The sequence below is a fragment of the Nocardia sp. NPDC006630 genome, from assembly GCF_040611495.1.
Taxonomy (GTDB): domain Bacteria; phylum Actinomycetota; class Actinomycetes; order Mycobacteriales; family Mycobacteriaceae; genus Nocardia.
In genome coordinates, this window is sequence record NZ_JBEXOK010000004.1 from 514,727 (window position 1) to 571,106 (window position 56,380).

The 56,380-nt window shown below is 66.4% G+C and carries 54 protein-coding genes (1 of these 54 only partly in view); 35 read left to right on the forward strand and 19 right to left on the reverse strand.

The window, feature by feature from the left end; translation table 11 throughout:
* Positions 1-780 carry an aquaporin gene (locus tag ABZX86_RS14135; protein ID WP_355123456.1) on the forward strand — a complete coding sequence of 260 codons (780 nt, stop codon included), beginning with the start codon at positions 1-3 and terminating at the stop codon, positions 778-780.
* A gap of 72 nt (positions 781-852) precedes the next feature.
* Here the strand turns inward: ABZX86_RS14135 and ABZX86_RS14140 are convergent, their stop codons facing one another.
* The gene (locus tag ABZX86_RS14140) at positions 853-1,431 is read right to left on the reverse strand and encodes a type II toxin-antitoxin system PemK/MazF family toxin (RefSeq protein WP_355123458.1); all 579 of its coding nucleotides are present in this window, start codon (positions 1,429-1,431) and stop codon (positions 853-855) included.
* A gap of 156 nt (positions 1,432-1,587) precedes the next feature.
* Between ABZX86_RS14140 and lepA the strand changes: the two genes are divergently transcribed.
* The 3 genes from lepA (at position 1,588) to ABZX86_RS14155 (ending at position 7,835) form a co-directional block, all read left to right on the forward strand.
* A complete protein-coding gene (gene lepA, locus ABZX86_RS14145) occupies positions 1,588-3,441 on the forward strand; it encodes a translation elongation factor 4 (protein WP_355123460.1) in 1,854 nt (617 codons plus the stop codon).
* A 327-nt stretch (positions 3,442-3,768) separates the two neighbouring features.
* Positions 3,769-6,024, forward strand: a complete 2,256-nt coding sequence (locus tag ABZX86_RS14150) for a hypothetical protein (protein ID WP_355123462.1) — start codon at positions 3,769-3,771, stop codon at positions 6,022-6,024.
* Positions 6,021-7,835 carry a hypothetical protein gene (locus tag ABZX86_RS14155; protein WP_355123464.1) on the forward strand — a complete coding sequence of 605 codons (1,815 nt, stop codon included), beginning with the start codon at positions 6,021-6,023 and terminating at the stop codon, positions 7,833-7,835. Before ABZX86_RS14150 ends, ABZX86_RS14155 begins: the two co-directional genes overlap by 4 nt.
* Positions 7,836-8,096: 261 nt before the next feature.
* On the opposite strand, the gene ABZX86_RS14160 is transcribed toward ABZX86_RS14155, so the two are convergent.
* Positions 8,097-10,157 (reverse strand): glycoside hydrolase family 15 protein, encoded by a 2,061-nt coding sequence (locus ABZX86_RS14160; protein WP_355123466.1) that lies wholly within the window; start codon positions 10,155-10,157, stop codon positions 8,097-8,099.
* A 57-nt stretch (positions 10,158-10,214) separates the two neighbouring features.
* On the opposite strand from ABZX86_RS14160, the gene ABZX86_RS14165 reads away from it, so the two are divergent.
* Complete coding sequence (locus ABZX86_RS14165; RefSeq protein WP_327144565.1) at positions 10,215-10,451, forward strand: hypothetical protein; 237 nt, start codon at positions 10,215-10,217, stop codon at positions 10,449-10,451.
* A 168-nt stretch (positions 10,452-10,619) separates the two neighbouring features.
* A complete protein-coding gene (locus ABZX86_RS14170; protein ID WP_355123468.1) occupies positions 10,620-10,877 on the forward strand; it encodes a hypothetical protein in 258 nt (85 codons plus the stop codon).
* Positions 10,878-10,917: 40 nt separating this feature from the next.
* On the opposite strand, the gene ABZX86_RS14175 is transcribed toward ABZX86_RS14170, so the two are convergent.
* Positions 10,918-11,973 (reverse strand): M48 family metallopeptidase, encoded by a 1,056-nt coding sequence (locus ABZX86_RS14175; protein ID WP_355123470.1) that lies wholly within the window; start codon positions 11,971-11,973, stop codon positions 10,918-10,920.
* Between the two features lie 84 nt (positions 11,974-12,057).
* Here ABZX86_RS14175 and ABZX86_RS14180 point away from each other — a divergent pair, with 84 nt between their 5' ends.
* The 7 genes from ABZX86_RS14180 (at position 12,058) to ABZX86_RS14210 (ending at position 16,865) form a co-directional block, all read left to right on the forward strand.
* Positions 12,058-12,147, forward strand: a complete 90-nt coding sequence (locus ABZX86_RS14180) for an Ms4533A family Cys-rich leader peptide (protein ID WP_327144567.1) — start codon at positions 12,058-12,060, stop codon at positions 12,145-12,147.
* A 187-nt stretch (positions 12,148-12,334) separates the two neighbouring features.
* Positions 12,335-13,381, forward strand: a complete 1,047-nt coding sequence (locus tag ABZX86_RS14185) for a sulfate ABC transporter substrate-binding protein (RefSeq protein WP_355123472.1) — start codon at positions 12,335-12,337, stop codon at positions 13,379-13,381.
* 35 nt (positions 13,382-13,416) lie between these two features.
* Positions 13,417-14,301 carry a sulfate ABC transporter permease subunit CysT gene (gene cysT, locus ABZX86_RS14190; RefSeq protein WP_355123474.1) on the forward strand — a complete coding sequence of 295 codons (885 nt, stop codon included), beginning with the start codon at positions 13,417-13,419 and terminating at the stop codon, positions 14,299-14,301.
* Complete coding sequence (gene cysW / locus ABZX86_RS14195) at positions 14,298-15,107, forward strand: sulfate ABC transporter permease subunit CysW (protein WP_327144571.1); 810 nt, start codon at positions 14,298-14,300, stop codon at positions 15,105-15,107. The genes cysT and cysW overlap by 4 nt, the downstream gene beginning before the upstream one ends.
* The gene (locus ABZX86_RS14200) at positions 15,104-16,141 is read left to right on the forward strand and encodes a sulfate ABC transporter ATP-binding protein (protein ID WP_355123476.1); all 1,038 of its coding nucleotides are present in this window, start codon (positions 15,104-15,106) and stop codon (positions 16,139-16,141) included. The genes cysW and ABZX86_RS14200 overlap by 4 nt, the downstream gene beginning before the upstream one ends.
* Before the next feature lie 131 nt (positions 16,142-16,272).
* Positions 16,273-16,617 carry a hypothetical protein gene (locus ABZX86_RS14205; protein ID WP_355123478.1) on the forward strand — a complete coding sequence of 115 codons (345 nt, stop codon included), beginning with the start codon at positions 16,273-16,275 and terminating at the stop codon, positions 16,615-16,617.
* A complete protein-coding gene (locus ABZX86_RS14210) occupies positions 16,569-16,865 on the forward strand; it encodes an MTH1187 family thiamine-binding protein (protein WP_355123480.1) in 297 nt (98 codons plus the stop codon). Before ABZX86_RS14205 ends, ABZX86_RS14210 begins: the two co-directional genes overlap by 49 nt.
* Before the next feature lie 192 nt (positions 16,866-17,057).
* Here the strand turns inward: ABZX86_RS14210 and ABZX86_RS14215 are convergent, their stop codons facing one another.
* Positions 17,058-18,170 (reverse strand): CobW family GTP-binding protein, encoded by a 1,113-nt coding sequence (locus ABZX86_RS14215; protein WP_355123482.1) that lies wholly within the window; start codon positions 18,168-18,170, stop codon positions 17,058-17,060.
* Between the two features lie 110 nt (positions 18,171-18,280).
* Between ABZX86_RS14215 and ABZX86_RS14220 the strand changes: the two genes are divergently transcribed.
* A complete protein-coding gene (locus ABZX86_RS14220) occupies positions 18,281-19,762 on the forward strand; it encodes a helix-turn-helix domain-containing protein (RefSeq protein ID WP_355123483.1) in 1,482 nt (493 codons plus the stop codon).
* Between the two features lie 359 nt (positions 19,763-20,121).
* Here the strand turns inward: ABZX86_RS14220 and pucL are convergent, their stop codons facing one another.
* Positions 20,122-21,042, reverse strand: a complete 921-nt coding sequence (gene pucL, locus ABZX86_RS14225) for a factor-independent urate hydroxylase (RefSeq protein WP_355123485.1) — start codon at positions 21,040-21,042, stop codon at positions 20,122-20,124.
* 182 nt (positions 21,043-21,224) lie between these two features.
* On the opposite strand from pucL, the gene ABZX86_RS14230 reads away from it, so the two are divergent.
* A complete protein-coding gene (locus ABZX86_RS14230) occupies positions 21,225-22,589 on the forward strand; it encodes a nucleobase:cation symporter-2 family protein (RefSeq protein ID WP_355123487.1) in 1,365 nt (454 codons plus the stop codon).
* 171 nt (positions 22,590-22,760) lie between these two features.
* On the opposite strand, the gene ABZX86_RS14235 is transcribed toward ABZX86_RS14230, so the two are convergent.
* The 3 genes from ABZX86_RS14235 to glp form a co-directional block, all read right to left on the reverse strand.
* The gene (locus tag ABZX86_RS14235) at positions 22,761-23,189 is read right to left on the reverse strand and encodes a molybdenum cofactor biosynthesis protein MoaE (RefSeq protein WP_327144579.1); all 429 of its coding nucleotides are present in this window, start codon (positions 23,187-23,189) and stop codon (positions 22,761-22,763) included.
* On the reverse strand, positions 23,182-24,306 hold the full coding sequence (gene moaCB / locus ABZX86_RS14240; RefSeq protein ID WP_355123490.1) for a bifunctional molybdenum cofactor biosynthesis protein MoaC/MoaB: 1,125 nt from the start codon (positions 24,304-24,306) through the stop codon (positions 23,182-23,184). Before moaCB ends, ABZX86_RS14235 begins: the two co-directional genes overlap by 8 nt.
* A gap of 266 nt (positions 24,307-24,572) precedes the next feature.
* The gene (gene glp, locus ABZX86_RS14245; RefSeq protein ID WP_355123492.1) at positions 24,573-25,778 is read right to left on the reverse strand and encodes a gephyrin-like molybdotransferase Glp; all 1,206 of its coding nucleotides are present in this window, start codon (positions 25,776-25,778) and stop codon (positions 24,573-24,575) included.
* Positions 25,779-25,863: 85 nt separating this feature from the next.
* Between glp and moaA the strand changes: the two genes are divergently transcribed.
* Together moaA and ABZX86_RS14255 are read left to right on the forward strand one after the other, a co-directional pair.
* A complete protein-coding gene (moaA, locus tag ABZX86_RS14250; RefSeq protein ID WP_355123494.1) occupies positions 25,864-26,922 on the forward strand; it encodes a GTP 3',8-cyclase MoaA in 1,059 nt (352 codons plus the stop codon).
* Positions 26,915-27,157 (forward strand): MoaD/ThiS family protein, encoded by a 243-nt coding sequence (locus ABZX86_RS14255; RefSeq protein WP_355123496.1) that lies wholly within the window; start codon positions 26,915-26,917, stop codon positions 27,155-27,157. Before moaA ends, ABZX86_RS14255 begins: the two co-directional genes overlap by 8 nt.
* 308 nt (positions 27,158-27,465) lie before the next feature.
* On the opposite strand, the gene nadE is transcribed toward ABZX86_RS14255, so the two are convergent.
* Both nadE and ABZX86_RS14265 read right to left on the reverse strand, forming a co-directional pair.
* Positions 27,466-28,305, reverse strand: a complete 840-nt coding sequence (gene nadE / locus ABZX86_RS14260; RefSeq protein WP_327144584.1) for an ammonia-dependent NAD(+) synthetase — start codon at positions 28,303-28,305, stop codon at positions 27,466-27,468.
* Positions 28,306-28,316: 11 nt separating this feature from the next.
* Positions 28,317-28,907 carry a helix-turn-helix domain-containing protein gene (locus ABZX86_RS14265; RefSeq protein WP_355123838.1) on the reverse strand — a complete coding sequence of 197 codons (591 nt, stop codon included), beginning with the start codon at positions 28,905-28,907 and terminating at the stop codon, positions 28,317-28,319.
* A gap of 290 nt (positions 28,908-29,197) precedes the next feature.
* Between ABZX86_RS14265 and ABZX86_RS14270 the strand changes: the two genes are divergently transcribed.
* The 7 genes from ABZX86_RS14270 (at position 29,198) to ABZX86_RS14300 (ending at position 36,863) form a co-directional block, all read left to right on the forward strand.
* Positions 29,198-29,764, forward strand: a complete 567-nt coding sequence (locus tag ABZX86_RS14270; protein ID WP_355123498.1) for an NAD(P)H-dependent oxidoreductase — start codon at positions 29,198-29,200, stop codon at positions 29,762-29,764.
* Positions 29,765-29,916: 152 nt separating this feature from the next.
* Positions 29,917-30,765, forward strand: a complete 849-nt coding sequence (locus tag ABZX86_RS14275; RefSeq protein ID WP_355123500.1) for a G1 family glutamic endopeptidase — start codon at positions 29,917-29,919, stop codon at positions 30,763-30,765.
* A gap of 466 nt (positions 30,766-31,231) precedes the next feature.
* Positions 31,232-31,471 carry a redoxin NrdH gene (locus ABZX86_RS14280; protein WP_297627556.1) on the forward strand — a complete coding sequence of 80 codons (240 nt, stop codon included), beginning with the start codon at positions 31,232-31,234 and terminating at the stop codon, positions 31,469-31,471.
* Positions 31,472-31,537: 66 nt separating this feature from the next.
* On the forward strand, positions 31,538-32,008 hold the full coding sequence (gene nrdI, locus ABZX86_RS14285; RefSeq protein ID WP_327144586.1) for a class Ib ribonucleoside-diphosphate reductase assembly flavoprotein NrdI: 471 nt from the start codon (positions 31,538-31,540) through the stop codon (positions 32,006-32,008).
* A gap of 32 nt (positions 32,009-32,040) precedes the next feature.
* Positions 32,041-34,146, forward strand: a complete 2,106-nt coding sequence (nrdE, locus tag ABZX86_RS14290; RefSeq protein WP_355123840.1) for a class 1b ribonucleoside-diphosphate reductase subunit alpha — start codon at positions 32,041-32,043, stop codon at positions 34,144-34,146.
* A 161-nt stretch (positions 34,147-34,307) separates the two neighbouring features.
* Entirely contained in the window at positions 34,308-35,276 is a 969-nt protein-coding gene (locus ABZX86_RS14295; protein ID WP_355123503.1) for a DUF2332 domain-containing protein, read from the forward strand.
* A gap of 564 nt (positions 35,277-35,840) precedes the next feature.
* A complete protein-coding gene (locus ABZX86_RS14300; RefSeq protein ID WP_355123505.1) occupies positions 35,841-36,863 on the forward strand; it encodes an alpha/beta hydrolase family protein in 1,023 nt (340 codons plus the stop codon).
* Here ABZX86_RS14300 and ABZX86_RS14305 read toward each other — a convergent pair.
* The 3 genes from ABZX86_RS14305 to ABZX86_RS14315 all read right to left on the reverse strand — a co-directional run bounded on the left by ABZX86_RS14305 (position 36,837) and on the right by ABZX86_RS14315 (position 39,286).
* Positions 36,837-37,079, reverse strand: a complete 243-nt coding sequence (locus tag ABZX86_RS14305; protein ID WP_327144589.1) for a hypothetical protein — start codon at positions 37,077-37,079, stop codon at positions 36,837-36,839. The two genes, ABZX86_RS14300 and ABZX86_RS14305, sit on opposite strands and share 27 nt — an antisense overlap.
* Before the next feature lie 132 nt (positions 37,080-37,211).
* A complete protein-coding gene (locus ABZX86_RS14310; protein WP_355123507.1) occupies positions 37,212-38,486 on the reverse strand; it encodes a helix-turn-helix domain-containing protein in 1,275 nt (424 codons plus the stop codon).
* A gap of 149 nt (positions 38,487-38,635) precedes the next feature.
* Positions 38,636-39,286 (reverse strand): histidine phosphatase family protein, encoded by a 651-nt coding sequence (locus ABZX86_RS14315; RefSeq protein WP_355123509.1) that lies wholly within the window; start codon positions 39,284-39,286, stop codon positions 38,636-38,638.
* A gap of 217 nt (positions 39,287-39,503) precedes the next feature.
* Here ABZX86_RS14315 and ABZX86_RS14320 point away from each other — a divergent pair, with 217 nt between their 5' ends.
* Positions 39,504-40,466 (forward strand): zinc-binding alcohol dehydrogenase family protein, encoded by a 963-nt coding sequence (locus ABZX86_RS14320; protein ID WP_355123511.1) that lies wholly within the window; start codon positions 39,504-39,506, stop codon positions 40,464-40,466.
* Between the two features lie 133 nt (positions 40,467-40,599).
* Here ABZX86_RS14320 and ABZX86_RS14325 read toward each other — a convergent pair whose 3' ends face one another.
* Complete coding sequence (locus ABZX86_RS14325) at positions 40,600-41,904, reverse strand: HAMP domain-containing sensor histidine kinase (RefSeq protein ID WP_355123513.1); 1,305 nt, start codon at positions 41,902-41,904, stop codon at positions 40,600-40,602.
* On the reverse strand, positions 41,901-42,566 hold the full coding sequence (locus ABZX86_RS14330; protein ID WP_355123515.1) for a response regulator transcription factor: 666 nt from the start codon (positions 42,564-42,566) through the stop codon (positions 41,901-41,903). The genes ABZX86_RS14325 and ABZX86_RS14330 overlap by 4 nt, the downstream gene beginning before the upstream one ends.
* Positions 42,567-42,948: 382 nt before the next feature.
* Between ABZX86_RS14330 and nrdF the strand changes: the two genes are divergently transcribed.
* On the forward strand, positions 42,949-43,911 hold the full coding sequence (gene nrdF / locus ABZX86_RS14335) for a class 1b ribonucleoside-diphosphate reductase subunit beta (RefSeq protein WP_355123517.1): 963 nt from the start codon (positions 42,949-42,951) through the stop codon (positions 43,909-43,911).
* Positions 43,912-43,998: 87 nt separating this feature from the next.
* On the opposite strand, the gene ABZX86_RS14340 is transcribed toward nrdF, so the two are convergent.
* The 3 genes from ABZX86_RS14340 to ABZX86_RS14350 all read right to left on the reverse strand — a co-directional run bounded on the left by ABZX86_RS14340 (position 43,999) and on the right by ABZX86_RS14350 (position 46,680).
* Complete coding sequence (locus ABZX86_RS14340) at positions 43,999-45,087, reverse strand: LysM domain-containing protein (protein WP_355123519.1); 1,089 nt, start codon at positions 45,085-45,087, stop codon at positions 43,999-44,001.
* Complete coding sequence (locus ABZX86_RS14345; protein ID WP_355123842.1) at positions 45,084-45,404, reverse strand: hypothetical protein; 321 nt, start codon at positions 45,402-45,404, stop codon at positions 45,084-45,086. The genes ABZX86_RS14340 and ABZX86_RS14345 overlap by 4 nt, the downstream gene beginning before the upstream one ends.
* Positions 45,405-45,573: 169 nt before the next feature.
* Positions 45,574-46,680, reverse strand: a complete 1,107-nt coding sequence (locus tag ABZX86_RS14350) for an ABC transporter substrate-binding protein (protein WP_355123521.1) — start codon at positions 46,678-46,680, stop codon at positions 45,574-45,576.
* A 188-nt stretch (positions 46,681-46,868) separates the two neighbouring features.
* On the opposite strand from ABZX86_RS14350, the gene ctaD reads away from it, so the two are divergent.
* From ctaD to ABZX86_RS14390, 8 genes are all read left to right on the forward strand, one after another.
* Entirely contained in the window at positions 46,869-48,605 is a 1,737-nt protein-coding gene (ctaD, locus tag ABZX86_RS14355; protein ID WP_327144596.1) for a cytochrome c oxidase subunit I, read from the forward strand.
* Between the two features lie 232 nt (positions 48,606-48,837).
* The gene (gene serB, locus ABZX86_RS14360; protein WP_355123523.1) at positions 48,838-50,085 is read left to right on the forward strand and encodes a phosphoserine phosphatase SerB; all 1,248 of its coding nucleotides are present in this window, start codon (positions 48,838-48,840) and stop codon (positions 50,083-50,085) included.
* 220 nt (positions 50,086-50,305) lie between these two features.
* Complete coding sequence (locus ABZX86_RS14365) at positions 50,306-50,755, forward strand: protease inhibitor I42 family protein (protein WP_355123525.1); 450 nt, start codon at positions 50,306-50,308, stop codon at positions 50,753-50,755.
* A gap of 279 nt (positions 50,756-51,034) precedes the next feature.
* The gene (locus ABZX86_RS14370; protein WP_355123527.1) at positions 51,035-51,802 is read left to right on the forward strand and encodes a peptidyl-tRNA hydrolase; all 768 of its coding nucleotides are present in this window, start codon (positions 51,035-51,037) and stop codon (positions 51,800-51,802) included.
* A 137-nt stretch (positions 51,803-51,939) separates the two neighbouring features.
* Positions 51,940-52,161, forward strand: a complete 222-nt coding sequence (locus ABZX86_RS14375; RefSeq protein WP_355123528.1) for a hypothetical protein — start codon at positions 51,940-51,942, stop codon at positions 52,159-52,161.
* Between the two features lie 25 nt (positions 52,162-52,186).
* Entirely contained in the window at positions 52,187-53,020 is an 834-nt protein-coding gene (locus ABZX86_RS14380; RefSeq protein ID WP_327144601.1) for an ABC transporter ATP-binding protein, read from the forward strand.
* A 215-nt stretch (positions 53,021-53,235) separates the two neighbouring features.
* The gene (locus ABZX86_RS14385; RefSeq protein WP_355123530.1) at positions 53,236-53,688 is read left to right on the forward strand and encodes a MoaF N-terminal domain-containing protein; all 453 of its coding nucleotides are present in this window, start codon (positions 53,236-53,238) and stop codon (positions 53,686-53,688) included.
* A gap of 138 nt (positions 53,689-53,826) precedes the next feature.
* On the forward strand, positions 53,827-54,597 hold the full coding sequence (locus tag ABZX86_RS14390) for an NUDIX hydrolase (RefSeq protein WP_355123844.1): 771 nt from the start codon (positions 53,827-53,829) through the stop codon (positions 54,595-54,597).
* Positions 54,598-54,742: 145 nt separating this feature from the next.
* Here ABZX86_RS14390 and ABZX86_RS14395 read toward each other — a convergent pair whose 3' ends face one another.
* Complete coding sequence (locus tag ABZX86_RS14395; protein ID WP_355123846.1) at positions 54,743-56,245, reverse strand: amidase; 1,503 nt, start codon at positions 56,243-56,245, stop codon at positions 54,743-54,745.
* A 98-nt stretch (positions 56,246-56,343) separates the two neighbouring features.
* Here ABZX86_RS14395 and ABZX86_RS14400 point away from each other — a divergent pair, with 98 nt between their 5' ends.
* A protein-coding gene (locus ABZX86_RS14400) for a TetR/AcrR family transcriptional regulator (RefSeq protein WP_355123532.1) crosses the window boundary here: on the forward strand, positions 56,344-56,380 show its 5' portion. Its footprint extends 572 nt past the window's final position; 37 of the gene's 609 nt are visible here — the first part of the coding sequence; the start codon lies at positions 56,344-56,346; its stop codon lies off the right edge, out of view.

Here is a 56,380-nt window from a genome sequence, read left to right on the forward strand (position 1 = left end):
ATGTCTCCCACAGCTCAGGAAGTCGTCGAGGATCTAACCGAGTTACACGAGGTATCGCTGGCGCGCAAGCTGCTCGCCGAAACGTTCGGCACCTTCGTGCTGGTACTCGGTGGTGTCGGCACCGCGGTCATCGCGGGTGACCGGGTGGGTGCGCTCGGAGTCGCGCTGGCCTTCGGTTTGACCCTGCTGTTCCTGGTGTACGCCATCGGCCCGATCTCCGGCTGCCATGTGAATCCGGCGGTCACCGTCGGCCAGCTGCTGCTGGGCCGGGTCACGGCGGGCGTCGCCGCGGCCTACTGGGTGGCGCAGGTGATCGGCGGTCTGATCGGCGGTGCGGTGATCTACGCGATCGCCAAGAATCTGCCGTCCTACGACCGCGCCACCAATGGCCTCGGCGCCAACGGCTGGGGCGCGCACAGTCCCTCGAAGGTGGAGCTCGGCGGCATCGTCACCAATGGCTACGGCCTGGCCGCGACCATCACCGTGGAGATCATCCTCACCGGCCTGCTGGTGTTCGTGGTGCTGGCCTCCACCGATCAGCTCTCGGATGTGCCGCTGGCGGGTCTGTCGATCGGCTTCACGCTGGCCGTCATCCACCTGATCTCGATCCCGATCGACAACACCTCCGTGAACCCGGCGCGCAGCCTCGGTGTCGCCTTCTATCAGGACGGTGCGCTCGCGCAGGTGTGGGTCTTCCTGGTCTTCCCGCTGGTCGGCGGTGTACTCGGCGCCCTCGTCTACAGCGGCATCTTCGGTCGCTCTCGCAACCTGGTGAGCTGACGGCTCTTTCGTGATTCGAGTGCCCCGTTCCCATGGAGCGGGGCACTCGCTCTGTTCGGCGCCGGTGGTATTTCAGTGCCAGTGGTATTCGGCGCACAGCCGGTGCGCGACCCGGTCGAAGATCTTGCGGGGAACGATGGCGCCCTCGCGGCGGATGCCGTCCTCGGGGACATCGAGCACCCGATCCAGGCGCACCCAGCTCGGCCGGCCCTCGTGATCCCAGGCGCCGGGGCCGATGCCGACCCAATTGTGGTGGTGCTCATGGTCTTCGTTGGAGGAGAGCATCAGCCCCAGCAGCGTCCCGCGCTCGCGGCCGACGACCAGCACCGGCCGGTCCTTGCCATTGCTGGGGTCCTCCTCGTACGGCACCCAGGTCCAGACGATTTCGCCCGGATCGGCACGACCGTCCAATTGCGGGCTGTAGACGATCATGCGGGCGCGTTCCCCCGACGGCACCCCGGCCGAGGAGGTCGGCCGGACCGAGACCGGTGGTGCGGGCCGCGCGGCCACCGCGCGCAGGGCCCGGCCCCACATCGAGGAGTTCTGCATCCGCCCGAACAATTTGGGCGCCTGCTGCTTGACGATATGCGTGCCCTGCTCTTTTGCCACGATCCCCAACTGCTTCCCCAGAGCGTTCCACCTGCCGGCCATCTCGGCAGCCTAGTGGCGGATGTCCGGTTTCTCATCCGGGCCGGATTCGCCTGTGCTGAGCGGCGGTTCGCCGTCCGGGTGCTCCACTGGCGAGAGCGGTCCGGCGCGCACCGTAGACTTCGGGGTTGACATGCCGCTGTTTCGCCATGCCGAGGAGTGACTCCGATTAGCAGTTTCGCCGATACGACGTTCACCGATCCGTCCCGGATCAGGAACTTCTGCATCATCGCGCACATCGACCACGGGAAATCGACCCTGGCCGATCGCATGCTGCAGCTCACCGGGGTGGTCGACCCGCGGCAGATGCGCGCCCAGTATCTGGACCGCATGGATATCGAGCGTGAACGCGGTATCACCATCAAGGCCCAGAACGTGCGCCTGCCGTGGGTGGTCGATGGTGAGGAATTCGTCCTGCACCTCATCGACACGCCCGGTCACGTGGACTTCACCTACGAGGTGTCGCGTGCGCTCGAGGCCTGTGAGGGCGCGATTCTGCTGGTCGATGCCGCACAGGGGATCGAGGCGCAGACGCTCGCCAACCTGTATCTGGCCATGGACAAGGACCTCACGGTCATCCCGGTGCTGAACAAGATCGACCTGCCCGCCGCGGATCCGGACCGCTATGCCGCCGAGATCGCGCACATCGTCGGCTGTGAGCCCGACGACGTGCTGCGCGTCTCCGGCAAGACCGGCGTCGGCGTTGCCGAGCTGCTGAACAAGGTCATCGCCGAGATTCCGGCGCCGGTCGGCAAGGACGACGCACCCGCTCGCGCACTGATTTTCGACTCGGTCTACGACACCTACCGCGGCGTCATCACGTATGTGCGTGTGGTCGACGGCAGGCTGACCCCGCGTCAGAAGATCAAGATGATGTCCACCGGCGCCACCCACGAGCTGCTGGAGATCGGCATCGTCTCGCCCGAGCCCAAGCCCACCGTGGGCCTGGGCGTCGGCGAGGTCGGCTACCTGATCACCGGTGTGAAGGATGTGCGGCAGTCGAAGGTCGGCGACACCGTCACGACCATGCGCGACGGCGCGACCGAGCCGCTGACCGGTTACCGCGAACCGCGGCCGATGGTCTACTCCGGTCTGTACCCGGTCGACGGCTCCGATTACCCGGATCTGCGCGATGCCCTGGACAAATTGCAGCTCAACGATGCCGCGCTCACCTATGAGCCGGAAACGTCTGTGGCCCTTGGCTTCGGCTTCCGCTGCGGCTTCCTCGGACTGTTGCATATGGAGATCACCCGCGAGCGGCTCGAGCGCGAGTTCAATCTGGATCTGATCTCCACCGCGCCCAATGTGATCTACCGCGTGGTGCTGGAGGACGGTTCCGAACAGGTCGTCACCAACCCCTCGTACTGGCCCGAGGGCAAGGTCCGCGAGATCTACGAGCCCATCACCAAGTGCACGGTGATCGCGCCCAGCGAATTCATCGGCACCATCATGGAGCTGTGCCAGAACCGTCGCGGCGAGCTGCTCGGTATGGACTACCTGTCCGAGACCCGTGTCGAGATGCGGTACACGCTGCCGATGGCGGAGATCATCTTCGACTTCTTCGATTCGCTGAAGTCGCGCACCCGCGGTTACGCCTCGCTCGATTACGAGGAGGTCGGCGAGCAGGCGGCCGCTCTGGTCAAGGTCGACATCCTGCTGCAGGGTGAGGCGGTGGACGCATTCTCGGCCATCATGCACAAGGATTCGGCCCAGGCGTACGGCCACAAGATGACCAGCAAGCTGCGCGAGCTCATTCCGCGTCAGCAGTTCGAGGTGCCGATCCAGGCGGCCATCGGCTCGAAGGTCATCTCCCGCGAGAACATTCGCGCCATCCGCAAGGACGTGCTCGCCAAGTGCTACGGCGGTGACATCAGCCGTAAGCGCAAACTGCTGGAGAAGCAGAAGGAGGGCAAGAAGCGGATGAAGACCATCGGCCGCGTCGAGGTCCCGCAGGAAGCCTTCGTGGCGGCACTGTCCACCGATACGCCGTCGGACAGCAAGACCAAGAAGTAAAGCTCCCCCGCCTCCCCGAACCTTCAGCGCACAGCTGAGAGCCGTGGAATGGCGGTGCACGCGTGCCGGCGGTCGTGTGCCAACTCCATTTTGGACGTACCCGACGAGTTACCCGGCCCGCACGAAATCAGGAGTCCAGCTCGATTCACACAAAATCTGGGGCTTCCGTCCCGATATGTCGGATGACAAGCTATGTGTCGCACCACTGGCACACCAGCTTCTACCTGGTGGATGTGACAGACCGGGTATCCGGAAATAGGGTGTGAAACGAGTTGAGAACGGCGGTCCGCCACTGGCGGACCGCCGATCCTTGAGAGTGGAGCTTGTATGACGCGTGACCTGCCCTTCCACGACGCACCGGGTGTCGGCGGCGATGATGCGGGTGACGCCGCGTATCGGATTGCCGACGGGGTCGCGCGCGTGGCGAGGGCGGGCGCGTATGTCACCGGCGGAGCTCTGATCGCCTCGGCCGGCACCCGCGGGGGCGCCACCCCGGCGATCGATCACGACAGCCGCAATGTGGGCTGGTCGCAGGTCGATGATCCGCAGCCGGACGTGCCCAGCCCGACCCTCACCTTCCCGGATCTGACCATCGATCGCATGCCGCCCGCACACGGCGGTTACGGCGGCATCGCGCCGGTCGCGGCTCCGGACGATCACTTCGGCACCGATGCCGGGCTGCTGCCGTCGCATTTCGATGCCAGCTCCATGCCGGATCCGAGCATGGCGGGCTTCCACGGCGTGGGTCTGCCCGATACGGATCTGCCCGCCACCTTCACCTTGCCGTCCACCCACGACTACCAGCCGCAGTCCGGATTCGAGCTACCCGGCGACGGACAGTCCGCGGGCCTGCCTTTCGGGGCGCAGCCCGGTCTGCCTGCCGAGGATCAGCAGTTCCAGATTCCGGGCGGCTTCCATCTGCCGGACTTCGATGGACTGCACCTACCCGGGCTGAGTGACGACGGCTTCGCCACACACGGTTTCGACGGCCTGCACCTACCCGGGCTGCCCGGTGGCGGTTTCGGCCAACCGGGTGGTGGGTTCGGCCAGCCCGGCGGTGGTTTCGGGCCGCACGGCAGCGGCGCGGGCTTCGGTAGTGGCGAAGGTTTCGGAGAGGGTTCGCACCCGAGCATTTTCGACGGTATCGGCAATGGTCCCGTCGGGGTGTACGTGAGCACCGACTGGGCCGTCAATATGCACGTCGGACTCGACGGTGTGCAGTTCGAATCGGATTTGAAGGTCGATGTCGCGGTCGGCAATGTCGGCCACCAGCTCGATCAGTTCACTCAGGATATGGGACAGGGGATTTCGCATATCCCCGCCGGTCTGCCGGGCACGCCCGTCGACCCGAACAATCCGTTCGCCTCCGCCGCGGGACTGACCGGCGGTCCCGGCTCGGCCGCGAATCCCGCAGGCCAGCAGGCTAATTCGCAGGCAATCGGCGCAGCCGGTCCGGCGAATGGTTTGCCCGGTTCTCCGGTCGCTGGTGCTCCCGGCCTCGGCGCCGCCGGTACTCCCGGAGCCGCCGCCGGTGCCCCCGGGCTCGCTGCTCCCGCCGGTGCTCCCGTGTACAGCGCCCCGAGCGCCCCCGCCTTCGCTCCGGCCCCGGCTGCACCGATGCCCGCCGCTGCCGCCCCGATCGCCATCGCCCCGATCGCGCCCGTCGCGGCCGCGCCGGTCTTCCTGCCCCCCGTGGCTGTCGTGCAGCCGGTGGTCACCACGCCGCTGCAGACCACGATTCAGCCGGACGCCGCGACGCATCCGATCGCGAATCTCCTGACCACGCCCGGCCAGTCGCCGTTGACCGCCTCGGCGGCGAATGCCCCGGCCCTGTTCAACCACGCCGGTCCGGTGCTGCTCGCCTCGGGCGCGCACGGTGATTCCGAGCATCCGGTGAGCGCGATCGCCAAGCCGCTGCCGCTGACCACCGCGCCCGGTGGGTCGGTGCCGCAGATCAGTGTGCCCGCGAAGCCCGACCCGGTGCTCACCACGGCGCCCTCGGTCCCGCCGGTCACCAAGCTGCCCGGTATCGATCCGGTGACCAAGGTGCCGGTGCTGACCACGGCTCCCTCCGTGCCGACGACGCATGCGCCCGTCACGGTTGCCCCGGTCACGCCGGATCCGGACTCCGATACCACCACGCGCCCGCACTATCCGTCCGATGACAGCGACACCCACGGCACCGTCCCGCCGGTCACCGTGCCGAGCGATACCGATGCGGCGCCGACGCACCAGCCGCCGGTGACCAATCCGTCGCAGCCGACCGTGCCGACGACGCAACCGGATCTGCCGACACACGGTGGGCAGCCCAGCATTTCGCTGGATCCGGTGCCGGTCATGCCGAGCGTGGTGCAGCCGCCGACCACACAGCAGCATGTGCCGGATGTACCCAAACCGGTGAAACCCGCTGGGGACCCGATAGATTCGAGTCTGCACGTGATGCCGATCGCCGATGATTCCACGCTGCACTCGGTTTTCCTGATGCATGACGGCGGGCTCACGAGCGGGCTCATGCCGGCCGACACCTCCTTCGCCGATTCCCACTATCAGGTACACGGCCCGTTCGACCACACGCTGCTGTGAGCGGTGTCGAACGCCTTGTCGCAGTGAAGAATCCGGATGCGATGGCGCCGCTGCTCGGGCTGCTCGACGAGCTGCTGGAGCCCATCCATGCCGCGGGTCGCGCGGATCTGGCCGGTCGCCTCGGCATCGCGCGCGCCCGGCTCGCCGATCCTCGGGTGCGCCTGGTTGTGGTGGGCGAGTCCAAGAGCGGAATGAGCACGCTGGTCAACAGCCTGGTCGGGACGACGGTCAGCGCTACGGAGAATGCCGTCAGCGTGCCGGTGATCGCCGAGTACGGGCCGCAGTCCACGGCGACGCTGGTGCGGGTCGGTCCGGGCGGCACCACCGAACGACTGCCGATCGATCCGGGGAACGCGGTGTCCGCCATGGATGCCGAGGGTGTGATCCGGGCCGAATTCACCGAGCCGAGTCCACTGCTGGCGGAGGGTTTCGTGGTGCTGGACGCGCCCGGCTCGCCCGCCGACACCCCGGCCACCTGGTCGCTGCTGGCGGTCGCCGATGCGGTGCTCTATGTCGCGGACGCCGCCGCACCGTTCACCAGTGGGCAGATCGGGCAGCTGCAGCGCATTCAGCAGGTGTGCCCGACGGTGGTCTGCGTACTCAACAAGATCGATCAGTCGCCGCAGTGGCCGGAGGTGCAGCAGCACGATCGGCGGCTGCTGGATGCGGCCGGACTGGCCTTCGCCGTCGCGCCCGCTTCGGCGCGGCTGCACGAGCAGGCGATCGCCACCGGTGATCAGCAGGCGGATCTGGAATCCGGTGTGCCGCAACTGCTCGACCACCTGCGCAGCTATGTGCTCGGCAATGCCGACGCGGTGGCCGTCGATGCCGCGGTGCGCGATATCGGGCTGATCACCGACCATCTGGCGCTGGCCCTGCGGACCGAGGCCGAGACGCTGCGCGATCCGCGCCGCTACGGCGTGATCACCGAGCAGCTGCGGCGCACCCGCGAGGAGGCCGAGCAGCTGCGGCAGCGCAGCGCCAATTGGCAGGTCACCCTCGCCGACGGCGCGGGTGAGCTGATGGCCGATACCGAACACGATCTGCGGCACCGCCTACGCAGTCTGATCCGTGATGCCGAGGCCGACATCATGAAGCGTGATCCGGTGCGGCGCTGGCACGATTTCGGCGCCGATCTGGATGCCAAGATCTGTGAGGCGGTAGAGGAGAACTTCGTCATCGCGCACTACCGCTCGGTCGAGCTGGCCGAGCAGGTGGCCGCGAAGTTCCCCGACCGCGGTATTCCGACACCTGAACTGCGCCTGGACAATCCGGGTGAGGTGGGGGCGGTGCTGGAGCCGGTGACCTCGCTGGAAACGCTGGACAGCGCGAAAACGGCGGTGGCGCAGACGGCGCTGAACACGCTGCGCGGGTCCTACGGTGGCATCCTGATGGTCGGTCTGGCCACCAGCCTGCTGGGTATGTCCCTGGTCAACTGGTATTCGGCCGGTGCGGGTGTGCTGCTCGGCATCAATGCCCTGTGGGACGATCGCAAGAACCGCCGCCAGCGCCGCCAGTCCGAGGCCAAGGTCGCGGTGTCGCGCCTCATGGACGATGTGATCTTCCAGGTGAGCAAGGAATCGCGCTACCGCCTGCGGGCCGTGCAGCGCAATCTCCGCGACCATTTCACCGAAATCGCCAATGAGACACTGCGTTCGGTGGACGCCTCGCTGCGTGCCGCCGAGGAGGCCGCCGCCGTGCACTCCGGTCAGCGCCGCGAGCAGCGCCTCACCGAAATCGAAGCCGCCCTCGTCCGCCTGCACGACCTCCGCGAACGCGCCGACGCCCGCGGCGGAAACGCCGAGTACTAGTCGGGACCCGACCTCGTCATTCCCACGTAATCCGCTGGGCTGTAGTGGATCCCGGCCGAACAAGCACCGGAACGCCGAGCCACGAGGTCGGCCGAATCGCGAGGTCCTGCAGCCGGCGGGGTGGTGCGCGCTGGAGATCGGCAGGGGCGCGGCCTCGGCGGCGGGCGGGATGACGGCGAGCGGACTATCGGTTCGGGCGACGGTGTGGTCGCCCCCGCGGTTTCCGTGGGGGCGACCTGAAATCGTTTGCGAGCGAACGACTTACCGGCCGGGGTGGGCCGGGTGGAACTGGCCGGAGCTGTGTGACTCCTCGGCGCGGATCACGTGCATGACCGCATTGATCAGCGCCAGGTGGGTGAAGGCCTGCGGGAAGTTGCCGAGGTGCCGGCCGGTGCGGGTGTCGATTTCCTCGGCGTAGAGCTTGAGCGGGCTGGCGTAGCCGAGCAGGCGCTGGCAGAGCTGTTGTGCGCGTTGCAGTTCGCCGATTTCGACGAGCGCCGATACCAGCCAGAACGAGCAGATGGTGAAGGAGCCCTCCACGCCGATCAAGCCGTCGTCGGTGGTTTCGGTGCGGTACCGCAGCACGAGCCCGTTCTCGGTGAGCCGGTCGGCGATGGCCAGCACGGTGGCGCGCACGCGGTGATCGTCGGGCGGCAGGAAGCGCAGCAGCGGCACCAGCAGCAGCGAGGCGTCGAGGCTATCGCTGCCGTAGGTCTGGGTGAACACACCCTCGGCATTGACGCCGTTGTCGAGGATGTCCTGCCGGATCTCGTCGGCGATATCGTGCCACTTCTTGGCGTAGTCGAATTCGCTGTGCAGTTCGGCCAGTTTCGCGCCGCGATCGAGCGCGACCCAGCACATCACCTTGGACGAGGTGAAATGCTGCGGCTCGCCGCGCACCTCCCAGATGCCGCGATCGGGATTGCGCCAGTTCTCGATGGCGGCCTGCACCTGCCGTTCCAGCATGGGCCACAGCGTCTCCGGCACCTGCTGGCGCGACTTCACGTGCAGGTAGACCGAATCCAGAATCGTGCCCCAGATATCGTGCTGATCCTGGTTGTACGCGCCGTTGCCGATGCGCACCGGTTGGGCGCCGTCATAGCCGGACAGGTGCGGGAGTTCGGTCTCGGTGATCTCGCGTTCCCCGCCGATGCCGTAAAGCACCTGCAGCGGAAGGGCTCTGCCGTTTCCGTCGGTGGCGACATCGTGCAGGAAGGCGAAGAAGTCGTCGGCCTCCCGATCCAGGCCGAGGGTGTACAGACCCCACAGCGCGAAGCTGGAGTCCCGCACCCAGGTGTAGCGGTAGTCCCAATTGCGTTCCCCGCCAGGTGTTTCCGGGAGCGAGGTGGTGGCCGCCGCCAGTAGCGCACCGGTCGGCGCGTAGGTGAGCCCCTTCAGGGTGAGGGCACTGCGCTGCAGATATCCGCGCCACGGATGATCGGGGAAGCGCCCCAGGGTGATCCACTGCCGCCACGCCTCGGTGGTCTGCCACATCTTGTCCGCGGCGGCCTCGAAGGTCTTGGGCGGCGGCAGATCCGACCAGGACAGCGCCACGAAGATCTGATCGCCCTCCTTCATGCGGGTGCGGGCCCGAGCCTCCCGGCCCTCCAGGCCGAGACGCAGATCGGTGGTGATGGTCAGCGTCGGGCAGCTCTCGATATCGCAGGTGGCCGAGGCCTGTTCGTACACATCGCCGCTGTATTCCCAATTGGCCGCCTGCTGGTGGTAGTCGAAGGCCGGTTCGCAGCTCATCTCCAGTTCGACGACGCCGTTCACACACCGCACGGTGCGCAGCAGCATGTGCTCGGCATCCCAGTCCATCGGAGTGCGCCGATGACTGCGGCTGCGCGATCGATTGTTGTGCCAGGGACCCATGACCAGCGCATCGCGCACGATGATCCAGCCGGTCTCGGTCTGCCAGGTGGTCTCGACGATCAGCCCGCCGGGCAGATACCGGCGGGCGGCGGGCACATTGCGGCCGTAGGGGCCGAGCCGGAAGTGCCCGGCGCTGCGGTCCAGCGCGGCGCCGAAAATGCTGGGGGAGTCCGGCCGCGGGATGCACATCCACTCCACCGAGCCGTTGCGGGCGATGAGGCAGTTGGTCTCGCAGTCGGAGAGGAATGCGTAATCGTCGATCGGCGGGAAGTTCGAATAGTGCGCCTCACCGATGGCGGCCGGAACGTAGCCGTCCGAAAGCTGGGCGTCGGGCCGGTCGAGCGCATCCCGGGGCGGGCCGAGCGTCTCGGACTCGATATCGGCCGCACCGCTACTCAGCGGGCGGTCGTACGACTCCGGTTCGTCATAGGACTCCATAGTCACCATCTTCTGTCCTGTCGGCCCGAATCGTCCACCCGCAGGCTTTCGGCCTAGGCTGGTGTCGTGCATGCGATCGCAGGATGGTGGGACGGCGTCGAACTATGGGTGGCCGGCCTGCCCTTCGTCCCCCAATTCGCCGTGGTGCTGGCCGCCATGGTGCCGGTCTGTTTCGCCATTGCCTATGTGCTGGATCGAGTGCTGCGAGTTGCGCTGCGTGCGCTGGGCCGTGATCGAGTGGTCGCCCAGGAGGCCGCGGCGCCCGCCGCGCAGCCGCGTCGCATGCGTAAGGAAGCCGCCTGATGCCTCGTTCCCGTGTTCAGCTCGCTCTGTTCGCGCTGCTCGTTCTCGTCGTAATCGCTTGGCTCTGCACTCGCTGAAGAGTTCCATGCGTTGAGTTCGCCTGCTATTCATCGGGCGAATCGGACTTCAGACCCGCATTGTCGGATGCTGCGCGTACGCTGCTGCACCATGTCAACCGATGAAGGCTTGGAACTGGTGACGTTGCTGTCCGAAGAGGAGTTCGAAGAGGATGAGCCACGTCTGATCGCGACTCACTACACGGGCCCCGAAGAGGCGCTCGATATGGTGAAGGCGGCGCAGCTGCTGGGCCTGGGCGTCCGGCTCAGCAACCGCATCCGTCCCGACGAGGATGATGCCGAGAGTGCCACGGAGGAGTGGGTTCTCGACATTCTGGAGAACCCGCCCGTGGTCGAGGGCGACGAGTAACCGATCTGTACCGACGGCGAATAGCTACCCGGGCCGGTGGCTATTCGTCGTCCCGCTCCCGCCATTCGCTGAACCGTTTGCCGAGCTTCGAGACGGTCTCACCGACCTCCTGCCCGACGGTCCCCACCGCGGAGCCGACATCGCGGCCGAGATTGCGCACCGCGCGAATGAGCGGGTCTTCCGACTGATCGAAGTTCTGCCGGTAGGTGCGCGCCGCCTCCTTCACCTGATCGCTGATGCGGGCGTTCCTATCCTGCTCCCGCAGCGGGTAGCGGCCGTCCAGAATCCGGTCGTATTCACCGCTGGCGATCCAGCGCCGCAATTCGGCCGCCCGCAGCACCGAGAACGGGTGCGTCTGCAGTTCCAGATTCAGCAGTTTCAGCACCCCGTCGCGCAGATCCCCCGCGCGGTCGTAGGCATCGGCCTGCTCCAGGAAGGACGCATGGCTCATCTCGTCCACGCGGGAGCCGCCGGCGAGCTTCATATGCACTCGCACCGAGGCGTCCACATCCTGTCCGCACAGCAGTCCGGCCCGGTCGCCGGACAGTTCGGATTTGCGGCTCCATTCCATCAGCGCGGCGACGATGGCCCGTAATGCCCAGCCGCCTAACGGAATCCAGCCGACGCCGTCGGCCAGTCGCATGAGATGCATGAGCATGGTCCGGTACACCGCATGCCCGGACAGGGCGTGCCCGAGCTCGTGCCCGACCACGAAGCGCAGCTCCTCGGGATCGAGCAGATCCAGCAGTCCGGTGGTCAGGACGATGAAGGGCCGATCCATGCCGATGGTGAAGGCGTTCACCTCCGGGTCCTGCAGGACGAACATCTCGGGCGTGGTGCTCGCGTCCAGGATGCGTACGGCGTCCTCGCGCAGCTGGTGCACCTTCTTGAACTGCCGCTCGTCCACCCGCACCGCGGTCGCCAGATACATCAGCCGATACTGACGTTCGGCGAGCAGTCCGGAGAGAGCGCGCAGCAGCGTGTCGAAGCCCGACAGTGAGCGCAGGGTGACCAGTGCGGTGCGGTCGGCGGGATGTTCCCAGGTGCGGGTCGAAATGCCGGGAAAGGTCCGGCGGACCCGATCTGGAGCAGTCATGTATTTCCCCCGTGGGTATGTTCACAGTGATAGGCGGCCCGCTCCGTTTCCTGTGAGACGTTCCGCCCTGCTACAGTCTGCCCCGTGTCGTCGAGTGTTGTGCCCCAGGTCCGCCATGAATTGGCGTTGATCGCTGTGGGCTGCCTCGCGGTCGCGGACATCCTCTGTCGTTGATCGTCAACCGGGCACTACTGCACGTCTGAAGTAGACTGGCGCGCGTTCCTTTTCGCAGTCGTGTCCGATTCCCGACGGCCTTCGGGCTGTAGCGCCACCGTCGCACCCTCTTTGCGCGACGGGTCTACGGCAGTACCTTCCTTCACCTGCCCCCAGGTCCCCGGGGGTTTCTCGAAAGGTCCACCCGATGTCCAGCAGCTCCAGGCTCTCTCGCCGATCTCTCGTCGCAGTCGCATTGACCGCGGTCGCCGCCACGGTTCTCTCCGCGTGCGGCGGCGGCTCGAGCGACTCCACCGACAAGGGCGCGGTTGCCGACGGCAGTGGCGGCACCCTGAACCTCTACGCCTACTCGGTCCCGAAGCCCGGTTTCGACAATGAGATTCCGGCGTTCAACAAGACCGATGCCGGTAAGGGCGTGAAGTTCCAGCAGTCCTACGGCGCCTCGGGTGATCAGTCCCGCAAGGTCAAGGACGGCGCGGAGGCCGATATCGTCAACTTCTCCGTCGAGCCCGACATCACCCGCCTGGTGGATGCCGGCATCGTCGACGCGAGCTGGAATGCGGACGCCAACAAGGGAATTCCCTTCGGCTCGGTCGTCGTCATCGCGACCCGCAAGGGCAATCCCAAGGGCATCAAGGACTGGGACGACCTGCTGAAGCCGGGTGTCGAGGTTGTGACCCCCAACCCGTTCTCCTCGGGTTCGGCCAAGTGGAACCTGCTGGCCCCGTACGCCGCCAAGAGCGACGGCGGCAAGAACCCGCAGGCCGGTCTGGACTACCTGTCGCAGCTGATCACCAAGGATCATGTGAAGGTGCAGCCGAAGTCGGGCCGCGAAGCCACCGAGACCTTCCTGCAGGGCACCGGTGACGTGCTGCTGAGCTATGAGAGCGAAGCCCTCTTCTCCGAGCGCAACGGCGATCCGATCGAGCACTTCATCCCGCCGACCACGTTCAAGATCGAGAACCCGGTCGCGGTGACCAAGAACAGCAAGAACCAGGCCAAGGCCGTGGCGTTCCACGACTTCATGTTCACCCCGGACGGCCAGAAGGCGTTCGCCGCCGCCGGCCTGCGCCCGGTCGACCCGAAGGTGGCCGCCGACTTCGCCAAGGACTTCCCGGCCCCGCAGAAGTTGTGGACCATCGCGGACCTGGGCGGCTGGAAGGCTGTGGACAAGGATCTGTTCACTCCCAACACCGGCAGCGTCGCGGTTATCTACGACAAGGCCACCAAGTAGCCGGGTGACCTGGGACACAAGCGATACTCGATAGCGTGAGTGACAGCAGCACGAGCGCCGGGACCACCTCGGGTCCCGGCGTTTCGGTAGACAAGCAACCCAAGCCGGCCCGGTCCTGGCTTCGGGTGACCGGGTCCGTGGGCCCGTTCGGCATCGCCACCGCGGCGCTGTGGCTCAGCATTATCGTGCTGCTGCCGTTGGCGGCGCTGACCTACAACTCCTTCGGGAACGGCTGGTCCGGATTCTGGGACGCGGTGAGCGCGCCCGCGGCCATCGATTCGCTGAAGGTGACCATCTTCGTCTCGGTCATCGTGGCGCTCATCAATGTCTTCATGGGCACCCTCATCGCCTGGGTACTGGTGCGCGATGAGTTCCCCGGCAAATCGATCGTCAACGCGCTCATCGATCTGCCGTTCGCACTGCCCACCATCGTGGCCAGCATTGTGCTGCTGGCGCTGTACGGGCCGGAGAGCCCGATCGATATCCAGCTCAATGCCACGCAGCCGGGTCTGGTGGTGGCACTGGCCTTCGTGACGCTGCCGTTCGTGGTGCGTTCGGTGCAGCCGGTGCTCATGGAGGTGGACCGGGAGGTGGAGCAGGCGGCCGCGTCCCTGGGCGCGGACAACTGGACCACCTTCCGCAGCATTGTGCTGCCCACGCTGACCCCGGCCATCATCAGCGGCGGCGGCCTGGCCTTCGCCCGCGCCATCGGTGAGTACGGGTCCGTGGTGCTCATCGGCGGCAATATTCCGCGTGAAACGCAGATGACCTCGCAGTACATCCAGCAGCAGATCGAGGTGGATCGTCCGGTCAATGCGGCGGCGGTCTCCGTTGCGCTGCTGGTGATTTCGTTCGTGACCCTGCTGGTGCTGCGCTTCGCCGCCGACCGCACCGCCCGAAAGGAGCAGGAGGCCCGATGAAACTTGCTCCCTGGACCCGGATTTCGCTGCGCACGATCGTGCTGGTCTATCTGGCCGTACTGCTGATCCTGCCGCTGGGCATCATTCTCTGGCGCACCTTCGGGCACGGTGTCGGCGAATTCTTCACCTCCATCACCACGCCCGCCGCGGTATCGGCATTCAATCTCTCGATTCTCATCGTGGCGATCGTGGTGCCGCTGAACGTGGTGTTCGGGGTGCTGACCGCGCTCGCGCTGGTGCGCGGAAAGTTCCCCGGCCGCAACCTGATTCAGGGTCTGGTGGATCTGCCGTTCGCGGTGTCCCCGGTGGTGGTCGGCGTCTCGCTGATCATGCTGTGGGGTGTGAACGGCTGGTTCGGCGGGCTGGAACACCACGGTCTGAAGGTGATCTTCAATCTGCCGGGCATGGTGCTGGCCACCATCTTCGTGACGCTGCCCTTCGTGGTGCGCGAGGTGGAGCCGGTGCTGCACGAGATCGGCGACGACCAGGAGCAGGCCGCCGCGACCCTGGGCGCCTCGCGCTGGCAGACCTTCTGGCGGATCACGCTCCCGGCGATCCGCTGGGGTCTGACCTACGGCATCGTGCTGACCGTGGCGCGTGCGCTGGGCGAATTCGGCGCGGTCATCATGGTCTCCACCGCGCTGCCCGGTAAATCGCAGACGCTGACCCTGCTCGTCGAGGGCCGCTACACCAATGACCACAACACCTTCGGCGCGTACTGCGCGGCGACCCTGCTCATGGGTATCGCCCTGGTCGTCCTTCTGTTGATGACTCTCCTCGAACGGAAGCGGGGCACTGCCAAATGATCACCGTGACCAATGCCAACAAGCGCTACGGCACCTTCGCCGCGCTCGACGACGTCACCCTGGACATCCCGTCCGGCGAACTGACCGCGCTGCTCGGCCCATCCGGATCGGGTAAGTCGACGCTGCTGCGTTCGATCGCCGGTCTGGAATCGCTGGACGGCGGCATCGTCACCATCGCCGGAAAAGACGTGACCCGGGTGTCGCCGCAGAAGCGCGATATCGGATTCGTATTCCAGCATTACGCCGCGTTCAAGCACATGACCGTGCGGGACAATGTGGCCTTCGGCTTGAAGATTCGGAAGCGGCCGAAGCCGGAGATCAAGAAGAAGGTCGACGATCTGCTGGAGATCGTCGGGCTGGACGGCTTTCAGCATCGGTATCCGGCGCAGCTCTCGGGTGGTCAGCGGCAGCGTATGGCCCTGGCCCGCGCGCTCGCCGTGGACCCGCAGGTGCTGCTGCTGGACGAGCCTTTCGGCGCGCTCGATGCGAAAGTTCGTGCGGACCTGCGCACCTGGCTGCGCCGGCTGCACGAAGAAGTGCATGTCACCACCGTGCTGGTCACTCACGACCAGGAGGAAGCCCTGGATGTGGCCGACCGGATCGCGGTGATGAACAAGGGGCGGATCGAGCAGGTCGGGTCGCCGGAAGATGTATACGACCGTCCCGCAAACGATTTCGTCATGTCGTTCCTGGGTGCGGTGGCCAAGCTCAACGGGCATCTGGTGCGCCCGCACGATATTCGCGTGGGGCGCGATCCGAGCATGGCGCTGGCCGCGCACGAGGGTACGGCGTCCTCCGCCGGTGTCACCCGGGCCACGGTCGAGCGGATTGTCCACCTGGGCTTCGAGGTTCGGGTGGAACTGCGCAATGCGGCCACCGGTGATATTTTCACCGCCCAGGTGACCCGGGGTGACGCCGAGGCGCTGCATCTCGCCGAGGGTGAGACCGTCTACGCTCGCGCGACGCGAATTCCGGAGCTCCCGGTCTCCCGGATCGCGGAAGTCACGGACGTTCCGGAACTTCCGGTCGCATAGGCGCCGACACACCGCGTGCGGGGGTGCGAAGCTTTCGCATCGCTTTCCCTTTGCCCGCTGCTGGGCGAGGCTGGTAGGGCACCGGCTACCGAGCCGGTCGCGCACCGCCCGCCCAGCAGAAGGCGCACCGCATGGCCTTGACCGAACCCGAAGCGAAAGTGCTTGCCGCCCTTTCCCTCCCGGACCTGCCCGCCGCCCGAACCGTCCGGCAGCTATGTACCGCAACAGGTCTCACCACCGGGGCCGCCCGCCGCGCCCTGCACCACCTCTCCGGCGCGGGGCTGGCGCTCGCCACCCTGCACACCCCCGCCACCTGGCAGGCCACCCGTCGCGGCCGCCTCACCATCCACACCCCTGCCTACCGCGACTACCTGCCCCGTAATCTCACAGTGCCGGAACACCGTCCCCGCACCAGGAGGTCCCCGCCATGCTCGCAGCTTTCTCCATCACCCCGATCGGCGCAGGCGAAGACGTAGGCGAGCCGGTGGCCGCCGCCATCCGGGTAATCCGGGCCAGCGGCCTGCCCAACCGCACCTCGGCCAGTTTCACCGAGATCGAAGGCGACTGGGACGAAGTCTTCGCGGTCATCAAACAGGCCACCGACGCCGTCATGGCCATCTCCACCCGCTGCAGCGTCGTCATCAAGGCCGATATCCGCCCCAGCCACCCCGACATGCTCACCGCCAAGGTGGAAACCGTAGAGCGCTACCTAGCTCAGGACTAGCCGGATCGGTCTCCACTGCCTGAACGGAATGGTCTGTGAACTGTTCATACCCGGTGTTGGAGAGGGCGCCGAGAAACCACCGCCGCCCGTTCGCTGTGCAACCCGGCAGTCGGAGACGCCCCTATGCCACCGCGGATGTTTCGAGTGGGAGGTGGGGGTTCCTCGACCACAGTGCCCGGCTATTCGTCGGGGCTAAGGGATTGAGGCGGAGTCGGGGACGTAGCGCCAGATGGGGAGTAGCGCTTGGTCGTTCAGGGGGGTGGGGGAGGCGTGGACGGTGGATTCGAGGCGGGTGGTTACCGCGGCCGCGTCCAGGCCGGTGCCTATGAGGACCAGGTTGCTGGTGCGGGGTTCGCCGCGGGACCAGGTGGTGGGCTCGATGGTGATGTGACGGCCGACCATGTGGAGGAGGAACTTTCGGGAGTCTTCGGGGACGGCGAAGGCCAGGACGCCCTTGGCTCGGAAGAGACCGTTGGGTGGGTCTTCCAGGACTGCGATGAGTTCCCGGGGGTTGAGATCGGTGGGGCTGGTGAAGGAGACGCTTTGATACGCGTCGTGCAGATGATGATGGTGGCCGCGGTCGCACCGGTGGTCGCCGTCGTGCCCGTGACCGTCGGATGCGCCGCCGTAGCAGTCCGCGTCGGACTCGTGGTCGTCGAGGAGTAGTTCGTCGAAGCTGAGTTGCTGTCCGACTCGCAGTTTGCCGGGGTCTCGGGTGGGGAGGTCGAAGAGCAGGGCGGGGTCTATGTGGCCGTGGCTGGTGGCGTAGACCGGGACCTGGCCCACCAGGGCGCGGATTTCGGTGTGGAGTTTTTCGAGGGCGGCGGCTGGGACCCGATCGGCTTTATTGAGGACGACGAGGTCGGCCATGCGCAGGTGGGTGTCGAGTTCCGGGTGCTGGGCGCGACTTTCGAGGAAGTGCTCGGCGTCGACCAGTTCGATCAGGCCGCCGTAGCGGATGCGCGGGTTGTCGCTGCCGGTCACCATGCGGATCAGATTGCGGGGTTCGGCGAGGCCGCTGGCCTCCACCACAATGACGTCGATGCGCTGTTTGGGCTGGGCCAGGCGGTCGAAGAGCTCATCCATTTCGGTGACATCCACCGCACAGCAGACACAGCCGTTGCCGAGCGAGACCATCGCGTCGACCTGACCGGCCACCAGCATGGCGTCGATATTCACCGCGCCGAAGTCGTTGACTACCACGCCTATGCGCAGGTCACGACTGCGCAGTAGGCGATTGAGGAGGGTGGTTTTGCCGGAACCCAGGAAACCGGCCACGATCAGAACTGGTATGCGCCGACTCACCCGGCCCACCCTACCGAGGGGCTGTGCGGTGGACGCAGCATGGCGGAAACGGGCCGGAAATACCAGCGTCCTACCGTGGCGGACAATCGACCGATCCCGGAGGTGGCGCAGTGCTGGTGCGGGACATTCTCGACGCGCCGCAGTTGCGCATGCAGCTGCTGCACGGGGACGACGCCGAATTGGCGCGACCCGTGGCACGGGTGTGCGCGACCGATATGCCTGATCCGCGACCGTTCGTGACGCCGGGCGCGCTGGTCTGCACCGGCTTGATCTGGCGGCAGCAAGCGCAGGATTCGGATCGGTATGTGGGACTTCTCGCCGCGGCGGGAGTTGCGGGCATCGTCGCGGGTCAGGCATTGCACGGGCATGTTCCCGAAGATGTGGTGGCGGCATGTGAGCGCCACGGATTGCCACTGCTGTCCGCGCCGCAGAGCGTGCCGTTCAGCCGGATCATCGAATACTTGGCCGAGCAGGCCGCCGAATTGCGCTGGCGGCGTGTGCAATCCAGGGTCGATCGGCAGCGCCGACTGCTGGCGGCCGTCGCGGGCGGGAGCAGTGTCGGTGATCTGATCGCCGATATTGCCGTGGAGCAGGAGATTTCGGCGTGGCTGGTGACCGCGACCGGTCACGTCATCGCCGGAACCGCACCGCTCACCGAGGCCGACCGCGACCGGATCGTCGCGACCGCGCTCACCGCGCCCCGGCTGCCCGCCGTCACCGGGGGAGCCATGCGGGTACTGCAGGTCGGCGGCGGCGATCGAATCACCGCCTGGTACCTGGTGGTTCGACCGGCGGCCGCGGAACCGGAGACATTCGCCGCCGATCTGGCCGCCGTCATCGAGTTCTATCGGCAGCGCAGCACCGACCGCCTGCACCTGGATTGGGAACTCGTCGACCGGTTCCCGGCCCCGGTGCTGGAGCTGCCCGGCGGATCGGCCGTGGCGGTCGTCTGTGATATCCATCCGGCCGAGACCCCGTCATCGGTCGGACTCCCCGAAGTGCGTGTGGCACTGCATGATGTGCTGTCCGGCGTCACCACCTCGGTGGACCGGGAGGGCCGGCTCGTCGCCGTGCTGCCGGGCACCCAGGATGACATCGCCGGCAAGCTGCGTCACCGCATGGGACGACTCGCGCCCGCGCTCAACGGTATTCGCCTCTCCTTCGGTGTCAGCGCCCAGCAGCGCGACGAATCCCTCTCGGGAGCCATCGCGGCCGCCGGGGCAGCCGCCACCGCGGCCGGTGACGACGACACCGCCGTGGCCGTCCGCATTGCCGATATCGACACGGCCGTAGGACTTTTCACCGCAGTCCCCGGAGGCCTGCAGCGCCGCTTCGCCGAACGTGTGCTCGGCCCCGTCGTCGACTACGACCGCAAGACCGGTGCGGGACTACTGGAAACCCTGGAGGTATTTCTCGGATGCGAGGGCTCCTGGCGACAGGCCGCCGACCGAATGCACCTGCACCTCAATACAGTTCGCTACCGCATCGGCCGCGTGGAGGAACTCACCGGCCGCGACCTCGGCCGCATAGACGACCGCCTCGACCTCTACCTTGCCATGCGCACCCTCACCAGCCACCACACCGCAGCCTGACCGCCTACCCACTCCGCTGCAGCGCCTGCCCACTCCGCTGCAGTGCCTGCCTACCCCGCTGCAGTGCCTGCCTACCCCGCCGCAGCGCCTGCCTACCCCGCCATAGCGCCTGCCTACCCCGTCATTCCGGCGCGCTTTTGGCCGGAATCCACTGCGCTGAGAGAGATCCCGGCCAACAGCCCGCCGGGATGACGAGTGGTGTCGGTGCCAAGAAGACAGGTGGTGGGGCCAGTGCCGAATCGGCAGGTGCCGGGGTGACAGGTGGGGCCAGTGCCGAATCAGCAGGTGCCAAAGCCTGGATGGCGGGTGGTGTCGGTGCCGGGGGGCGAATTGGGTTTCGGTCGGCGGGCCCGGGTGGGTCAGACCGCGCCGGTGTAGGGGTCCCAGGCGGTTCCGGCGTCGGGGGCGTCTTCGCGCAGGACTGCGGCTTGGATCAGGCCGTAGGGCCGGTCGTCGGCGTAGAAGACTTCGCCGTTGTTCTCGACGCCGAAGCGCGAGAGGTCGAAGTACCAGTGGTGCTTATTGGGGGCCGACATGCGGATCTCGGCGAGGCAGGGGAAGGCCTCCAGTGCCGCCTGTCCCATCTCGAAGAGCGTCTGCTGCAACGCCTTCGAGTGCTGCGTGGCGAATTTGGCGACCATGACGGCGCGAATACCCGCATAGGTGGCGTCCCAGTCGTCCGGTGCGGTGGCGAAGCGCCAGCGGGCGGTGAGGCTGGTGGCGAGAATGCGGTCGTAGGCGGGCTCGAGCACGGTGAATTCGTCGGTGAGGAAGTCCGCGAACTCCGAACCGGTGGACTTCAGGATGACCAGATCCTTGACGCCGCCGATCACCCACTCCTGCTGGGCCGCACCGGTGCCGCTGACGGTGATGGCGGCAATGCGCACCTCCGGCCCCACCCGGGTCCAGGTGTGATCATGCCCGGTCCCGTCGACCGGAACCCGTTGCCACGCATACTCTTCGATCTCGATGCGCGCCGAATCCACCGTCTCGATGTCATCGACGAAATGCCGGGCCAGCGCCTGCCCGTAGGTTTCGATGCTCCCGTCGCCGTGCGATTTGGCGTACGTGAAGATGGTCTGCTTCTGCGAGTCCGTCGGCAGCACCCCGCCCTGATCGCCGACGGTATGCGCCTCGTCGAAAGCCCCACGCAGGCAGGACGATACGTTCAGATCGCGAATCTCGTGCCGCGCGGTGTCGCGGTAGATGCGCACCACCCGGTTCTCGGCCTTGCCGTACTGGTGCGGGCCGAGCACGATCTTGCCGGTCAATTCGGTCATGGTCGCCTCCCGTGGTCGATGAACACCTTGCCCCACTGTGGCCTACCCGAGCCGCCGCACACGCTGGTTCGGCGGACAAAACATCGCCCGCGACACGCCCCGTGGTTGGCGAATCAGACAAACCCTCGGGTGGCCGCGGCTGCCTAGCCTGACCATCAACCGATGCGCCGCAAGGAGCTGCCATGACAACGCCTCATTCCGTCGACACCCGACTGCCCTGGTCTCGGCTGTTGGCGTTCGGCATTCAGCATGTGCTGATCATGTACACGGGATGTGTGACCGTGCCGCTGGTCTTCGGTGCGGCAGCGGGTCTCGACAAGTCCACCGTCGGCCTGCTGATCAGCGCCGATCTGCTGGTGGCGGGCATTATCACGCTGGTGCAGAGTCTCGGGCTGGGCCGGTTCGCGGGTGCTCGGCTGCCGATCATCACCGGTGCGACCTTCGTGGCCATGAGTCCGATGATCTTGATCGCCAAGCAGTACGGACTGCCCGCCGTCTACGGCTCCATGCTCATCGGCGGTCTGGTCGGTATCGCCCTGGCCTGGCCGTTCGCCATGGTGGTGCGCTTCTTCCCGCCGCTGGTCACCGGTACCGTCCTCACCGTCGTCGGTATTTCGCTCATCGGTGTGGCGGGCGGGCTGATCGTGGGCAGCGATCCCAAGTCGCCGTCGTTCGGTGCGATCTCGAATATCGTGCTGGCCGCCGTGGTTCTGCTCATCGCGCTGGCGGGCACGGTGCTCGGGCGCGGGGTGTGGTCGCAGCTCGGCATTCTCATCGCGCTCGTCGCGGGTGTGCTGATCTCCATTCCGATGGGGCTGATCAAGCTCGACGGTGTGTCGAACGCGGCATGGCTCGGCGCGCCGCACGTATTCCACTTCGGCGCACCGCAGTTCCCCATCACCGCGGTGGTGGCCATGAGCATTGTGATGGTGGTGGTCTTCGCCGAGTCCACCGCCAGCATGCTGGCCATCGGTGAGATCACCGGAAAGCCTTTGGAGCGAGCCGATCTGGCGCGCGGCCTCATCGGTGACGGTCTGTCGGCCGTGCTGGCCGGCGTCTTCAGCTCGTTCGTCGACACCGTGTTCAACCAGAATGTCGGCGCGGTCGCCAGCACTCGGGTGCACAGCCGCTACGTGACGGCCGTCAGCGGTGCGCTGCTGGTGCTGCTCGGCCTGGTGCCGCGCTTCGGCGCGATCGTGGCCGCGGTGCCGCAGCCCGTGGTCGGCGGCGTCGGCCTGGTGCTGTTCGCCACCATCGCGGTGATCGGCGTGGATACCCTGCGCCGGGCCGATCTCACCGACAGGGTGAATCTGTCGATCGTCGCGGTCGCCATCGGCGTGGGCCTGGTACCGGTGCTCACCAAAGGCATGTTCGACAAGTTCCCCACCTCGGCGCAGATCCTGCTCAACAGCGGAATCGCACTGGCCGCCGCCACGGCATTCCTGCTCAATCTGCTCTTCAACCACACCAAGCTGGGCGAAATCGCCCGCGGCGCAATCGAACCCGTCCCGGCCGTCCCGGAACCGCAGGACCCGATCGCCGCCTGAAACCCCGCCTCCTCATCGGGGACCGAGGCCGCAGCCTCCGCCGACGCAACCAGCCGGGCGTCGAAGTAGTCTGCGGCCTCGGCTACATCTCCACCAGAACAGTTTCGCCGAGAGGGCTCTCACGGTGGCGACACGCCGACAACCGCCACCGTCAGAGCCCTCTCGATGGGGCTAGCCGCAGGCGTTGACCCATTCGGAGAGGCCGTCGGCGAATTGCTGGCGCTTCCAGATGGGGACCTCGTGTTTGATGCGATCCACCAGGGTCGCGCAGGTGGTGAAGGCTTCCGCGCGATGGGGGGCCGCGACGGCGACCGCGATGGCGAGATCGCCGATGGCGAGCGGGCCGATCCGGTGCACCGCGGCGACCGGGAGGCCGGAGGATTCGGCCACCTCGGCGCATACCCGCCGCAGGAACTTCTCGGCCTCCGGATGCGCCGAATACTCCAGCGTCGAAACCGCTTGGCCGCCATCATGATTGCGCACCATACCGGTGAAGACCACGACCGCGCCGTGCTCCGGCCCGAGTACCGCCTTCTCGACCTCGGCCGGGTCGAGCGGCTGATCGCTGATCCAGGCGCGCAGTTCGCCGCTGTCACTCATGGCTGCCTCCTCCGGCCACCTGGGCCAGCAGATGTTCGAGAAGTGGTTCCAGCACCGCGATTCCGTCCTTCACCCCACCCGGCGAGCCCGGCAGATTGACGATCACCGTGCGCCGGGACAGTCCGGCAACCCCCCGGCTCAGTGCTGCGAGCGGGAATTTCGCGGTGCCGCGCTGCCGGATCGCCTCGGCAATGCCGGGCAATTCCCGATCCAGCACCGCGAGAGTCGCTTCCGGCGTCGCATCGGTGGGCGAGGCCCCGGTGCCGCCGGTGCTGATCACCAGCGCGGGCTCGCCCGCCAGTGCTTCCGACAACCCGTCCGCGATATCGGCATCGGCGGAAATCAGCGGCCCCCGCACCGAGAACCCCTGTTCCTCGAGCCATTTCACGAGCACCGGCCCGGTGGTGTCCACCCGCGTACCCGCCGCCGCACCGCTCGACGCGACAACCACGGCCGCCGTCCGCCCCGCACCCGCAGCACCCGCCGAGACGACCGTCGAGTTGGCAGTCCCGCCCGCAGCCTCTGTCACCCCGGTCACCGTGTCCACCGGATCGGTCGCAGAGTTTGCGGTGGTGCTGGAACTCCCCGGTTGGGTGGTGTCGGCGTGTTGGTCGTGCCCGGCCTGATCGGCGGACTGTGAAACCTCGTCCGTTCGTACCCAATGTCCGTGCTTACCACCATCTTTGGTGAGCACCCGCACCCCGTGCAGGGAGGCGGACGGATCGACCGCCTTGATCATGTCGTGCAGCGTGAGCCCCGCGACCGCGACCGCGGTGAGCGCTTCCATCTCGACCCCGGTGGGCCCCTTGGTCTTAGCGACGGCCTCGATGGTGATCGTGGTATCGGTGAACCCGAAGCTCACATTCACCGAGGACAGCGCCAGCTGATGGCACAGCGGAATCAGCTCGGACGTCTTCTTCGCGCCATTGATGCCCGCCAGCCGGGCGGTGGTCAGCACATCGGCCTTGGGCATCCCGTCGGCGCGCACCAGCCGCACCACCTCCGCGGTGGTGTGCAGCTCACCGGCCGCAACCGCGACCCGTGCCGTGTCCGCCTTCGCACTCACATCGACCATGCGAGCGCGACCTTCCCGGTCGACGTGGGACAACTCACTCATAACTCCAGCCTGGCACAGCCGTCCCCGCGAGGTCGCGCGGGGGATCCCGGGGCAGGATCACTGAGTGCGCGGGCCGCCCGCACCTCCACCGGTCGTCATGGCGACGGCGGTCGTATGACCGGCGGCCGGATAGGCGCTACCACGCGCAGGGGGGATCGGTGCAGGTCTCATCCCCAGCTGCACAGGAATGACCGCTTCCGCGCGGGCCGAGGTGCGGTGTGGAGGACACCGACGTGATGTCGCCTCGGCCGGGTGCGTGGTTGGTGCTAGAGCGGCCAGGTGCGGACAAGGGTGCCGGGGGGCAGGTCGGTGGTGGCGGCCGGGATGTCGATCAGGACGTTGGCATGGGCCATGGCGGCAATGAGGTGCGAGCCTTGGCCGGAGGTGAGCTCTACGCCGTGGTCGGTGGTGCGGCCGCGCAGGAACTGGCGTTTGCCGGCGGGGGAGTGGACCGGATCACGCAGGGGCAGTGCGGAACTGGTGATTTCGGATAGGCCGGTCAGGGCGCGCAGGATCGGGCGGGCGAAGACCTCGAAGGACACCATGGTGCTCACCGGATTGCCGGGGAAGCTCAGCACCGGGATGCCGTCGATCACGCTCAGACCCTGCGGACCGCCGGGTTGCATGGCGACATGGCCGAACTCGCCGCCGAGTGGGGTGAGCACATCCTTGACGACCTCGAAGTCGCCCATGGACACACCGCCGGAGGTGAACACCACGTCAGCAGCGGTGACGGCCTCGTCGAGGCGGCGGCGGAACTCCTCCGGATCATCGGTGGAGTGCGTCAGCGATACGACCTCGGCGCCATTGTCTTCCAGCGCCGCCGCCAGCGCGATGCCATTGGAGTTGTAGATCTGGCCCGGCAACAGGCGCAGCCCGGCCTGCACCAGTTCGTCGCCGGTGGTGATCACGGCCGCCCGTACCTTCCGGCGCACCGGCAGTTCGGCCAGGCCGACCGCCGCCAATGCCGCGATATGCCGGGGCCGCAGGACGGTTCCGGCCGCGGCCAGCAGTTGCCCGGCCCGGACATCGGTCCCGGGTTCGCGCACGAAATCCCCTGTGGCGCGGCCTCGTTCGATGGTGACCGTTTCCCCGTGGGACCGCGTGTGCTCCACCGGCACCACACAATCCGCGCCCTGCGGAATCGGCGCTCCCGTCATCACTTTCATGGCCGCGCCCGCGGGAAGCACCGGCGCACCGGTGTTTCCGGCCGCCACCACACCCGCCAGCGGCAGCGTGGCAGGCACGATCGCCACCGAATCCGCCAGCACCGCATACCCGTCCATCGACGAATTGCGGAACATCGGCAGATCCAGGGGGGAGTACACATCCTGGGTCAGCCGCCGCCCGAGCGCATGCGCCATCGGAACCGGCTCCGTCTCGCGTCCGGCGAGCGGTCGCAGCAAATCCTCGATGCGTTGCCGGTGGTCTTCGACGGAGCGGGCCGGGGTCAGAGTGTGCCGGGAACTCATGCCGGTGAGCCTATACGCGCACGCCGAGAGCGGAACCTTGCCGCCGGACCGGGCAGGGGGTTGCGCGGGCGGACATAATGGTCCCATGACTGTGGTCGCTATGGGGATGCCCGCCGTACGCAGCGGGCGACCCTCGATGGACGGCCGCCCCGACACTCCATACCTGGTGGATCGTTTCGGCCGCACCGCACGCGACCTGCGAGTTTCCATTACCGAGAAGTGCTCGCTGCGGTGTACCTACTGCATGCCGGAAGAGGGTTTACCGCCCATTCCGGCCGATGAGCTGCTCACCACCGACGAGATCGTGCGCCTGGTCGTGCTCGCGGTGCGTGAGATGGGTGTTCACGAGGTCCGCTTCACCGGCGGGGAACCGCTCATGCGCCATGACCTGGAGAAGATCATCGCGGGCTGCCGGGCCGAACTGCCGGATACGCCCCTGGCCATGACCACCAATGGCATCGGCCTCGAGCATCGCGCCCGGAAACTCGTCGCGGCCGGGCTGAACCGCATCAATGTCTCCCTCGACACCGTCGATCGCGAGGGGTTCGCGCGCCTCACCCGGCGGGACCGGCTCGATTCGGTATTCGCCGGTATCCGCGCGGCCCGGGCGGCCGGTCTGACTCCGATCAAGGTCAATGCCGTGCTCATGCGGGAGAACCTTCCCGGTGCCGCCGACCTGCTGCAATGGTGTATCCAGGAGGGCTGCGAACTCCGCTTCATCGAGGAGATGCCGCTCGATGCCGATCACGAGTGGGCGCGCGCGAACATGATCACCGCGGCCGAACTGCTCGAGGTGCTCGGCACTCGCTTCACGCTGACCGAGGTCGGCCGTGAGGACCCCTCCGCGCCCGCCGAACGCTGGGAGGTCGACGGTGGTCCGGCAACCGTCGGCATCATCGCCTCGGTGACGCGCAGCTTCTGCGGCGACTGCGACCGCACCCGCCTCACCGCGGACGGCCGAATTCGCTCCTGCCTGTTCAGTGATCAGGAGTACGACGTCCGCGCGGCGCTGCGCTCCGAGGCGACCGACGGTGATATCGCTACGCTGTGGCGCGGTGCCATGTGGAACAAGTGGGCCGGCCACGGCATTGCCGAGGCCGGTTTCGTCCCGCCCGAGCGAACGATGGGAGCCATCGGTGGTTGAGGTCCGTTATTTCGCCGCCATTGCCGATGCGGTCGGCAAACCCGGCGAACTCCTGGATCTCCCCGCCGGATCCACCATCGCCGATCTGCGTGCCACCATCACCGCGACCTACGGTCCGAAACTCGAACCGATGCTCGCCGTCTGCGCCTACCTGATCGGCGACGAGCTCACCCGCGACACCACGACCCCCCTGACCCCGCGTGTCGACGTCCTACCGCCATTCGCGGGCGGCTGACCCCTCCAGGTCATCTGACCAGCAAATATGTAGGTAACGCCCCGTGTCCCACCCCGATATCCGGACTGTCCAGTCCGACGATTCGGGAGGTTTCGCTTTGGCGCGACTGTTGCCCGCTCTACTCCTCGGCATATTCATCATCGCCGCCGTCGCTCTAGCCAATGACGTTTCACTGACAACCCTCCACTGCGGAACGATCGCATTACCGCGTGGTCGCCTCGTGTACTGAATCTCCTTGCCGGACCTGGTTATACAAATGCGCCCGCTGCATGTAGAGGCAGCGGGCGCATTTTGCTCGGAGTGGGTGGTTATTTCCACCAGGTGTCGTGCGGGGTGACCGGGACCGCGCGCTTGTGGCGGGTGTTCTGGAAGATCGATTCGACGCGGTCGGCGACTTCCTGGTCGACGTCCTTGCCTTCGAGGTAGTCGTCGATCTGGGAGTACTTGAGGCCCAGGGCTTCCTCGTCCGGGAGGGCGGGGCGGTCGTCCTCGAGGTCGGCGGTGGGGACCTTCTGCCAGACGCTCGGCGGGGCGCCGAGTTCCTGGAGCAGGGCGGCGCCCTGGCGCTTGGTGAGTCCGGTGAGCGGGGTGATATCGACTGCGCCGTCACCGAATTTGGTGAAGAAGCCGGTGACGGCCTCGGCGGCGTGGTCGGTGCCGACAACGAGCAGGTTCAGCTGACCGGCGATCGCGTACTGCAGCACCATGCGCTCGCGGGCCTTGATATTGCCGCGCACGAAATCACGCAGTCGTGTTGCCCCGCCGAGCAATTCGTCGATGCCATAGGCGGATTCCTCGGCGGCGGCGTCGGCGCTCGGCTTGACGTTCACCGTGATGGACCGGTCGGGCTTGATGAAGCGCAGCGCGATCTGCGCATCCTTCTCATCGGCCTGCTTGCCGTAGGGCAGTCGCACGGCGACGAAGGTCGTCTCGCGGCCTTCCGCGCGCAGTTCCTCGGAGGCGATCTGGCACAGCCGCCCGGCCAGTGTGGAGTCCTGGCCGCCGCTGATGCCGAGCACAAAACCTGTCGCCGGTGTCGATCGTAGATAGTCCTTGAGGAAGTCGATGCGCCGCCGCACTTCGGTTTTCGGTTCGATGGCCGGCAGTACGCCTAATTCGGCGATGATCGCTTCGCGCAGGTTGCCCATGGGGGGACACTCTACTGCGCGGTCGCCGGGACGACGCGGCGGACGAGGGCCTCCCAATTGTCGCCGACCTGCTGCAGAGTGAAGCCCAGTACTCGAATCTGATGCAGCACCAGTGCGGCGTCGAGCGGAGCCAGCAGCGCGTCCGCGAGCAGCGAGATCTCACCGGGCGCCCCGGCCTGCTGCAACAGGATGGAGACGTGCGTTTTTGTCAGCTGATACGGCGCATTGCCGAAGCGTTCGGGCCGGTCGGTGGCTGCGCGCAGCACATCGCCCTCGATCTCGGTGAAGGACAGCCGCGCCCGTCCGTAGGCGAGCAGCCGGTCCAGCGGCGGCGCTCCGGGGCCCAGCGGCGGCGGCCCGAACATGTAGGCGCCCTGCAGGTTTCGATCCGATTCGTCGAGCAGCGCGTACATCAGCCCGGCTCGATTGCCGAAGCGCCGGAATACCGTGCCCTTGCCGACTCCGGCGTGTTTGGCGACCGCGTCCATGGTGACCGCATCCGCGCCGAACTCCCGGACGAGTTCGGCGGCCGCGTCCAGTAGTAGCTTTCGATTGCGTGCGGCATCGGCGCGCTCGGTGGGTCCGCCATCGGCGAGCGTCACCGGCGGTCCGACGCCCAGCCCCGGACCGCTGATACTGATGCCCGTCGTCCCGGGAGGGATGCCCGTTGTCACTGTGCCGACCCCTTTGTCGCGTGGGTGAATGGATATCGCGTGGGTAAATGGACCGTGGTCCGTTTAATGCTACCGCACCGCATTCTTTCGGCAGGGTATGACGCAGGTCACGTCGCGACGTCCGCACCCCCGGGAATGCAAACGGACCGCAGTCCGGTTATCCTGTGATGAATCAGCCGCCACCGGCAGCGCCAATCCAGTACGCAGGAGTGATCACCATGTCGCAGACTCGCCTTCTCGCCCTCGTCGGCAGCCTCCGCGCCGCCTCGATCAATCGCCGCCTCGCCGAGGCTGCCGCCCAGACCGCCCCCGAGGGTGTCGAGATCACCCTCTACGAGGGCCTCGGCGACATTCCTTTCTACAACGAGGATCTCGATGTAGAGGGTCGGGTCCCGGCCGCCGCGGCCGCGCTGCGCGCCGCCGTCGCAGCCGCCGACGGTCTGCTGCTGCTGACCCCCGAATACAACGGCACGCTGCCCGCCGTCCTCAAGAATGCCATCGACTGGGCCTCCCGTCCGTACGGCGCCGGCGCGCTGAAGGGTAAGCCGGCCGCCGTGGTCAGCGCGTCCATCAGTTCGAACGCCGCCAAGTGGTCGCACGGCGATGCGGTCAAGGCGCTGGGTGTCGCGGGCGCGACCGTGGTCGAGGAGGCTTCGCTGCACTTCGGCACCATCGGCCAGCGTTTCGTCGAGACGCATCCGTCCGACGACGCCGAGGCGCTGACTCAGCTGGCCGCCTCCGTGCGCCTGCTGGTGGAGTCGGTGAAGGCGAAGTCGAACGCCTGACGGTAAATATCCGGCAACCATGCCGATCACTCGCTGAATACAGCGCGATGCCACGGCTTTTCAGCCGTGGCATGCCGCTATTTCGGACACTTCTGAGCTAACTTCAGCTGATGAAGCTACCGAGTGGCAATACTGCCTGGAGTCGGTGTTGCTTGGCTGCCGCGCTCGCTGTCTCGGCCGTCACGGTGGCGGTCACCGCGGCCGATGCCGGTGCGCAATCGAATGTGCGCCTCTATCTGGGCAATTGGGCCGGATACGTGGTGAAGGGCGATTTCCGTGAGGTCAGCGCGACCTGGACGCAGCCGGAGATCGACTGTCGCAATCCGGGCACGCTGCAGCGTGTGGTGCCGTGGGTCGGCCTGAACGGTGCGACCGGACTCGACGGGCATGTGGCGCTGCCGCTCATGCAGACCGGCGTCGAATCGCTCTGTGCCAGTGACGCGGCCTTCTATGCGGCGCTGCCCGGTCTGCAATTGGAGGACGCGGCCGCGAGTCTGTCATACGCCGACCCGCACCTGTCGGGTCTGGTGATGCGGGCCGGCGATCAGGTGTCGAACGCGCTCAGCGGTGTGATGGACGGCGTCTGCGCCCTCCCGCTGCTCGGCGGATTGTGTACTCCCGAAAGGGATGTGGACGCCTGGTGGGAGGGATACCCCGCACCACCGGTCAGTTATGACGATGTCACGACACAACCCGGCGATGTCATGCACTCCACGGTCGGCTGGGACGGGCACAACTACACCATGACGCTGGAGAACCGCACCAAGAATTGGGTGCGCAGTACGGTGCAGCCCTCGGACACGCCCGCGCGCACGGCCGAGATCGTGGTGGAGGGTCACCTCGACGCGGCCCTGCCGGGTTTCGCGCCGATCACCTTCGCCGAAATCGAGATCGACGGCAAACCGCTGTCGGCCTACGACGCGCAGACCTACGGCATTGCCGCCACCAACCGGCTGCTCGCTCCCGGTCCGGTGAACGGCGCCGGCTTCACCATCGGCTGATGACCGGAACATGGCACCCGGGCCGCGACACGCCGGGGCGGACGCGATCTTCCGGATTTTTCGGGCGCGGGATCGGTCCTGTGGTCGCTCCCGGAGCCGCCGGCGCTCGAGTCGCGTGTGGCTCGCGTGAAGGCTGTTGATCAGGGTGAATGGTGTGTTTGCTGGGAATGTGCTGAAGGCTGAAAATGTGATCTGCGCCTCACTTGTGCCAGCTTGCGAATCGAGCGTCCTGGCACTTCGTTCATATGAATTTCACCTTTGTGAGTCGCAACATGTCGTGTCGGAAGATTCTGTCGGCCACTAGGTGTAGTGTCTTGGGAGCTGGAAGGGCATGCGGCGGGACCCTAGAGGGGAGCTGCACGACCTGGGATTTCGGTTCCGCTTCCAGGGGTTTGCGCACTTACAACATGGTTCTTGTTTCAGCCGTGCACAGCATCGGATCTAAGGCAAGGAGAAGGGGATACCAATGACCATCACCGTTTACACCAAGCCCGCTTGTGTCCAGTGCAACGCCACCTACCGCGCGCTCGACAAGGCCGGTGTCCCCTACGACATCATCGACATTTCCGAGAACCCCGAGGCGCGCGATTACGTGATGGCCCTGGGCTACCTGCAGGCCCCCGTCGTCGTCGCCGGTGACAATCACTGGTCGGGCTTCCGCCCGGATCGCATCAAGGCGCTCGCCGACGCTGTCGCCGTCGCCTAGCGGGTCCGGGACCGCCGATCAGGGTCGGCGGCCTCCGCGGGTTCCTTCGGACGAGAGGAGGGGGACATGGCCGAGTTGTCCACGCAGACAGCGAATCTGGTCTACTTCTCCAGCGCATCGGAGAACACGCACCGCTTCGTGGAACGGCTGGGAGTCCCCGCCGTCCGCATACCGCTACATACCGCCGACTCTCTGCGTGTCGACGAACCCTATGTGTTGATCGTTCCGACGTATGGCGGCGGTCGGCACGTACTGGGTGGTGCGCGATCCGATAAGGAATTCGTCCCCCGTCAGGTGGCCAAGTTTCTCAACGATCCGCACAACCGCGCGCTCCTGCGCGGCGTCATCGCAGCCGGCAATACGAACTTCGGCGATACGTACTGCTTTGCGGGCGAAGTGATTTCGCGTAAATGCGCAGTGGAGTACCTGTACCGCTTCGAACTCATGGGAACTGCTGAGGACGTCGAGCGCGTCCGAGAGGGATTGGGATTGTTTTGGCAACGACAACCGCACCGGTCGGAAAGACTGCCCGCGTAGAACGCACCGTGAGTGGCGAGCCCACCGCGGGCATGGACTACCACGCGCTCAACGCGATGCTGAACCTGTACGGCCCGAACGGCGAGATCCAGTTCGAGAAGGATCGCGAGGCCGCGAACCAGTACTTCCTGCAGCACGTCAATCAGAACACTGTCTTCTTCCACAACCTGGACGAGAAGCTCGACTACCTCGTCAAGGAGAACTATTACGAGACAGAGGTTTTGGACCAGTACAGCCGCGACTACATCAAGCGACTGTTCCAGCAGGCGTACGCCAAGAAGTTCCGCTTCCCGACCTTCCTGGGCGCGTTCAAGTACTACACCTCGTACACGCTGAAGACCTTCGACGGTAAGCGCTATCTGGAGCGTTTCGAAGATCGCGTGTGCATGGTGGCGCTGACGCTGGCCGCCGGTGACGAGGTGCTCGCCGCCGAATTGGTCGAGGAGATCATGTCCGGCCGTTTCCAGCCGGCCACCCCGACCTTCCTCAATTCGGGCAAGAAGCAGCGCGGTGAACCGGTGTCCTGCTTCCTGCTGCGCATCGAGGACAATATGGAGTCCATCGGGCGCTCCATCAACTCCGCGCTGCAGCTGTCCAAGCGCGGCGGCGGTGTTGCCTTGCTGCTGAGCAATATTCGGGAGACCGGCGCCCCGATCAAGAAGATCGAGAACCAGTCCTCGGGTGTCATTCCGATCATGAAACTGCTCGAGGATTCCTTCTCCTACGCCAACCAGCTCGGTGCGCGTCAGGGTGCGGGCGCGGTCTACCTGCAGGCCCACCACCCGGACATCTACCGCTTCCTGGACACCAAGCGCGAGAACGCGGACGAGAAGATCCGCATCAAGACGCTCTCGCTGGGTGTGGTCATTCCGGACATCACGTTCGAGCTGGCGAAGAAGAACGAGGACATGTACCTGTTCTCGCCGTACGACGTGGAGCGCATCTACGGCGTGCCGTTCGCCGATATCAATATCACCGAGAAGTACTACGAGATGGTCGACGACAAGCGGATTCGCAAGTCGAAGATCAAGGCGCGCGAGTTCTTCCAGACCATCGCGGAGCTGCAGTTCGAGTCGGGCTACCCGTACATCATGTACGAGGACACCGTGAACCGGGCGAACCCGATCAAGGGCAAGATCACCCACTCGAACCTGTGCTCGGAGATCCTGCAGGTCTCGACCCCGTCGCTGTACAACGACGACCTGACCTACTCCAAGGTGGGCAAGGACATTTCGTGCAATCTGGGTTCGCTGAACATCGCGAAGACCATGGATTCGCCGGACCTGGCCAAGTCGGTCGAGACCGCGATTCGCGCGCTGACCGCCGTCTCGGATCAGACGCACATCTTCTCGGTGCCCTCGATCGAGCAGGGCAACAACGAGTCGCATGCCATCGGCCTCGGGCAGATGAACCTGCACGGTTACCTGGCGCGTGAGCACGTGCACTACGGGTCCGAAGAGGGCGTCGACTTCACCAATATCTACTTCTATACCGTTGCCTACCATGCGGTCCGGGCCTCGAACCTGATCGCCAAGGAGCGCGGGCAGTACTTCGGCGGCTTCCCCGAGTCCAAGTACGCCAGCGGTGAGTACTTCGACAAGTACACCGAGAAGGCCTGGGAGCCCGCCACCGATCGGGTCCGCGAGATCTTCGCCGACGCCGGCGTGCACGTTCCCACCCAGGACGATTGGCGCGAGCTCAAGGCGTCGGTCATGGAGTACGGCATCTACAACCAGAACCTGCAGGCCGTCCCGCCGACCGGTTCCATCTCCTACATCAACCACTCGACCAGCTCGATCCACCCGGTCGCCTCGAAGATCGAGATCCGCAAGGAAGGCAAGATCGGCCGCGTCTACTACCCGGCCCCCTACCTGACCAACGAGAATCTCGAATACTTCCAGGACGCCTACGAAATCGGCTTCGAGAAGGTCATCGACACCTACGCCGCCGCCACCCAGCACGTGGACCAGGGCCTGTCGCTGACCCTGTTCTTCAAGGACAGCGCCACCACCCGCGACGTCAACCGCGCCCAGATCTACGCCTGGCGCAAGGGCATCAAAACCCTCTACTACATCCGCATCCGCCAAATGGCTTTGGAGGGAACCGAAGTCGAGGGCTGCGTGAGCTGCATGCTCTGAGTTCGTGACCACGAAGGGCGCCCCCGGTGAAAACCGGGGGCGCCCTTTCGTTTTCACTGTCGGTGCGGGACAGCCGCTGTCGGTGCGGGGCCGATGCCGGGAATCGGTAATCTCGCGGGCACGACTCGGATGGGGTCGGTGGGTTCGGCGCAGGGGGGCGAGTGGAGACATCGCAGCGGTATCGGCGGTTCGCGGAGCTGGAGGTGCGGGGGTTTTCGCCGTGTTATGAGGAGTGGAGTAGGGGAATCGCGGGCAGCGCACGGGTTCTCGGGTTGATCGACCAGTTGCCGGAGGCCAAGCGGCAGCCGAATCTGGTGTTCGGGGCGGCTCGCTACGCAGGGGCGGTGGAGTCGGGGTTCGCGGAGTTCGAGGACTTCCTGAACAGCCGCTGGGCCGAGATCTACGAGGTGGCGATGACGCATCGCACGCAGACCAATGAGGCCGGGCGGGCCGCGACGCTGTTGCCGGTGCTGAATCTGTATCCCGGGCAGCCGGTGGCGCTGATCGAGTTCGGCGCCTCCGCCGGGCTTTGCCTCTACCCGGATCGCTACAGCTATCGCTACGACGACCGGCCGATTCTCGATCCCGCGGAGGGGCGTTCGGAGGTGGTGCTCTCCTGCGCTACTTCCGGACATCCACCCATTCCGGACGCCCTGCCGCAGGTGGCGTACCGGGCCGGGGTGGATCTCAATCCGCTCGATCTCGCCGACGCCGAGAATCTGCGCTGGCTCGAATGCCTGATCTGGCCCGAACAGCGAGGTCGCTTGGCGCGCTTGCGGAGTGCCGCGGCGATAGTGCGCCGCGATCCGCCGGAGCTGGTGGCCGGTGATCTGGTGGACACGATTGCCGATCTGGTTCACGCTGTGCCGCAAGATATTCCGGTCATCGTCTTCGGTAGTGCGGTCCTGACGTATCTGCCGCCGGAACGCCGTGCTGCCTTCCTCGAGGTCATGCACACCCTGCCGTGCCGCTGGATCACCAATGAAGGCTCGGCGGTTCTCGACTTCGGTTCGGCCACACTGCCTCCGGCTCCCACCGGAATCCGGATGATCACCGCACTCGACGGCGATCCGGTGGCCTATGCCGCGCCGCACGGGCAGACCCTGGACTGGTTCGGCACAGTGGAGTAGTCCGATATCGGGGGGATGCGAGTCGCCGGTTCGCACGCTGCTGTGGCCTGTCCCGGCCCCTGTGAACCGCATTTGTGAAGTGTCCAAGAGGTGTCGCGCATGGTTTCGGAGGTGGCGTGCCGTCGCTACGCTCGACCTGGTCACGGCATCGAACATCAGGTGCTGCGCGGTCGATACCGTGGCTGGAAACCGAATCGGGACAAGAGCTTCGGAGGTGAGGCCGGGTCCTTCCCTGCCCCCGCAACGAAGGACTGCTGCGAATTCGACACCTCCGGTGCGGCACTGCCGCATTCCCAGCCGGAGGAGTGCCCGCCGAGTGGACGCCCTCGCATCTGCTCGGCGGGTTTCCGCACGTCGCAATGGGTTTCCGGGCTTTCCTGAAGTTTGTGACCGGCAACAGCGCGTGAGGTCGAAAACCGTGGGTACCCCAAGTCTTATCCGGAACCGAATGTGCAGCAGCGTGATCGGGCCTACATTCGGTCCCCTCACGCCGGGACCAGCATCAGGAGCCACCGTGCCGTACGAACCGATCGATATCAGCCACCGATCCGCCCGGGCGGCGGCGTGACGCGGCGGGCGGTGCTGGCCGGGACCGCGGTCGCGCTGGCCCTGGTGGCGGGCCTGCCGGGGGCCACGCTGGGCAGCGGTGTGGTGCCTCCGCGAATCGCCCTGCAGTCGGTGGCATTTCCCGTGGACGCGATCGGACCGCACTGGGAGCAGGTGGATGTCCCCTCCGCGGCCATGGGCCGCACCGTCACCGTGGATGTCCTGCGCGGCGCGGGCGCCGGACCCCGCCCGACCCTCTATCTCCTGGACGGCGTTGACGCCAGCAAGGTTTCGGACTGGCTGACCAAGGGCAGCGTGGCGGACTTCTTCGCCGACAAGCCCGTCGACGTGGTGCTGCCGACCGGCGGCACCGGCAGTATGTACAGCGATTGGGACAGCCCGGATCCCGCCCTGGGCTGGAACCGCTGGGAGACCTTCCTGACCGCGGAGCTGCCGGGCGTCATCGAGCCCTACCTGCACTCGAACGGTCAGCGCGCCGTCGCGGGCGTGTCGATGGGCGCGCAGGGCGCGATGATGCTCGCGCACCGGCATCCCGGCTTCTACCGGGCCGTAGCGGGTTTGAGCGGTTGCTACTCCACCATGGATGTCATCGGTGCGGCGGTCACCACCATCACCGTGGCCTCGCGCGGCGGCAATGTGACCAATATGTGGGGGCCGCCCGGTACGCCGGAATGGCGTGAGCACGACAGCACCGTGGGTGCGGAAGCCCTGCGCGGCACGGTGATCTACCTCTCGGCCGGATCCGGTATGCCCACTCCCAGTGATCTGTCCGATATTGCGGCCGCCCGGGACGTCATGGGGGCGCTGAAGGAGGCGGGCGGAGGTGTCGTCTTGGAGGCGGGGGCCCGGGCCTGTACCGAACAATTCGCACAGCACCTGAGCGACTTGGGAATTCCCGCCACCGTGCATTACGAGGATGCGGGAATTCACGATTGGGAGGACTTCGCGGCCCAAATCAGCCCGGCGTGGCAGACCCTGGAAACGGCGTTCGAGTCAGTGCCGCAGGCCGTTCCGAGGTAGCCGGCGCAGGCCCGGCCGAATGCGGCCGTCCACGGTGACGATCAGTCCCGCGCGGACGGCCGCGGCGGTGAAGTCGGAGGCCTCGGGCCAGGTGGCCGCGTACTCCATGGCGAGTTCGGCGCCGTCGTCCGGCCCGCCGAGATAGACGGTGACCCGGTGGGTGAGGGCTTCTCCGGAGCTGTCGAACACGGTTTTATTCGCAGCAGTGCTGGTCATAGCGGTGCTCCTCGTCAATGGTGCGGTGGAGATCCGCTGCCGGAGCGGCAGCTGAAGTCTCTGTAACCGACCGTAACTGGAACCTGTTGCTGCTGACCGCGATCCGAGTCCGGCTTGGAAACCTCACAACATTCAGCCCGCCTGATATGTGCGCGCGACCAGCGCGGATCGCAGATACCAGAGTCCGGCCGCCTGGGTCGGATCGAATCCGGTCAGCTGACCGATGCGCTTGAGCCGGTAGTCCACCGTATTGGTGTGCACGTGCAGAATTCGCGCGGTGCGCTGCCGGTTGAGGTTATTGCTGATGTGCGTCCGCAGCGTCTCCAGCAGTTCCGGATGCGCGTCGAGCGAATCGAGCAGTGAGCCGAGATGATCGCGGCCCGGCCCCGGACGGGTGAGCTGATACTCGAGCGCCAGTTCATCGAAACGGAACAGCCCGCGGGTCAGGCGCAGCCGGTGCACGATATCGAGCAGTTCGTGCGCCTGATCGGCGGCGTCCGGAATCTGTTGCGGCGTAGCCGGAACCATGGTCGCGGCAATCGGCACCCGCGCCGCCCGCGAGAGCCGCTCGATCAATTCGTCGAGTTGCTCATCGGGAAGTTCGTTGGCGGGCACCAGAATCGTGCCGCCGTCCACACTCAGCAGCGACAGCACCTTGCCGGCGTACTTGGTGGCGAGTTCGGCCTGCAGCCGGCGCAGCTTCCGCCGCGCCACCACCGCACCCTCCACGGTCGGCGAATGCTCCTCCGGATGCTCCGGAATCGATACGGCCAGTACGTGATACGAGTCGGCGATCTCGATACCGCATTCGCGGACCATGGTGGAGGTGCTGTGCCCGCCCAGCAGTGCCGAGGTGAGCGTGTGCACGGCGGTGTGGTGTTCGCTGACCACCGAGCGCAGTTCGCGCACATAGGCCCGGGAGACCGCGGAGGTCATCCGGTCCAGCAGTTCCATCACCATTTTCGCGCCGCCCATGATGTTGTCCACATCGGCGACGGCGATGACGAATTCGGCATCCCCGTCCGGCCCGCTGCGCTGCAGATGCCGCGGCATGGCGCCGGTGATCACCAGATCGGAGCCGATCTTGAAGCCCTCGTGGATGGCATGGTGAATGGTGTCGATGGGTATGCCCTCGCGCGCCCACTGGGCCGCGGCCTCCTCCAGCCGCTTGGTCTTCTCCGGCAGGTCCTGCCCATCGAGCATGCCCACCGCCAGTTCCAGGCACATGCGGGTGATGGTGGTGACATCACCGTGAATGGCATCGCCCGGCAGTGTCCCGCACGGTGCGACGGTTTCGACGAAGTGCCCGACCATATGCCGTGCCAGTCCGCGCACATCCTGCAGTGGCGACGACATCGGCGTACCCGAGATAATGAGCCCGGTGCGGGCCGGATTGTCGACGGACATCGGCGACTCCTCCAACCTCCGGAGGCAGGGCCTCCGGTCACGGAACGATAACGCATACCGGACGGCCCGTGGTGAGGTTGCTTTCGCATTGTGATCGACCGCAGCGGCAAGCCCCGACTTCCGTGACTTCTCACAACGGCCCCGGTCCGCTACTGGAGATGTCCGACGTCGTTGTATTTGAGCAGGCGTAATCCCGAATGGTCCCGCTCCCACCGGCTGATCGAGGCATTGGCGAGCTGATTGCTCTCGATCTTCAGAATGGTGGATTCGTCCAGGTCGTCCAGGATATAGCGGACCATCACGATCACCAGATCGTGCGCGAAAACCAGGACATGCCCCTCCAGTTCGGGCAGTAGCGTCCGCAGCCGCAGCGCCACATCGGTCCACGCCTCACCGCCCGGCGGCCGATAGTAGAAGCGGCCCATCAGTTCCCGCGCGGCCGCCTCCGCCGGATACCGGCGCTGCACGCCCAGTTCGGTCAGCCCGCCCAGCAGGCCCTGCTCTCGATCCCGCAACCGCTCATCGACCTGCACCGCGGGAGCCCGCCCCGCCCGCAAGGCGATCTCGGCGGTTTCGAGTGCCCGCACGTACGGCGAACACAGCACCGCATCCACCGAGTCCCACTGCCGCGCCAGCCACTTCCCGACCGCACCCGCCTGCGCCCGGCCCAAATCGGAGAGCGGAATGTCGGAATCTCGTAGTCCTAGACCGGATTCTTCGGCCCCTGCCGTTATCGCCCCCGCCAGCGCCGCATTCCCGGCACTCTCCCCGTGCCGAACCATCGTGAGCGACTCCAACATCAGTACTCTCTCCGTTCCGCCGATACCGCACTCCATGTTGCGCCGAATCACATCGAGCTGGGGCGATTCGACATGCACACATTGGGGCCTTACCCAGCTACGGCGTTTCAGCGTCCCGATCGCCGCGAAGTGATAGAGCTCGCATTCACTGATCCGGGGAAGTGATGGCAGATTCATTCCGACGGCTATCAGGCCATAGGGCAAGGGAAGGTATCGCATGCGAGCTCTGACGTTCGACCGGATCGGCACGCTGGACGCGCTGGCGCTGGGCACCGTGCCCGATCCGGAACCCGCGGTGGGGGAGGTGCTGGTGCGCATTGTCGCCGCCGGTGTGAATCCGAGCGATGTGAAGAATGTGCTGGGCCGCTTCCCGTATACGACGGTGCCGCGGGTGCCCGGCCGTGATTTCGCGGGCGTGGTCGTGGCGGGGCCGGACGAGCTGGTCGGCCGCGAAGTATGGGGCAGCGGAAAGGGATTGGGCTTCACCCGCGACGGCACGCACGCCGAAATGCTGGCCCTTCCGGCGGGCGGCGTCGCGCTCAAGCCGGAAACCCTGACCTTCGAACAGGCCGCGTCCGGCGGAACCCCGTACCTCACCGCGTTCGAAGCCATCGAGCGCGGTGGCGTCACCGCCGGCACCACACTGCTGCTCATCGGACTCGGCGCGGTCGGTAGCGCCGCGCTGGATATCGCACGAGGGCGCGGCGCGGATGTGATTGTCGGAGTGCGCCGTCCGGAACTCGCCGAGAAATTGCGCGGCGAAGGCATCGAGACGGTGCTGCTCGACGATCCGGGCCGACTCGCCGCCACCGTGCACGCGCACCGCCCGGAAGGCGCCGAGGTCGTCTTCGAGACCACCGGTCACTGGCTTCCCGCCGTGGTGCCGGTGCTCGCCGTCGGCGGCCGAGTCTGCATCATCGCCGCGCCCGCCGACGGCCATGTCCGCGTACCGGTCCTCGATCTGTACCGCCGCGGCGCGGTCATCATCGGCGTCAATTCACTCCTGCACGACGTCGTCGCGAGCGCGGCCTCACTCGAAAAGCTGCGCGCCACTTTCGACTCCGGCGAACTGTCCGCTCCGGACCCGGCGGTGCTGCGCCCGCTCGAAGACGCCATCACCGTCTACCACGACCTCAACTCTGGCTCATCCGCCAAATACGTACTGGTCAACCAGTACTGAGCACATCACAGAACCCGGTCATCCCGGCGCATTCTCGGCCGGATCCACAGTGGCTGTGCTCCGGCTGTATCGATGGATCCCGGCCAAAAGCATGCCGGGATGACGGGAAGCCGTTCGGGCGAAGGGTGTTGCGCTACATGCGCACTCCGGCCGGGACGCCGACGGTGATGTCGGCGGGTGGCAGCCAGAGTGTGGCGATTGTGCCGCCGCCCGCGGCGGGTTCGATGGAGGCATTGCCGCCGTGGGCCTGGGCCACCCAGGCGACGAGGGCGAGGCCGATGCCATTGCGGCCGGAGCGGCCGGCGGCCCCGCGGTCGAAGGGGCTGGCGGACATGACCGGATCGATGCCGGGGCCGTGGTCGCGGACGCTGACCCGGCCCTCGGCGATATGGACTTCCACGGGGGCGGAACGGTTTACGGCGCCGTGGGTCAGGCCGTTCTCCAGCATGTTCCGGATGGCGAGGCCGAGCAGCTGGGGGTCGCCCACCACGACGGAGGGGTGGGCGGTGACGGTGATGCGGTCGTCGGCGGCTTCCTCGGCGACCGCCTCGGCCAGCTGGTCCAGGCGCAGCAGGGTGCGCTCGGGTTCGGCTATGCCGGTTTGCATTCGGGCGCGGGCGAGCAGGCCGGTGACCAGGCGGGCCATGCGGTCGGCCAGTTTGCGGGCCTCGGCCAGAGTCTGTTGCACCTCTTCGGGTTTGGGGCGCGATTCGGTGAGCAGCTTCAAAGTGGTGAGGGGAGTGCGCAATTCGTGTGCGGCATCACCGAGGAACTGCTCGTGCTCGTCGAGCAGGCGCAGCGCCTGGCGGAGACTGCGCCCGGAGAGCAGATAGGCGGCCGCGGTGGACAGCAGTACCAGCAGGCCGCCGCCGATTGCCAAGGCCCACACCAGCATTCGATGCTGACCTGGGTTATCCATGGACTCGCTGCTGGCCAGGATGACCACGAAATTGTCCCAGTCCGTCCAGTACACCGGTGTTCCCGCCACCCGCACCTTCCGCCCGGTGATATCGGTCGAAGTATTGAGCATGGAGGCGTAGAGGTCGCCGTTGGAATGGTCTTCGGTTTGTGTGGCGAGAGTGGTGATCTCAGTATCGCTGGGCATGAGCGAGCGCAGATAGGTGTGCTCCTGCTTCCACGACTCACCCTGCTTGCGCACCAGCACGACCACCGCCGTCGGCCCCTTGGCCAGATCGTCGTCGATCACCGTGGACAGGTCCAGCACATTCTTGTCATCGTGCTGAATCGCGCGTGCCAGTCCGCCCGCCACCTTCTCCACCTGCCGGTCGGCTTCGATTGCGCGCGAATGCGAATCGATGGTCGACGCCACGAATCCGAGCGCCAGCACCGCCGTCGCGGTAATCGCGGTGACCAGTCCGGTCATCAGCCAGCGCGCCCGCCGCAGCCGGGCCACAGCGGGTAGTCGATGTGAACTCATACCGCTCCGCCGATGAGAAACCCGGTCCCGCGCACGGTTTCGATCACACAGGGCTCACCGAGCTTGCGCCGCAACTTGGCAACGACGGCATCCACCACATTCGATGTGGGCTCGGCCATTTCGTCCCAGCAGCATTCGATGAGATCGGTGCGGGTCACCACACTGCCGAGCCGGGTCGCCATGAGTTCGAGCACGGCGAATTCCTTGGGCGTCAGGGTCAGCATGATCCCGCCGCGCGTCACTCGCCGGCGCATGAGATCGATATCGATGTCCGCCACCGCGATTCGCGAGGCGGTGGGCTGCTCCCGCCGCCGGCACAGGGCGCGCACCCGCATCACCAGTTCGGGCAGTGCGAACGGTTTGGTCAGATAGTCGTCGGCGCCCTGCTCGAATCCGGCGAGCCGATCATCGAGTCCGTCGCGGCCGGTCAGCATGAGCGCGGGCATGGTGTGCCCCGCGGTCCGGGCCCCGGCGACCAGGTCCAGGCCGTCACCGTCGGGCAGGCCGCGATCGACGACCAGGCAGTCGTAGCGATTGATGGCGATCTTGAAATCGGCGTCGGCGATGTCGTACGCGAAGTCGACAGCGAACCCCGCCGATCGCAATCCGGCGGTTACCTCATGACTGAGTTGCTGATCGTCCTCCAACACCAAAACACGCACAGGGCCAGACAGTAAGGCATTCGGAACAGGCGCCCAACGCAGAGAACGCAGGTGGTCGCCGCGAAATGATCGGAAAATGATGGGTAAGGTCGTGAGGGTGAGCCGGACACCTGCTTACCGAGGCTGAAATCGGTGCCGGGCATCTGCTCGGCAAACCGATCCGGGGCAGGCCGGCACGACCACTGCGACCTGCTGTGACCGATTGCACGACTGCGGATTTGCGGTCAACGGAGTGCTCGGCCCCACCCTTTTCGGCATTCTCGCAGGACAGTAGGAAGACACAAGGTCTTGTGCTGGCGGATGATCTCCGCCACCAGTAGTAGTGTTCAGGTGAAGGACTTCTGGAACGGGCCGGTGTGCTGGGAAGGGTGAGTGAACAGGCGTGAAACTGATCGATCGGGTATCCGCGATCAACTGGAACCGCGTGCTTGATGAGAAGGATGCGGAGGTCTGGGATCGACTCACCGGCAACTTCTGGTTGCCGGAAAAGGTGCCGGTGTCCAACGACATTCCGTCGTGGGCGACGCTGACCCCCAGCGAGAAGCAGCTGACCATGCGGGTCTTCACCGGCCTCACCCTGCTGGACACCATCCAGGGCACCGTCGGCGCGGTCAGCCTCATCCCGGATGCGCTGACCCCGCACGAAGAAGCGGTCTACACCAATATCGCCTTCATGGAGTCGGTGCACGCCAAGAGCTACAGCCAGATCTTCTCGACGCTGTGCTCCTCCAAGGAGATCGACGAAGCCTTCCGCTGGTCCGAGGAGAATCGGAACCTGCAGCGCAAGGCCGAGATCGTGCTCGGTTACTACAACGGCGAGGATCCGCTCAAGCGCAAGGTGGCCTCCACCCTGCTGGAGAGCTTCCTGTTCTACTCCGGCTTCTACCTGCCGATGCACTGGTCCTCGCGGGCCAAGCTCACCAATACCGCCGATATGATCCGCCTGATCATTCGCGATGAGGCCGTGCACGGCTACTACATCGGCTACAAGTACCAGAAGGGCCTCGAGCTCCGGACCGAGGCCGAGCGCGACGAGCTCAAGTCCTACACCTTCGAGCTGCTGTTCGAGCTGTACGAGAACGAGGTCGAGTACACCCAGGATCTCTACGACGAGGTCGGCCTGACCGAGGACGTCAAGAAGTTCCTGCGCTACAACGCCAACAAGGCGCTGATGAACCTCGGCTACGAGGGCCTGTTCCCCAAGGACGAGTGCGACGTCAACCCGGCCATCCTCTCGGCCCTCTCGCCCAACGCCGACGAGAACCACGACTTCTTCTCCGGCTCGGGTTCCAGCTACGTCATCGGCAAGGCCGTCAACACCGAAGACGAAGACTGGGAATTCTAGGCGCGCAGCTGGTTTCGCTTCGCAAGTCATGAAAAACGAAGCCCGGCACTCCGATTCGCGGAGGCCGGGCTTTCGTATATCGGCTGCTCAGGGCGCCACATGCCCTCCGTTGCTCCGCACCGGGGGCGGAGCGGGTTTCGCCGGCGGCGCGGCCGGGGCCGGGGGCGGATTCAGGGCCAACTTCTGCCCCGGGTCGATTTCGTTCGGGTCGGCTCCGATGAGTTTGCGGTTGGCCGCGTACAGCTGCTCCCAGGTCTCACCGTGTGCGGCGCCGATGGCGGTGAGGTTGTCGCCGGGCTTGACGGTATAACTGTTCGCCAGGTCCGCCGCCGCTTTCGCGACTTCCTTGATGTACCCCTGATAGCTCTGATCCACGGTGCCCATCGCCGTGGTGACAGACGACAGAATTGTGTCCGTATTGGTGGCGTCGAATTTCCCGGAGTTCGGATCCGGCGGCATCAGGGGACGCAGGAGACTGTTCAGATCATTGATCGCGCCGATGATTTCGTTGTAGTACTTGTCGTTGGCCCCCGCCATTTTCGCGGAGGCGGCGATCGCATCCTTGTCGCTGGCGGGAAATGTTGCCTCCTGAGCGGTAATCAGGCCCAGTGTCGTGTTGTACGCGCTCGCGGCGTCACCCTTGTTGCTGTCCAGGCTGGCGTAGTTCGCCGCCGTCAGTGGGTAGGGGGTGACCACCGCCGGCTTCTTCGAGCCGAATTGTCCGAGCATATTCTGTGTCAGTTGCTGCGCATCGGTGATGGCGGCTTGTACCTGCGCAGGCGCCAGTGACGAATTGACGATGGTGCATTCGCCCGGCTGCGGTTTCGATGTCGTAGAGGCAATGGACTGAACGGGTTTGTCCGTGCCCGCAGTGGCGTAGAGGGTGAGTTTTCCATCGTTGCCGATATCGATGTGCCCGCCCGTGCCTGCCGGCGGAGTGAGCAGGCCGAGACCTGTCTGCTTGCCGTCCGGTCCGAGAATCTTATAGACATCGGGCACGCCGGGAGTTTCTGCCGAATCGGCTTCCACGGCATACAGACCGTTCGGCGACACCATGTAGTTGGAGTGTGTGGCACCGCCGATCAGCTTGGTGAAGCCTGCGGCGCTGTCGTCCGTGGCGAGTGAACTCCCGAGGTCGCCCGTCGTATCGTCGGGCGGCACCCGTGTCGGCGTCATCGGGTCACCGGCCGAGTAGTGCCCGCAGCGTCGATCCGGCCGCCGCCATCCACGTCCGTTTCATGGAAGTTCGGCATGACCTGGTGGCGCAGGGTGTCGCGAATCGCGCCATGGGTGGCCGCGATATCGTTCAACTGCTGCTGGCGATAGTTCACGTGATAGTCCACCAGGGCTTGCGCGCCGACCGCGCCGGCAACCCCCAATTCATCGCCCAGATTGTTCAAGTGATCGACCGGCGGTACCGCTGCCTGACCGACTTCGGCGGATCGCTGGTCGTGCAAGTTGCTGTGATGCCGCAGTTCATGCTGATCGACCACAAGCTTCTTGTTCTCGTTCGACAATTCAACTACCTGCCATCAGCCCTCGGTATCGTGGTCGCGATCAATTATCACCGGACCACGACGGCCGATATCGCCAGCGATGGGAACACCCGGGCGAGCCCGAATCAGCTCCTCGCGCTGCGTCTTTCGCCTTCAGAGGTGAGTGCTAGCCCGTCACATATCCGTTGAGGGACTTGCGCATATCGTCCAGCAGGGCGCGGGCGGCGGTGATGCCGGAGCCGTGCCAGATGGTGTCCTCGACGACGAAATCGCGGTTGTCGCCCACCACGCTCAGGGATTTCCAATTGTCGCCGTGCATTACCGATTCGCCGTATTTCTGGCCATCGGCGCCGTCGAACATGACGTAGATGATGTCGCCCTCGACCTTGTTGCGGTCCGCCTCGGCGCTCAGGTTCGGGACATCGTACGAATCACCGCGCTGCGACTGCGGGCGCTGCACACCGGCATCGCCGAGCACCTGCCCGGCGAAACTGTTACCGCCTTGCACCTGAATGGATTTCGCGTCGAAGCGCAGGATTGACGCCTGAGAAAGGTTGGCGGCCTGCGAGTTTCCGGCGTCGCGGGCCGCGGTGCGGTAGTCGTCGAGTGCCTTGGCGGCGGCGGTCTTGCGATCGAGCGCCTCGCCGATCGCACTGAACTGCGCCTGCCAGCCATTGTCGGCGCCGACCAGCACGGTGGGTGCGATGGCCTTCATGGCGTCGTACTCGGGGCCGTCCGAGGCCGCGCCGATAATCAGATCCGGCTTCAGCTCAGCGATTTTCGCGGTATCGGGGCTGCCGACCACGCCGACGCCGGGAATGGCGGTCACGCCCGTGCCCAGGTAGGCGGGCTGCGACGTCGGGCCGGAAATCGTTGCGGCGCCGACCACTCGCTCCCACAGGCCCAGCGCGCACACGCCGTCCAGCGCGGCGGTGGAGAGCACCACCACGCGTTTCGCATCGGCCGGAACATCGGAGGTGCCCGCCGCATGCGTGACCGTCCGGGTGCCGGAGGTCGCGTCGGGGGAGCTCGGCAGTGCGCACGCCGTCCGGGTATCGCGCTCCAGTCCCACCACGCCCGCGCCCGCGATGCTGGTGGTGGTCTTCACGATCGCGCTCTCGGCGTCGTCGGACCCCTTACTGCAGCCCGCGAGCAACCCCGCCGGTAGCACCGCCGCCGCGGCCAGAACCGCGCCCCAGGTGCGCAAACGCCGCGCGGGGGTAAGGGTGGAGGCGAACATGTTTCGGGTGGAAGCGGACTCGCGCACCGGCATGGCAGGCAGCGTACATCCGGCGACCGCGACACCCAATTACGACACAGAGTAGGAGCTGCCCGCGACCGGTGTGAGAGCACGGTTTACGATCCTTGGAGCGCTACGCCCCCCCGTCGTTCGTCATGCGTCGAACCGGACGCCGGAGCACCGCGTACGAACGACCAGAAGGCACCTGTTCAGGAGGAAGAGTGACTGCCGTAGAGCCACAGCCAGTCCGTGAAGTGGAAGCGGCTCGGCCATACCCGCAACGTGTGGGTCCGAAGGGTTCGTTTATCTACAAGATGGTCACCACGACGGACCCGAAGGTTCTCGGCGTCATGTACCTCGTGACCGCCATGTCCTTCTTCCTCATCGGTGGCCTCATGGCCCTGCTGATGCGCGCCGAGCTCGCCCGACCGGGCATGCAGTTCCTGTCGCCGGAACAGTTCAACCAGCTGTTCACCATGCACGGCACGATCATGCTGCTCTTCTACGCCACCGCGATCGTGTTCGGCTTCGCCAACATCGTGCTGCCGCTGCAGATCGGCGCACCGGACGTGGCATTCCCGCGACTGAACGCATTCAGCTACTGGCTGTACCTGTTCGGCGGCACCATGGCCACCGCGGGCTTCGTGACCCCCGGCGGCGCGGCCGACTTCGGCTGGACCGCGTACACCCCGCTGTCGGACATCGTCCACAGCCCGGGCGTCGGCGCCGACCTGTGGATCCTGGGCCTGGCCGTTTCCGGTCTGGGCACCATCCTCGGTGGCGTCAATATGCTCACCACCGTGGTCTGCCTGCGCTGCCCCGGTATGACCATGTTCCGCATGCCGATCTTCACCTGGAACATCGCCGTCACCAGTGTGCTTGTGCTGCTGGCCTTCCCGCTGCTCACCGCGGCGCTGTTCGGCCTGGCGTACGACCGTCACCTGGGTGGTCACATCTATGACCCGGCGAACGGCGGTGCGCTGCTCTACCAGCACTTGTTCTGGTACTTCGGTCATCCAGAGGTGTACATCATCGCCTTGCCGTTCTTCGGCATCGTGTCCGAGATCTTCCCGGTCTTCAGCCGCAAGCCGATCTTCGGTTACACCACGCTGGTCTACGCCACGCTGGGTATCGCCGCGCTGTCCATCGCCGTGTGGGCGCACCACATGTACGCCACCGGCGCCGTGCTGCTGCCGTACTTCTCCTTCATGACGTTCCTCATCGCGGTTCCGACCGGTGTGAAGTTCTTCAACTGGATCGGCACCATGTGGCGCGGTCAGCTGACCTTCGAAACGCCCATGCTGTGGTCCATCGGCTTCCTGGTGACGTTCCTCTTCGGTGGTCTGTCGGGTGTCATCCTGGCCGCCCCGCCGATCGACTTCCACGTCTCCGATACGTACTTCGTGGTCGCGCACTTCCACTACGTGCTCTTCGGTACCATCGTGTTCGCCACCTTCGCGGGCATCTACTTCTGGTTCCCGAAGATCACCGGCCGCATGATGGACGAGCGCCTGGGCAAGTGGCACTTCTGGGCCACCTTCATCGGCTTCCACACCACCTTCCTCGTCCAGCACTGGCTGGGTAACGAAGGTATGCCGCGCCGCTACGCCGACTACCTGCCGACCGACGGCTTCACGACCCTGAACACCATCTCCACGATCGGTGCCTTCATCCTGGGTTCGTCGATGCTGCCGTTCATCTGGAACGTCTTCAAGTCCTACCGCTACGGCGAGGTCGTGACCGTGGACGATCCGTGGGGCTACGGCAACTCCCTGGAGTGGGCGACGTCCTGCCCGCCGCCGCGGCACAACTTCTACGAGCTGCCGCGCATCCGTTCCGAGCGTCCCGCGTTCGAGCTGCACTATCCGCACATGGTCGAGCGCATGCGCGCTGAGGCCCATGTCGGCTGGGGCACCAAGTCCCACAATGTGACCGAGCTGGAGAAGGCTTCCCACTAGCCTGAACTGAGCGATACGAACGGCGGCTGTCCTACGACAGCCGCCGTTCGCGTATTCGGAGATTGCCGGGTCGGTGGCCGCGCTGGAATGGGAGCCGCCGTATCCGAAGGGGCCGCGGTCCTCCTGTGACGCCCGTGACGGCGGGCGGCGCGAACCGGGCCCGATTCGCCTGACAGAATGAGCACCGCCCCCATGCGCGGGTGGTTGGTGTTGCGAGGAACGGAGTCATGGATTGAGTACAAGCGCGGAGGGGCGGAGCGCTGACACGACGGTTCTGGTCACGGTCACTGGACCCGACAAACCGGGCGTGACGTCGGTACTCCTCGCGGCACTGTCCAATAATGCCGTCAGCCTGCTGGATGTCGAGCAGGTCGTCATTCGCGGCCGCCTCACCCTGGGCGTGCTGGTGTCGTGTCCCACCGATCCCGAAGCGCTGCAGGATCAGCTCGAGGACGCCATGGCGAGCGTCGGCATGAATGTCGATGTGGAGATCGGCGCGGACTCGGTCGCGGGCGCACGCCTGTCCACGCATGCGATCGTGGTGCTGGGCAGTCCGGTCACCGCGCGCGCCTTCAGCGTCATGTCGCGCAAGCTCGCCGCGCAGCGGGTCAATATCGACTCCATTCGCGGTATCGCCGATTATCCGGTGACCGGTCTGGAGCTCATGGTCACCGTGCCGGACGCGGAGGTCGAGACCGAGACCTCGCTGCGCACCATGCTGGCCGTGGTGGCCGCCAAGGAGAGCGTGGATATCGCGGTCGAGCGCGCGGGCCTGGCACGCCGGTCCAAGCGGCTCATCGTGTTCGACGTGGACTCCACCCTCATTCAGGGCGAGGTCATCGAAATGCTGGCCGCGCACGCCGGTGTCGAGGACGAGGTGCGCGCCGTCACCGAGGCCGCCATGCGCGGTGAGATCGACTTCGCGGAATCGCTGCGCCAGCGTGTGGCCACCCTCGCGGGTCTGGACGCCTCCGTCATCGACGAGGTCGCCGAGCAGATCGAGCTGACCCCGGGCGCCCGCACCACCATTCGCACCCTGCGCCGCATCGGTTTCCGCTGCGGTGTGGTGTCCGGCGGCTTCCGCCAGGTCATCGAACCTCTCGCGCACGAACTGGAATTGGATTTCGTGCAGGCCAACACCCTCGAGGTGATCGACGGCAAACTCACCGGCCGCGTGGTCGGCGAGATCGTGGACCGGGCCGCGAAAGCCGTTGCGCTGCGCCGCTTCGCCGCCGAGACCGGGGTCGCCATGGAGCAGACCGTCGCGGTCGGCGATGGCGCGAACGATATCGACATGCTCAATGCCGCGGGACTGGGCATCGCCTTCAACGCCAAGCCCGCCCTGCGCGAAGTCGCCGATACCGCACTCTCGCACCCGTTCCTGGACGCCGTGCTCTTCATCCTCGGTGTCACCCGCGCCGAACTCGAGGCCGCCGACGCCCGCGACGGTGGCATCCGCCGCGTCCCGCTGCCCCGCTAGTCCGGCTGCGCCAGGCCGGGATTCGCCGCGTGCTGCTGCCCCGCTAATTCGGCCGCGCAAGGCTGGGGTTTGCCGCGCGCTGCCCCGCTAGTTCGGCCGCGCCGGGCCGGGGTTCGCCGCGTGCTGCTGTCCGGCGCGCTGGCCGGGCGCCTGCGCCGTCCGCGGCACTGTGGTCGGTAGCGTGGTCGGATACTTCGGCCACGACGATGGGAGGCTGTCCGTGCGGGTGCGCACACCACTGGCGGTAGTGATGCTGGGTCTGGCGCTGGCCGGCTGCGGCAACAGCAATCCGAACGAGGTCGCCGCGACCACCACCAGCTCCGCCGCCGACCCGGCGCCTGCCCCCGTCACCGTGGGTAAGGACGCCGACGGCAAGGACATCCCGCTGAAGGTCGGCCAGGGCCTCGAGGTAAAGCTCGCCGCCAACCCCACCACCGGATTCGCCTGGCAGCTGGCCGAATTGGACCAGAACACCGTCAAGGAGAACGGCGGCGCGGAGTACCAGCAGGACCCGAGCCCCGGCGGCATGGCCGGCGTGGGCGGCCAGACCACCTGGAAATTCACCGCCACCGCACCCGGCGCCACCCACCTGCTCCTGGAATACCGCCGCTCCTGGGAGCAGGGTGTGCCGGCAGCCGAAACCTTCGCCCTGAACCTCACCGTCAGCTGACCCTCGTCATCCCGGCGTGCTTTTGGCCGGGATCCACCGAAACCCATGGCGCGCTGCCTCTGTGGATCCCGGCCAAAACCGTGCCGGGATGACGAGAGCCTGTGCCGGGATGACGAGAGCCTGTGCCGGGATGACGAGAGCCTGTGCCGGGATGACGAGAGTCCATGCCGAGACGACGGCTGAGTGGGTTGACGGCCATCATTTCGGCTCGGTGCGCCGGCCGGCTTTCAGGGTGTGGTTACGCTGGCTAAGAGTTGTCGGGTGTGAGGAGTGCTGACGGTGTCAAGCGTTGAATCGACGATCGATGCCGGCTTCGCGGCGCGCCATGCGGAGTTGGCGCGCGGGTACGGGGGCGGGGGAGACCCGGCGGATCCGGCGCTCGTGCAGGCCATGCAGATGGTGTTGCACATTCCGAAAGCCGATCCGCCGCAGCGCAATGCGCTGCTCGCCGCGGCGGCGACCGCCGTGGTCGCGCTGTGCCTGGACGAGCGGGTCGGACCGGACGGGGAGTGGCAGGAGCGATATCTCACCTGGAAGCGTTCGCGAATTCGCAAGGTGGCGCGGCGGGCGCGCGGTGCGCAGTGGCTGGCCGCGCAGGAGGTCGACGGGGTGACCGTCGAATTCGCGGGTGCGCAGGCGCGGGCACTGGTGCCGGGCCCGGTCGGCGATATCGATCCGCGGATAAAACGCCTGCAGATCAGCGGCACCGAATTAGCTTCCGAGGAACCGGAATTGATCACCCCTGGATTTCCGACGCTATGGGTGGATTCGAAATTGGGTATGACTGTAGGTAAGGCCGCCGCGCAGGTCGGGCATGCCAGCATGCTGTTGGCCGGTGCTATGCCGGTGCAACAGGCGTATGCCTGGGCCGAACGCGGTTTCCGATGCAACGTAGCCGAAGCCGATCGCGATCTCTGGGCAGAGCTACAGCAGAAGGTGGCCGAGGGGACGGCGGTCGCGGTCCGCGATGCCGGGTTCACCGAGGTGGCGCCCGGTTCGATGACGGTGATTGCGGTTCCGGCGCGTCGCAGGCCCAATGGATGGTGATGGGCTGCTGAACTAGGAGGGTGTCCACGCCGTGGACCGTTCGGTCGGTGCTGGCATATGTGTGCTGTGGGTATCGACTTACGCGAACGGCAGGAGAAGGATTCGGTGCACGAGTTTCCGCGGGAGGAAACACGGATATGACTACAGTGCTGGTAATTCTCATCGTGTGGGTTGTGCTGTCGGTACCGGCGGCGCTGCTGTTGGCGCGCATGTTCCGATCGGGCGGCGCCGCGAAACGCGGCCGCAAGGACCCGGAGCTATCCCCGGGCGCGGCGGAATTCGACCGTCACGCCGAGGAATTCACGCACGGACCGCGCGCCGGAGAAGGTGACACGCATCGCGTTTTTCCACCACGTTGACGCGTGAGTGGAGCGGTGGTCCAAGATGGACCCCGTGCCGCAACCGGATCCCGATCTGCTCATCGACTTCAACGATGTGACCGTCCGACGCTCGGGCCATACGCTCGTCGGCCCGGTCACCTGGCAGGTGGAACTCGACGAACGCTGGGTTGTGCTCGGCCCCAACGGCGCCGGCAAGACCTCACTGCTGCGTATGGCCGCCGCGGAGATGTATCCGACGTCGGGTCAGGCCAATCTGCTCGGCGAGACGCTCGGCAAGGTCGATATCAACGAGCTGCGCCCGCGCATCGGAATCTCTTCCGCCGCGGTGGCCGGCCGCGTCCCGATCGACGAGAAGGTCGCCGATCTGGTGGTGTCGGCCGGCTACGCGGTCATGGGCCGCTGGCGTGAGCAGTACGACGAGATCGATACCGACCGTGCCGTGGACATTCTGGAAAGCCTGGGCGCCGAACATCTTTCCGATCGCACCTACGGCACGCTGTCGGAGGGCGAGCGCAAACGGGTGCTGATCGCGCGGGCGCTCATGACCGATCCGGAACTGCTGCTGCTGGACGAGCCCGCCGCGGGCCTGGACCTGGGCGGCCGCGAGGAACTGGTCGAGCGCCTGGGCGATCTGGCGGCCGATGCGGACGCCCCCGCGACCGTGCTGGTCACCCATCACGTGGAGGAGATCCCGCCCGGCTTCACGCACGGCCTGCTGCTCAATGAGGGCAGTGTGGTGGCGCAGGGTCTGCTCGAGGATGTCCTCACCGCCGAGAATCTGAGCGACGCGTTCCGGCAGTCGATTGCGCTGGATCGAATCGACGGCCGCTATTTCGCACGCCGCGCTCAGCGTTTCGGACGGCACCGCAACCGCTGACACCAAACTCGACTGCTGAATTTCCGTATCCGCGCACGACTTCCGCGTGCTGCCGTTGCATCGTTTGTATTCGACGGGCAAACTATCGGCAACGCTGTCAGTATCGAACTGATCTGGCATGGAAGCGCAATAGCTGATTATTTGTCGAATTCCGGCGAATATTCGGCATGGGGCGGTGGCGCGGGTGGTTCCACCGCGGACGGAGGGAGCAGGGGATGGGTCGCATATCCGGTGTCGTGGCGCTCGTGGCCGTCGCACTGTCCGCAGCCGGTTGTGTCGCCGATCCGGCGCCGCCGCACAAGGTTTCGGCCTCCGAATCCGCCGTGGGGATGAGCGCCACCAGTCTTCCGGCGGATCTGCACGGCAAAAGCGTGCTGCTGAGCTACGACAGCGGTTCGGGTGGGACCGCGACCTTCGCCGACGATGGCCGCACCATCACCTATATCGCCGCCGATACCGGCCGCAAGACCACCTCGCCCGTTGTGGTCGAGCCACTCGATACCGGCATCTTCCTGGTTACCTGGACCGATGAGGGGACCGGCGCGGTGGTCAGCCAGGTGCAGGACTATCGCACCGGCAAGGTGCAGGGCACCTGGTCCCGCCATTCCGATACCGCGGCGGCCCCGGCCATCGAAACTCGCACGGGTTCGGTACACCTCGCGGACTGACACCGGACCGGGTTCTGTCCCTGTGCCCTAGCAACCGTTAGGGTGCGAAATGTGAGTGAGACAAGCGCAGGACGATGGAGCGTTGCCCAGCCCGATTCCCAGCCTGCCTTCGCACCCGTGAAGGACGCCTCCACGGTCATGCTGGTGCGCGACGGAGCGCGCGGGCCCGAGGTGTTCCTGCAGCGCCGCGTGGTCGAAATGGCCTTCGCCGCCGGAATGACGGTCTTCCCCGGTGGCGGCGTGGACCGCTCCGACGCCGCCGTCACCCTCGACTGGGCCGGACCCGAACCCGCCTGGTGGGCCGAGCGTTTCGGCACCGATGCCGCGCGCGCCCAGACCCTCGTCTGCGCCGCTGTCCGGGAAACCTTCGAGGAGTGCGGCGTCCTGCTCGCCGGACCGACCGCCGATACCGTCGTCTCCGATACCTCGATCTACGCCGAGGCGCGCGGGCAGCTGGAACGCCGCGAACTGTCCTTCGCCGAATTCCTCACCCGCGAGAACCTGGTCCTGCGTGCCGATCTGCTGCGCCCGTGGGACAACTGGATCACCCCCGAGGTCGAGCCGCGCCGCTACGACACCCGCTTCTTCGTGGCGGTGCTCCCGGCGGGTCAGCTCGCCGACGGCGCCACCTCCGAGGCCGATGTGGTCACCTGGTCCACTCCCGCCGAGGCGATCGCCCGCTGGCAGCAGGGCCTGGACGTGCTGCTGCCGCCGACCTGGACCCAGCTCGATGCCCTCCGCGAATTCGGCTCGACCGCAGAGATTCTCGCGGCCACTCGCACCATCGACCCGATCATGCCCATCTACAACCCGGACGGCCACCCGGCCCTGGCCTTCCCCCTCGCGGACCGCTACTTCGCCGATCTCCCCAAGGACGCCCGCCTCCGCGGCTCCCAGCGTCCGGAGTAGCCGCCCTCCGGCCTCGGTAATCTCGCCGCCGCGGAGTGCACCCGCTCAGTTCCCAGCCGCCTGCGGAAGCCGCACCGCCGGCACTCATCGCTGCGCCGTCCGGGGTGGCGTCGCCGAGCGGGCGAGAGAGCCGGTCCTGTCCCCGTCAGCGGGTCGGCTTTTGCAGCAGGCTGTCCGCCGGGACCCGCTCGAACCACGGCCGGGCGCTTTCGATTTCGGCCGCCAGCTGCAGGAGCAGGTATTCACTGGAGGGCGGGCCGACGAACTGGGTGCCCAGGGGCAGGCCTGTCTCGGTCCAGTAGCTGGGGACGCTCATCGCCGGACGGCCGGTGATATTGGCCAGCTGTGTGAACGGCACGGCCGACAGATTCGCGGTGATCAGGTCGACGTAGAAGTCGGTGCGGGACAGCAGCTTTCCCGCGCCGAGCCGGAGCAGCGGCGGCAGCAGCGTATCCGCGATGGCGGGCGTGCGGTTCTGGCCGATCCGCAGCGGCGGTTCCGCCAGGGTCGGGGTCAGCAGCAGGTCGTAGGTGGAGTGGAATTCGCCGAGGGATCGGGTGTAGGTGTTCCAGCGCCCGTGTGCGGTCATCAGATCCGTGGCGGAGACGGCGCGGCCGACCGCCGCGAGCACCTGGGTATCGATATCGAAATCGCTGGGCGAGGCCCCCGTTATCCGGCAGGCCTGTGCCAGTTCGGCTGCCGCCGAGGCCGTCCAGACGGTCATGAAGTCCAGCGCCAGCTGCTTGCCGTCGATCACGGGTGCGGCGGGTTCGACTGTGTGGCCGAGGCTTTCGAGCAGATGCGCCATATCCTCGACTGCCCGCACCGCGTCGGCGTCGACCGGTGTGCCCTGGGGCGATTCATGGGTGAAGCCGATGCGCAGCCGGCGCGGCAGTTCGGTGACGGCCTCGTGGAAGGGGCGATCGGGGCGCGCCACCGCGAAGGGACCGCCCGGATCCGGCACGCTGAGGATGTCGAGCATGACCGCGGTATCGCGCACACTGCGGGAGATGACGCCCTCCGACACCGCGCCGAACAGTGGATCGCCGGCCAGCGGCCCGCTCGAGACCAGCCCGCGGCCCGCCTTGAGACCGAACAGGCCGGTGCAGCCCGCCGGGATTCGAATGGATCCGCCGCCATCGCTGGCGCCGGCCATGGGGACGATGCCCGCGGCGACCGCGGCCGCTGAACCGCCCGACGACCCGCCCGGGGTGCGGCTCGGATCCCACGGATTTCGAGTCGCTCCGAATGTCCGGGTCTCGGTGATCCCCTTGCTGCCGAATTCCGGTGTGGTCGTCTTGCCGAAGATCACCAGACCGGCCTCGAGCCAGCGCTCGACGTTGATGCTGTGCCGCTCGGCGCGCACCGCGCGCAGCGGTCCGGTGCCTCCGGATGTCGGGTAACCGGCGTAATCCTGGCCGAGATCCTTGATGAGGAAGGGCACGCCCGCGAGCGGTCCGGCGCCGGGGCGCTCGGCGAGCTCCTTGCCGACCTCCGGCATCAGCAGGCTCACCAGATCGAGTACCGGATCGACTTCGGCGCAGCGGTCGAGCGCGAGTTGCAGCAGTTCGGCCGCATGCACTTCGCCCCGGGCGACCAGCTCGGCCAATCCGACCGCGTCCTGGGCGCGGTACTCGTCGAACCTCATCATTGCCTCCTCACGCCGGGTCACCGATTCGACCCGCACCTTCGAAGAATAGCCGTACCAATCGGTTACGTAACCGCTCGGAACGGTAAAATTTCGCCATGCGTGTACCCGATAAGCTGCCTGCGGTGACCGCGA

What these genes read in the sequence shown, in the direction of transcription:
- ABZX86_RS14340 (WP_355123519.1), bottom strand. Translation starts at nt 45,087, where the DNA reads ATGACGCCGACACGGGTGCCGCCCGACGATACGACGGGCGACCTCGGG.
- ABZX86_RS14135 (WP_355123456.1), top strand. Translation starts at nt 1, where the DNA reads ATGTCTCCCACAGCTCAGGAAGTCGTCGAGGATCTAACCGAGTTACAC.
- ABZX86_RS14140 (WP_355123458.1), bottom strand. Translation starts at nt 1,431, where the DNA reads ATGGCCGGCAGGTGGAACGCTCTGGGGAAGCAGTTGGGGATCGTGGCA.
- ABZX86_RS14325 (WP_355123513.1), bottom strand. Translation starts at nt 41,904, where the DNA reads ATGAGTTCACATCGACTACCCGCTGTGGCCCGGCTGCGGCGGGCGCGC.
- ABZX86_RS14380 (WP_327144601.1), top strand. Translation starts at nt 52,187, where the DNA reads ATGGACCCCGTGCCGCAACCGGATCCCGATCTGCTCATCGACTTCAAC.
- ABZX86_RS14315 (WP_355123509.1), bottom strand. Translation starts at nt 39,286, where the DNA reads ATGTTGGAGTCGCTCACGATGGTTCGGCACGGGGAGAGTGCCGGGAAT.
- ABZX86_RS14235 (WP_327144579.1), bottom strand. Translation starts at nt 23,189, where the DNA reads ATGAGTGACAGCGGCGAACTGCGCGCCTGGATCAGCGATCAGCCGCTC.
- ABZX86_RS14270 (WP_355123498.1), top strand. Translation starts at nt 29,198, where the DNA reads ATGTCGCAGACTCGCCTTCTCGCCCTCGTCGGCAGCCTCCGCGCCGCC.
- ABZX86_RS14390 (WP_355123844.1), top strand. Translation starts at nt 53,827, where the DNA reads ATGCTGGTGCGCGACGGAGCGCGCGGGCCCGAGGTGTTCCTGCAGCGC.
- moaCB (WP_355123490.1), bottom strand. Translation starts at nt 24,306, where the DNA reads ATGAGTGAGTTGTCCCACGTCGACCGGGAAGGTCGCGCTCGCATGGTC.
- ABZX86_RS14210 (WP_355123480.1), top strand. Translation starts at nt 16,569, where the DNA reads ATGCTCGCAGCTTTCTCCATCACCCCGATCGGCGCAGGCGAAGACGTA.
- ABZX86_RS14185 (WP_355123472.1), top strand. Translation starts at nt 12,335, where the DNA reads ATGTCCAGCAGCTCCAGGCTCTCTCGCCGATCTCTCGTCGCAGTCGCA.
- ABZX86_RS14200 (WP_355123476.1), top strand. Translation starts at nt 15,104, where the DNA reads ATGATCACCGTGACCAATGCCAACAAGCGCTACGGCACCTTCGCCGCG.
- cysW (WP_327144571.1), top strand. Translation starts at nt 14,298, where the DNA reads ATGAAACTTGCTCCCTGGACCCGGATTTCGCTGCGCACGATCGTGCTG.
- ABZX86_RS14320 (WP_355123511.1), top strand. Translation starts at nt 39,504, where the DNA reads ATGCGAGCTCTGACGTTCGACCGGATCGGCACGCTGGACGCGCTGGCG.
- pucL (WP_355123485.1), bottom strand. Translation starts at nt 21,042, where the DNA reads ATGACCGAATTGACCGGCAAGATCGTGCTCGGCCCGCACCAGTACGGC.
- ABZX86_RS14160 (WP_355123466.1), bottom strand. Translation starts at nt 10,157, where the DNA reads ATGGTGACTATGGAGTCCTATGACGAACCGGAGTCGTACGACCGCCCG.
- ABZX86_RS14350 (WP_355123521.1), bottom strand. Translation starts at nt 46,680, where the DNA reads ATGCCGGTGCGCGAGTCCGCTTCCACCCGAAACATGTTCGCCTCCACC.
- ABZX86_RS14150 (WP_355123462.1), top strand. Translation starts at nt 3,769, where the DNA reads ATGACGCGTGACCTGCCCTTCCACGACGCACCGGGTGTCGGCGGCGAT.
- moaA (WP_355123494.1), top strand. Translation starts at nt 25,864, where the DNA reads ATGACTGTGGTCGCTATGGGGATGCCCGCCGTACGCAGCGGGCGACCC.
- ABZX86_RS14305 (WP_327144589.1), bottom strand. Translation starts at nt 37,079, where the DNA reads ATGACCAGCACTGCTGCGAATAAAACCGTGTTCGACAGCTCCGGAGAA.
- ABZX86_RS14205 (WP_355123478.1), top strand. Translation starts at nt 16,273, where the DNA reads ATGGCCTTGACCGAACCCGAAGCGAAAGTGCTTGCCGCCCTTTCCCTC.
- ABZX86_RS14385 (WP_355123530.1), top strand. Translation starts at nt 53,236, where the DNA reads ATGGGTCGCATATCCGGTGTCGTGGCGCTCGTGGCCGTCGCACTGTCC.
- ABZX86_RS14230 (WP_355123487.1), top strand. Translation starts at nt 21,225, where the DNA reads ATGACAACGCCTCATTCCGTCGACACCCGACTGCCCTGGTCTCGGCTG.
- ABZX86_RS14175 (WP_355123470.1), bottom strand. Translation starts at nt 11,973, where the DNA reads ATGACTGCTCCAGATCGGGTCCGCCGGACCTTTCCCGGCATTTCGACC.
- ABZX86_RS14170 (WP_355123468.1), top strand. Translation starts at nt 10,620, where the DNA reads ATGTCAACCGATGAAGGCTTGGAACTGGTGACGTTGCTGTCCGAAGAG.
- glp (WP_355123492.1), bottom strand. Translation starts at nt 25,778, where the DNA reads ATGAGTTCCCGGCACACTCTGACCCCGGCCCGCTCCGTCGAAGACCAC.
- nadE (WP_327144584.1), bottom strand. Translation starts at nt 28,305, where the DNA reads ATGGGCAACCTGCGCGAAGCGATCATCGCCGAATTAGGCGTACTGCCG.
- ABZX86_RS14395 (WP_355123846.1), bottom strand. Translation starts at nt 56,245, where the DNA reads ATGAGGTTCGACGAGTACCGCGCCCAGGACGCGGTCGGATTGGCCGAG.
- ABZX86_RS14375 (WP_355123528.1), top strand. Translation starts at nt 51,940, where the DNA reads ATGACTACAGTGCTGGTAATTCTCATCGTGTGGGTTGTGCTGTCGGTA.
- ABZX86_RS14310 (WP_355123507.1), bottom strand. Translation starts at nt 38,486, where the DNA reads ATGTCCGTCGACAATCCGGCCCGCACCGGGCTCATTATCTCGGGTACG.
- nrdE (WP_355123840.1), top strand. Translation starts at nt 32,041, where the DNA reads ATGGACTACCACGCGCTCAACGCGATGCTGAACCTGTACGGCCCGAAC.
- ABZX86_RS14280 (WP_297627556.1), top strand. Translation starts at nt 31,232, where the DNA reads ATGACCATCACCGTTTACACCAAGCCCGCTTGTGTCCAGTGCAACGCC.
- nrdI (WP_327144586.1), top strand. Translation starts at nt 31,538, where the DNA reads ATGGCCGAGTTGTCCACGCAGACAGCGAATCTGGTCTACTTCTCCAGC.